The following is a 53,912-nucleotide window of genomic DNA, read 5'->3' as shown; positions in this document are numbered from 1 at the left end:
GGTCAGATTCAGGCCATGGAGGAGCGCAGCGGCGCTCGCGTCGTGCGGGGCCTCGTGCCCCTGTCGGAGATGTTCGGCTACGTCGGCGACCTCCGCAGCAAGACCTCGGGTCGCGCAAGCTACTCGATGCAGTTCGACTCCTACGCCGAGGTTCCGCGGAACGTCGCCGAGGAGATCATCGCGAAGGCCAAGGGCGAGTAACTCTCCCGAGTTCACGCTTTAGGCTTGACACCAGTCGTCGGGGCTCGGCCCCGGAACCCCGAGGAACCGGGCCCCGGCGACTGGCATCCCAGCAAAGATCACCTGGCGCCGATGAAGCAAGGCGTTCAGAACCACTCCAGGAGGACCCCAGTGGCGAAGGCGAAGTTCGAGCGGACTAAGCCGCACGTCAACATCGGCACCATCGGTCACATCGACCACGGTAAGACGACCCTCACGGCCGCCATTACCAAGGTGCTGCATGACGCGTACCCGGACCTGAACGAGGCCTCGGCCTTCGACCAGATCGACAAGGCTCCCGAGGAGCGCCAGCGCGGTATCACGATCTCGATCGCGCACGTCGAGTACCAGACGGAGTCGCGTCACTACGCGCACGTCGACTGCCCCGGTCACGCTGACTACATCAAGAACATGATCACGGGTGCGGCGCAGATGGACGGCGCCATCCTCGTGGTCGCCGCCACCGACGGCCCGATGCCGCAGACCAAGGAGCACGTGCTCCTGGCCCGCCAGGTCGGCGTTCCGTACATCGTCGTCGCCCTGAACAAGGCCGACATGGTGGACGACGAGGAGATCCTGGAGCTCGTCGAGCTCGAGGTTCGTGAGCTCCTCTCCGAGTACGAGTTCCCGGGCGACGACCTGCCGGTCGTCCGCGTCTCGGCGCTCAAGGCGCTCGAGGGCGACAAGGAGTGGGGCGAGAAGCTCCTCGGCCTCATGCACGCGGTGGACGAGTCCATCCCGCAGCCCGAGCGTGACGTCGACAAGCCGTTCCTGATGCCGATCGAGGACGTCTTCACGATCACCGGTCGTGGCACCGTCGTCACCGGTCGTATCGAGCGCGGTGTCCTCAAGGTCAACGAGACCGTCGACATCATCGGCATCAAGACCGAGAAGACCACCACCACGGTCACCGGTATCGAGATGTTCCGCAAGCTGCTCGACGAGGGCCAGGCCGGTGAGAACGTCGGTCTGCTCCTCCGTGGCATCAAGCGCGAGGATGTCGAGCGCGGCCAGGTCATCATCAAGCCGGGCTCGGTCACGCCTCACACCAACTTCGAGGCGCAGGCGTACATCCTGTCGAAGGACGAGGGTGGCCGTCACACCCCGTTCTTCAACAACTACCGCCCGCAGTTCTACTTCCGTACCACGGACGTGACCGGCGTCGTGACCCTCCCCGAGGGCACCGAGATGGTCATGCCGGGCGACAACACCGCCATGAGCGTTGAGCTGATCCAGCCCATCGCCATGGAGGAGGGCCTCAAGTTCGCCATCCGTGAGGGTGGCCGGACCGTCGGCGCCGGCCAGGTCGTCAAGATCACTGCCTGATCTTGAACTGACCTGGTAGCTCGTACGAGCTGCTGAGCAGTAAGGGAAGGCCCCGCACCGAAAGGTGCGGGGCCTTCTCGCGTTCCCGTACGGCCCACGGCCGCCGACCGCGTTCCCCGGGCCCGCCGACCGCGTTCCCCGGGCCCGCCGACCGCGTTCCCGGGGCCCGCCGGCCACGTCCTACGGCTGCCAGCTCCACGGGTGTCCGTCCGGGCCGAGGCCCACCACCGTCGCTCCGCGGGCGCCCAGGTGGAGCGCGGCCGTGACCGCCGCGGCTCCGGTCGTACGCGTCCGCAGCCGCCCGCCCGCCCGCACCTGGACGCGACCGTGCCGGTCCGTGCCGAGCAGCACCGTGCCGAGCGCGGCCGACCGCGCGGCGACCACGTCCCCGTACCCGTCGAACCCGGCGTCGCCCGCGGGGCCGAGCAGCCCGGCGGCCGCCGGCGGCCGGTGGAACAGCTCGCCGCCGGCCGTCGCCACCGTCGAACCGGAGAGCGGCAGCCGCTCCGGCCGCTCCACCCCGTCCACCCAGTGGCGTACGGACTCCCGCCCCGCCGCGTACACGTGCACCCGGCCCGCCGCGTCGAGGGAGACCGCGAGGCCGTCCTGTACCTCCGCGTTCCCGGGGAGCGCCCGCCAGGGACCCCAGGACCCGTCCGAGGCCGCCCTGACCCTGGTCGACACGCCCTTGTCCGCGTTCCGCACGAAGAGATGGACCCGGCCGTCCGGGGCCGTGACCGCAACCGGGGCACCGATCCGGCGCCCTCGGTCGTCCGAGCGCTCCGGGTTCCCGAGCCCGCGCCAGGCGAGGAACGGGCCACCGGGGGAGCGCTGCTCCAGGAGGACCAGCTCGCGCCGGTTCGGCCCGGCGTGACCGTCGAGCGCGGCGAACCGCACGCCGAAGAGCAGCAGCCGGCCGTCGTCGAGCACCGCCGCACCGAGCGCCGGGGCGAGCGGGCCGCCGCCGAGGTCCTCCGGCCCGCCCCAGCCGGCGCCGCCCGGCGCCGAGGCCCCCCGCGTACCGCCGCGCGCGGCCGCCGTACCGCTGCCGGGCGCGGACTCGCGCCACCGGACCGCACGCAGTCCGAGGACCCCGTACGCGGAGAGCCGGCCGTCCGGCTCCTCGGTGACCGCCGGGCGGGCGCCCGCCCAGCGGTGGTGCGTCGAGCGGACCCAGCCCTTGTGGTTGGTGAGCGGCCGGTCGCCGCCGACGCCGTAGTCGCCGCAGCCCGAGGGGTTCCCGCACTCCCAGGACGGGTCGCCGCCGTACGGGATCAGCCGGGCGGCCTTCTCCTTCAGGACCTCCGGCGGGAGGTTCTTGGGCCAGTGCCGGTTGTAGTAGCCGCGGAAGGCGGTCGCGCCGAACGCCGGTATCGGCTCACCGTCCCGGACCGAGTCGGTGACCCAGCGGCTCAGCGCGGCCCAGGTGAAGCAGGCGACCGCCGTGTGGTCGCCGTGGTCCGCGTACCCGGGCTGCTCGGAGTCCCGCTGCCGGGCGGCCTCGTCGCCGACCTGGATGTCCGGATCGGGATCCAGGGTGTGCACCACGGTCGGCCGGTAGCGCCGCAGCAGGCCGGTGAGGACGCCGACGAGACCGTCGTAGTCGTAGGTGTCCGCGCGGGTCACCGGCGAGCCCGCCGACAGATGGGTCCGCAGCTCCAGGGCCCGGTCGTGCCAGAGCGCGGGCAGGGCCATGTACCGGCGGACGGTGTGCATCGGCAGGTTGAGGAAGACCAGCTCGACCCGGCGGGCGCCGCGGGTGAGGATGTCGGCCTCCGCCCGCCGCCCGCCGGGGAGCGTCAGCACCTCGCGCCGCCAGGGCGTGAACCTCGGAAGCCCGAGCGCCTCGGCGTACGCCTGCCGAAGGCCCTGGTGGCGGGCGGCGGAGTAGGCGGCCCGGTCCGGGGGAGTCTCGGGCATCCCCGCGATCCGGTTCCGGCCGGTGTGCTCGCCGGCCGTCACGTACACGGAGACCAGCGGGACCCCGGAGTCGAGCAGCCGCTGGCTGTCCGGATTCATGAAGTACAGGTCGTCGTCGGGATGCGCGGAGAACTGCATGAGCAGCGCCCGCCGCTCCCCGGCCGTCGAGATCGGCTTCCCCGGCGCCGGGTCGGCGGTCGGCGCGGTCCGCCGCGGCTCCGGTACGGAACAGCCGGTGGCGGCCGCGGTGACCGCGAGGGTGGCGGCGAGCACCGCGCGGCGGCGAGGAGTGGTCACGTGCGGGATCCGTCCCTTCGGTACATGGGTCGTTTGCAAGACGGATATCCGGCACTCGTGGTTGTGTACGAATAGGCCCCTCGCTGAGAGGATCTCCGCGGAAAAGATCTTCGAAAAACTCCGCGCACGGATGTCGAGCGCACGCCACGGGCTACGACCCAGGGGTGACAGCACGCCACAGGGGCGCGCCGGACGGGGAGGACACCCGAGATGAAGTACGTCGCGATGATCTACGGCAACCAGGCCAAGTGGGACTCCTTCCCCGCCGAGGCCTGGCCGGAGGCGATCGCCCGGCAGGAGGCCTTCAACCGCAAGTACCGGGAGAGCGGCGAGCTGATCGGCGCGTACGGACTCGCGGACGCGGCCGCCGCCCGGCTCGTACGCCGCGAGGGCGGCGCCCCGGCGGTCACCGACGGCCCGTACCTGGAGACCAAGGAGTACCTGGCCAGCTTCTACCTGCTCGACTGCGCGAGCCCGGAGCGGGCCCAGGAGATCGCCGCCGACATGCCTTTCGCGGACGTCGACCCCGTCGAGCTGTGGCCGGTCCTGCACGAGTCCGCGGCGGACGTGTGACGCGCCCGCACGAGACCGAGGACCTGCTGCGCACGTACGCGCCGCAGGTCCTCGGCGCGCTCGTCCGCCGGTACGCCGACTTCGACCTGTGCGAGGACGCCGTCCAGGAGGCCCTGATCGCCGCGGCCCGGCAGTGGCCCGCGGACGGGGTCCCCGACCACCCGCGCGGCTGGCTCCTCACCGTCGCCGCCCGCCGGTACGTCGACCTGGTGCGCAGCGAGTCCGCGCGCAGGCGCCGCGAGGACGCCGTCGCGCTCGCCACCCCGGCCTCCGAGCTGCTCGCGCACGCCGCGGACGACACCCCGGGCAGCGACCGGGACGACTCCCTGTCGCTGCTGTTCCTCTGCTGCCGTCCCGAGCTCTCGCCGCCCAGCCGGATCGCGCTCACCCTGCGCGCGGTCGGCGGCCTCACCACCGCGCAGATCGCCGCCGCGTTCCTCGTGCCCGAGTCGACCATGGCGCAGCGGATCAGCCGCGCGAAGCAGACGATCAAGGCCGGCGGATGGTCCCTGGCGCTGCCCGAAGGCACGGACCGCACGGAGCGGCTGGCCGAGGTGCGGCACGTGCTGTACCTCGTCTTCAACGAGGGGTACACGGCCAGCGGCGGCGACGTGCTCACGGCGCCCGAGCTGTCCACGGAGGCGATCCGCCTCACCCGGCTCCTGCACGGGCTCGTCCCCGACGACACCGAGACGGCCGGTCTGCTCGCCCTCATGCTGCTCACGGACGCCCGCCGCCCCGCCCGCACGGGCCCGCACGGCGAGCTGGTCCCGCTCGCCGAGCAGGACCGGGGGAGCTGGGACGCCCGGCTGGTCGAGGAGGGCGTCGAGCTGATCAGCCGCACCCTGCCGCGCGGCGAGGTGGGCCCGTACCAGCTCCAGGCGGCGATCGCGGCCGTCCACGACGAGGCGGGGTCCGCCGAGGCCACGGACTGGCCGCAGATCCTCGCGCTGTACGAACTCCTGGAGCGCACCGGACCGAACCCGATGATCACCCTCAACCGCGCGGTCGCGGTCGCGATGGTGCACGGCCCACGGGCCGGCCTCGACCTCCTGGACGGTCTGGCGGAGGACCGGCGGCTGGCCCGTCACCACCGCCTCCTCGCGACCCGCGCGCACCTCCTCGAACTCCTCGGCGACAAGGAGTCCGCGGCCGACGCGTACCGGGAGGCGGCCCGCCACACGACGAGCGCACCCGAACGCCGGCACCTGACGGAACGGGCGCGGCGGCTCGGCTGAGAGACCTCGGGCGCCGGCGTGTGCGCCTCGGCGCTTACCGCTACGTGACGTGGGGTACAGTCTTCGATCCCGATTGGCGGCGAGAAGGCCGCGTATGGCAGACTGTCGGGGTTGCTCGGTTGAGTGCCGATGCTGCGCGCCTCCCGTCGGGAGGACCGGAAGCGAGTCCCACAGTACTCGTCGACCCCTCGGGTCGGACGTACGGGAATCTTCTGGGAAGCGTCAGCGGGGTGCCGGCCAGGCTCCCGGTGGGTGTTCGGCCCCCGACTCGCGGTCCTGGTGACCGCACCCCCTTGGTTGGGAAATCCTCTGGGATTTCTGCGTAGAGGGAGTGCGACACGCCCGACCGCGTGGGTCGGAGGTAGGACGCGAACCGACCGGCGAGACAGAGCGTTACGAGACAAAGGACTACTAGTAGCCATGGCGGGACAGAAGATCCGCATCCGGCTCAAGGCCTACGACCACGAGGTCATCGACTCCTCGGCGAAGAAGATCGTCGAGACGGTGACCCGCACTGGTGCGTCGGTCGCGGGCCCGGTGCCGCTGCCCACTGAGAAGAACGTGTACTGCGTCATCAAGTCGCCGCACAAGTACAAGGACTCGCGCGAGCACTTCGAGATGCGCACGCACAAGCGCCTCATCGACATCCTCGACCCCACGCCGAAGACGGTTGACTCGCTCATGCGCCTCGACCTCCCGGCGGGCGTTGACATCGAGATCAAGCTCTGAGGGCGCGCGAGATGGCTAAGAACATCAAGGGCATCCTGGGCGAGAAGCTCGGCATGACGCAGGTCTGGGACGAGAACAACCGGGTCGTCCCGGTGACCGTCGTCAAGGCCGGCCCCAATGTCGTGACCCAGGTGCGTACGAACGACGTCGACGGCTACGAGTCGGTCCAGATCGCCTTCGGCGAGATCGACCCGCGCAAGGTGAACAAGCCCCTCAAGGGCCACTTCGCCAAGGCCGACGTCACCCCGCGCCGCCACCTGGTGGAGCTCCGCACCGCTGACGCCTCCGAGTACACGCTCGGCCAGGAGATCACCGCCGAGCTCTTCGAGGCCGGCGTGAAGGTCGACGTCACCGGCAAGAGCAAGGGCAAGGGCTTCGCCGGTGTCATGAAGCGCCACAACTTCCGTGGTGGCAAGGCTTCGCACGGTGCCCACCGCGTGCACCGCAAGCCCGGTTCGATCGGTGGCTGCGCCACCCCGGGCCGTGTCTTCAAGGGCATGCGCATGGCCGGTCGCATGGGCAACGAGCGTGTGACCACCCAGAACCTGACCGTCCACGCCGTTGACGCCGAGAAGGGTCTGCTGCTCATCAAGGGCGCCGTCCCCGGCCCCAACGGTGGCCTCGTCCTGGTCCGCACCGCGGCCAAGGGGGTTTGAGGAACCGATGAGCACCATTGACATCCTTTCGCCGTCTGGCGACAAGGCCGGGACCGTCGAGCTCCCCGCGGAGATCTTCGGCGCCAAGGTCAGCGTTCCGCTGATCCACCAGGTCGTCGTCGCGCAGCTGGCCGCGGCCCGTCAGGGCACGCACAAGACCAAGACCCGTGGCGAAGTCCGCGGTGGTGGCAAGAAGCCTTACCGCCAGAAGGGCACCGGCCGCGCCCGTCAGGGTTCGACCCGCGCCCCGCAGTTCGCCGGTGGTGGCGTCGTCCACGGCCCGCAGCCGCGTGACTACTCGCAGCGGACCCCGAAGAAGATGAAGGCCGCCGCCCTCCGCGGTGCCCTCTCGGACCGGGCGAACCACTCCCGCATCCACGTCGTCACCGGCGTGGTCGAGGGTGAGGTCTCCACCAAGGCCGCGAAGACGCTGTTCGGCAAGATCTCGGAGCGCAAGAACCTGCTCCTGGTCGTCGAGCGCTCCGACGAGGCCGCGTGGCTGTCCGCTCGTAACCTGCCCCAGGTGCACATCCTGGAGCCGGGCCAGCTCAACACGTACGACGTGATCGTCTCTGACGACGTGGTCTTCACCCAGGCCGCCCTCGAGTCTTTCGTGTCTGGCCCCCAGACCGTTGAGACCGAAGGGAGCGACGCCTGATGACTGAGGCCGTCGTCACCAGCAAGACCTTCTCGGACCCGCGCGACATTCTGATCAAGCCGGTCGTCTCCGAGAAGAGCTACGCCCTGCTGGACGAGAACAAGTACACGTTCATCGTCGCGCCTGGCTCCAACAAGACTCAGATCAAGCAGGCCGTCGAGGCGGTCTTCTCGGTCAAGGTCACCGGGGTCAACACGATCAACCGCCAGGGCAAGCGCAAGCGCACCAAGGCCGGTTTCGGTAAGCGCAAGGACACCAAGCGCGCCATCGTGACCCTTGCCGAGGGTAACCGTATCGACATCTTCGGCGGTCCGACCGCCTAACGGCGGTCTGGATCGTCCGGAATCGGACGAGGACTGAGAAATGGGAATCCGCAAGTACAAGCCGACTACGCCGGGCCGCCGTGGCTCCTCCGTAGCCGACTTCGTCGAGATCACGCGGTCCACGCCGGAGAAGTCGCTGGTCCGCCCCCTGCACAGCAAGGGCGGCCGTAACAACACCGGTCGGATCACGGTTCGACACCAGGGTGGCGGCCACAAGCGCGCCTACCGCGTGATCGACTTCCGTCGTCACGACAAGGACGGCGTGCCGGCCAAGGTCGCTCACATCGAGTACGACCCCAACCGCACCGCGCGCATCGCGCTGCTCCACTACCTGGACGGCGAGAAGCGCTACATCATCGCCCCCAAGGGGCTGACGCAGGGTGACCGCGTCGAGAACGGCCCCGGCGCTGACATCAAGCCCGGCAACAACCTGGCGCTCCGCAACATCCCGGTCGGTACCACGATCCACGCGATCGAGCTCCGTCCCGGTGGCGGTGCCAAGTTCGCGCGCTCCGCTGGTGCCTCCGTGCAGCTGCTGGCGAAGGAGGGCACGATGGCCCACCTTCGTATGCCGTCCGGTGAGATCCGTCTCGTCGACGCCCGCTGCCGCGCCACCATCGGCGAGGTCGGCAACGCCGAGCAGTCGAACATCAACTGGGGCAAGGCCGGCCGTAAGCGCTGGCTTGGCGTTCGCCCGACCGTCCGCGGTGTGGCGATGAACCCGGTCGACCACCCGCACGGTGGTGGTGAGGGCAAGACCTCCGGTGGTCGTCACCCGGTCTCCCCGTGGGGTCAGAAGGAGGGTCGTACTCGCTCGCCGAAGAAGGCTTCGAGCAAGTACATCGTCCGCCGCCGCAAGACGAACAAGAAGCGCTAGGAGCGGGTTTAGATGCCGCGCAGTCTCAAGAAGGGACCCTTCGTCGACGGCCACCTCGTCAAGAAGGTGGACGCCCAGAACGAAGCCGGTACCAAGAACGTCATCAAGACCTGGTCCCGTCGCTCGATGATCATCCCGGCCATGCTCGGCCACACGATCGCGGTGCACAACGGCAAGACCCACATTCCGGTGTTTGTCACCGAGTCGATGGTCGGCCACAAGCTCGGCGAGTTCTCGCCGACGCGCACCTTCCGGGGTCACGTGAAGGACGACCGGAAGTCGAAGCGCCGCTAGTAGCGGGGTGGAATGACCATGACAGACACTGGAAGGACAACCATGGAAGCCAGGGCCCAGGCGCGGTACATCCGCGTCACGCCCATGAAGGCCCGCCGCGTGGTGGACCTTATCCGTGGCATGGACGCCACGGAGGCTCAGGCGGTCCTGCGTTTCGCCCCGCAGGCCGCGAGCGTGCCGGTTGGCAAGGTGCTTGACAGCGCCATCGCCAACGCCGCGCACAACTACGACCACACCGACGCCTCTTCGCTGGTCATCAGCGAGGCGTACGTGGATGAGGGCCCGACCCTGAAGCGGTTCCGTCCGCGTGCTCAGGGCCGTGCCTACCGGATCCGTAAGCGGACCAGCCACATCACCGTGGTCGTCAGCAGCAAGGAAGGAACCCGGTAATGGGCCAGAAGGTTAACCCGCATGGGTTCCGGCTCGGCATCACCACGGACTTCAAGTCCCGCTGGTACGCCGACAAGCTGTACAAGGACTACGTCAAGGAAGACGTCGCCATCCGTCGGATGATGACGTCCGGCATGGAGCGCGCCGGCATCTCGAAGGTTGAGATCGAGCGCACCCGTGACCGCGTGCGGGTGGACATCCACACCGCGCGTCCCGGCATCGTCATCGGCCGCCGTGGCGCCGAGGCCGACCGCATCCGCGGTGACCTCGAGAAGCTCACGGGCAAGCAGGTCCAGCTGAACATCCTCGAGGTCAAGAACCCCGAGATGGACGCCCAGCTGGTCGCTCAGGCCGTTGCCGAGCAGCTCTCCTCCCGCGTCTCCTTCCGTCGCGCCATGCGTAAGAGCATGCAGGGCACGATGAAGGCCGGCGCCAAGGGCATCAAGATCCAGTGTGGCGGTCGTCTCGGCGGCGCCGAGATGTCCCGCTCGGAGTTCTACCGCGAGGGTCGTGTGCCGCTGCACACGCTCCGCGCGAACGTGGACTACGGCTTCTTCGAGGCCAAGACGACCTTCGGTCGCATTGGCGTCAAGGTCTGGATCTACAAGGGCGACGTCAAGAACATCGCCGAGGTCCGCGCCGAGAACGCTGCGGCCCGTGCGGGTAACCGCCCGGCCCGTGGTGCCGGCGCTGGCGACCGCCCGGCCGGCCGTGGTGGCCGCGGTGGCGAGCGTGGCGGCCGCGGCCGCAAGCCGCAGCAGCAGTCCGCGCCGGCTGCCGAGGCCCCCAAGGCCGAGGCTCCCGCCGCCGCTGCCGCTCCGGCTGAGAGCACCGGAACGGAGGCCTGACCGAAATGCTGATCCCCCGTAGGGTCAAGCACCGCAAGCAGCACCACCCGAAGCGCTCCGGCGCGAGCAAGGGTGGTACGCAGGTTGCGTTCGGCGAGTACGGCATTCAGGCCCTCACGCCGGCGTACGTGACCAACCGCCAGATCGAGGCGGCTCGTATCGCGATGACCCGCCACATCAAGCGTGGCGGCAAGGTCTGGATCAACATCTACCCGGACCGCCCGCTGACGAAGAAGCCCGCCGAGACCCGCATGGGTTCCGGTAAGGGTTCTCCGGAGTGGTGGATCGCGAACGTCAAGCCGGGTCGGGTGATGTTCGAACTGTCCTACCCGAACGAGAAGATCGCGCGCGAGGCCCTGACCCGTGCGGCCCACAAGCTGCCGATGAAGTGCAAGATCGTGAAGCGCGAAGCAGGTGAGCTGTGATGTCGGCCGGTACCAAGGCGTCCGAGCTGCGCGAGCTGGGCAACGAGGAGCTTCTCAACAAGCTCCGCGAGGCCAAGGAAGAGCTGTTCAACCTCCGCTTCCAGGCGGCGACGGGCCAGCTCGAGAACCACGGTCGGCTCAAGTCCGTCCGTAAGGACATCGCCCGGATCTACACCCTGATGCGTGAGCGTGAGCTGGGCATCGAGACGGTGGAGAACGCCTGATGAGCGAGAGCAACGTGACTGAGAAGACCGAGCGCAACGCTCGCAAGGTCCGCGAGGGCCTGGTCGTCAGCGACAAGATGGACAAGACCGTCGTCGTCGCTGTCGAGGACCGCGTCAAGCACGCGCTGTACGGCAAGGTCATCCGCCGTACGAACAAGCTCAAGGCTCACGACGAGCAGAACGCTGCCGGCATCGGCGACCGCGTCCTCCTGATGGAGACCCGGAAGCTGTCCGCCACGAAGCACTGGCGCGTCATCGAGATCCTCGAGAAGGCCAAGTAATTCTTGAGGGGGTAACCCTTCAAGTTCGTTCCGCCAGGCTCGGTGGGGTTGCGCTACTCGCTAGCGCGACCCCGCCGGGAACCGGCAGACAAATCAGGAGATAGACGTGATCCAGCAGGAGTCGCGACTGCGTGTCGCCGACAACACTGGTGCCAAGGAGATCCTTTGCATCCGTGTTCTCGGTGGCTCGGGTCGCCGCTACGCGGGCATCGGTGACGTCATCGTCGCCACCGTCAAGGACGCGATCCCCGGTGGCAACGTGAAGAAGGGTGACGTCGTCAAGGCGGTCATCGTTCGCACCGTCAAGGAGCGCCGCCGCCAGGACGGCTCGTACATCCGCTTCGACGAGAACGCCGCTGTCATTCTCAAGAACGACGGCGACCCTCGTGGCACCCGTATCTTCGGCCCGGTCGGCCGTGAGCTGCGCGAGAAGAAGTTCATGAAGATCATCTCGCTCGCGCCGGAGGTGCTGTAAGCATGAAGATCAAGAAGGGCGACCTGGTCCAGGTCATCACCGGTAAGGACAAGGGCAAGCAGGGCAAGGTCATCACGGCCTTCCCGAGCGAGAACCGCGTCCTGGTCGAGGGTGTCAACCGGGTCAAGAAGCACACCAAGGCCGGCCCGTCGCAGGCCGGTGGCATCGTCACGACCGAGGCTCCGGTCCACGTCTCCAACGTCCAGCTGGTCGTGGAGAAGGACGGCAAGAAGGTCGTCACGCGTGTCGGTTACCGCTTCGACGACGAGGGCAACAAGATCCGCGTTGCCAAGCGGACGGGTGAGGACATCTGATGGCTACCACCACTCCGCGTCTCAAGACGAAGTACCGCGAGGAGATCGCGGGCAAGCTGCGTGAGGAGTTCTCCTACGAGAACGTCATGCAGATCCCCGGCCTCGTGAAGATCGTGGTCAACATGGGTGTCGGCGACGCCGCCCGTGACTCGAAGCTCATGGACGGTGCCGTCCGTGACCTGACCACCATCACCGGTCAGAAGCCGGCCATCACCAAGGCCCGCAAGTCCATCGCGCAGTTCAAGCTGCGTGAGGGCCAGCCGATCGGTGCGCACGTCACCCTCCGTGGCGACCGCATGTGGGAGTTCCTGGACCGCACCCTGTCGCTCGCGCTCCCGCGCATCCGCGACTTCCGTGGTCTGTCCCCCAAGCAGTTCGACGGGCGTGGCAACTACACCTTCGGTCTCACGGAGCAGGTCATGTTCCACGAGATCGACCAGGACAAGATCGACCGTGTCCGGGGTATGGACATCACCGTGGTGACCACGGCGACCAACGACGACGAGGGCCGTGCCCTTCTGCGTCACCTCGGCTTCCCGTTCAAGGAGGCGTAAGCGAGATGGCGAAGAAGGCTCTCATCGCGAAGGCTGCCCGCAAGCCCAAGTTCGGCGTGCGTGGCTACACGCGCTGCCAGCGCTGTGGTCGTCCCCACTCCGTGTACCGCAAGTTCGGCCTGTGCCGCGTGTGCCTTCGTGAGATGGCTCACCGTGGCGAGCTGCCGGGCGTGACCAAGAGCTCCTGGTAATCCCTTAGTTGGGATGACCGGAGTCTCTCGGTAAGCACTGGGTCGGCGGATGCCCGCCCTCGCATGCCTTAGGCTTGTGGGGTTGGGCGTCCGCCGCCCGTACGACTTACTACGCCGTAGGTCCCCGCGCCGCACCCGTCCCGCCCCTGTGTGGGGAGAGGGATGGCGCATACAGGAAACCCCGGCGAGAGAGGCCGAAGGCCAATTCATGACCATGACTGATCCGATCGCGGACATGCTGACTCGTCTGCGTAACGCGAACTCGGCATACCACGATTCCGTGACGATGCCGCACAGCAAGATCAAGTCTCACATCGCGGAAATCCTCCAGCAGGAGGGCTTCATCACGGGCTGGAAGGTCGAGGACGCCGAGGTCGGCAAGAACCTCGTCCTCGAGCTCAAGTTCGGTCCGAACCGTGAGCGCTCCATCGCGGGCATCAAGCGGATCTCGAAGCCCGGTCTCCGGGTTTACGCGAAGTCCACCAACCTGCCGAAGGTCCTCGGCGGCCTGGGCGTGGCGATCATCTCCACGTCCCACGGTCTCCTGACCGGCCAGCAGGCAGGCAAGAAGGGCGTAGGTGGGGAAGTCCTCGCCTACGTCTGGTAGTCGGGAACGGAGGAATAGCTAATGTCGCGTATTGGCAAGCTGCCTATCCAGGTTCCCGCCGGCGTGGACGTCACCATCGAGGGCCGCACGGTCACGGTCAAGGGTTCCAAGGGCACCCTGACCCACACCGTCGCCGCTCCGATCGAGATCGTTAAGGGCGAGGATGGCGTTCTGAACGTCAACCGTCCGAACGACGAGCGTCAGAACAAGGCCCTTCACGGCCTGTCCCGCACGCTGGTGGCCAACATGATCACCGGTGTGACCCAGGGTTACGTGAAGGCGCTCGAGATCAGCGGTGTCGGTTACCGCGTCGCCGCGAAGGGCTCCAACCTGGAGTTCCAGCTCGGCTACAGCCACCCGATCCTGGTCGAGGCGCCCGAGGGCATCTCGTTCAAGGTCGAGTCGCCGACCAAGTTCTCGGTCGAGGGCATCGACAAGCAGAAGGTCGGCGAGGTCGCGGCGAACATCCGCAAGCTGCGGAAGCCCGACCCGTACAAGGCCAAGGGCGTCAAGTACGCCGGCGAGGTCATCCGCCGCAAGGTCGGAAAGGCTGGTAAGTAAGCCATGGCATACGGTGTGAAGATCGCCAAGGGCGACGCTTACAAGCGTGCCGCCAAGGCGCGCCGCCACATCCGCATCCGCAAGAACGTGTCGGGTACGGCGGAGCGTCCGCGCCTCGTCGTGACGCGTTCGAACCGCGGTATCACCGCTCAGGTCATCGACGACCTCAAGGGTCACACCCTTGCGTCCGCGTCGACCCTGGACGCGTCGATCCGCGGTGGCGAGGGTGACAAGTCCGCGCAGGCCAAGCAGGTCGGTTCCCTGGTCGCCGAGCGCGCCAAGGCCGCCGGCGTCGAGGCTGTCGTGTTCGACCGTGGTGGCAACAGGTACGCCGGGCGCATTGCCGCTCTGGCTGACGCCGCCCGCGAAGCCGGGCTGAAGTTCTAAGCCCCGGTTCCGGGACTAACGGACGTAACAGAGAGAGGTAATCCAATGGCTGGACCCCAGCGCCGCGGAAGCGGTGCCGGTGGCGGCGAGCGGCGGGACCGGAAGGGCCGCGACGGTGGCGCTGCCGCCGAGAAGACCGCGTACGTTGAGCGCGTTGTCGCGATCAACCGCGTCGCCAAGGTTGTCAAGGGTGGTCGCCGCTTCAGCTTCACCGCGCTGGTCGTGGTGGGCGACGGTGACGGCACCGTAGGTGTCGGTTACGGCAAGGCCAAGGAAGTTCCCGCGGCCATTGCCAAGGGCGTCGAGGAAGCCAAGAAGAACTTCTTCAAGGTTCCCCGCATCCAGGGCACCATCCCTCACCCGATCCAGGGCGAGAAGGCCGCGGGCGTCGTCCTGCTCAAGCCGGCTTCCCCCGGTACCGGTGTTATCGCCGGTGGCCCGGTGCGCGCCGTGCTCGAGTGCGCCGGCGTTCACGACATCCTGTCGAAGTCGCTCGGCTCCGACAACGCGATCAACATCGTGCACGCGACCGTGGAGGCCCTCAAGGGCCTGCAGCGTCCCGAGGAGATCGCGGCTCGCCGTGGTCTGCCCCTCGAGGACGTCGCTCCCGCGGCTCTGCTCCGTGCGCGTGCTGGGGCGGGTGCGTAATGGCTCGCCTCAAGGTCACGCAGACGAAGTCGTACATCGGCAGCAAGCAGAACCACCGCGACACCCTGCGCTCGCTTGGCCTCAAGAAGGTCAACGACGTGGTTGTCAAGGAGGACCGCCCCGAGTTCCGCGGCATGGTGCACACCGTCCGCCACCTCGTGACGGTCGAGGAGGTTGACTGACATGGCGGAGACCAACCCGCTGAAGGCCCACAACCTCCGTCCCGCCCCGGGCGCCAAGACCGCGAAGACCCGTGTGGGTCGTGGTGAGGCGTCCAAGGGTAAGACGGCCGGTCGTGGTACCAAGGGCACCAAGGCCCGTTACCAGGTTCCGCAGCGCTTCGAGGGTGGGCAGATGCCCCTCCACATGCGTCTGCCGAAGCTCAAGGGCTTCAAGAACCCGTTCCGCACCGAGTTCCAGGTCGTGAACCTGGACAAGCTCGGCGCTCTCTACCCCGAGGGTGGAGAGGTCACGGTGGCCGACCTGGTCGCCAAGGGCGCGGTTCGCAAGAACCAGCTCGTCAAGGTGCTCGGCACCGGCGAGATCACCGTGGCGCTGCAGGTTTCGGTTGACGCCGTCTCCGGCTCCGCCAAGGAGAAGATCACCGCCGCCGGCGGCACCGTCACCGAGCTCGTCTAAGACGACTCGATGGCTTGAACATCCGATCGGGGATGCCTCTCAAAAGGGGCATCCCCGATTGGTCGTTCCTAGGGGGGCACGGTCGCCGGTAAGGTGGCGTGCACTGTCTAGACTCCGTGCGGTATGCCCGCACGGAATTGATGACCGATACCTAATCGTCGAACCTCAAGACCGTCACCCTTGACGCATAGCGCGGGGGTCGCAGGAGGCACCGTGCTCACCGCGTTCGCCCGGGCGTTCAAGACGCCCGACCTGCGCAAGAAGCTGCTCTTCACGCTCGCCATCATCGTGCTGTACCGCCTCGGGGCCCACATCCCGGTCCCCGGCGTCAGCTACGAGGCCGTCCAGCAGTGTGTCAAGCAGGCCAGCGAGGGCAACAACAGCCTGTTCGGCCTGGTCAACATGTTCAGTGGCGGGGCGCTGCTGCAGATCACCATCTTCGCGCTCGGCATCATGCCGTACATCACGGCGAGCATCATCCTGCAGCTGCTGACCGTCGTGATCCCCCGCCTCGAGGCCCTCAAGAAGGAGGGCCAGTCGGGTACTGCCAAGATCACGCAGTACACCCGGTACCTGACGGTCGCCCTCGCGATCCTCCAGGGCACCGGTCTCGTCGCCACGGCCAAGAGCGGTGCGCTCTTCAGCGGCTGCTCGGTGGCGGACCAGGTCGTGCCGGACCCGTCGATCTTCACCATCGCCACCATGGTCATCACGATGACCGCGGGCACCTGTGTCGTCATGTGGCTCGGTGAGCTCATCACCGACCGCGGCATCGGCAACGGCATGTCGATCCTCATGTTCATCTCGATCGCCGCCGGCTTCCCGGGCGCCCTGTGGGCCATCAAGGAGAGCGGCAAGCTCGCCAAGGGCTGGATCGAGTTCGGCACCGTCATCCTCATCGGCTTCGTGATGGTGGCCCTCGTGGTCTTCGTCGAGCAGGCCCAGCGCCGCATTCCGGTGCAGTACGCGAAGCGCATGATCGGTCGACGCTCCTACGGCGGAACGTCCACTTACATCCCGTTGAAGGTGAATCAGGCAGGTGTGATTCCTGTCATCTTCGCGTCGTCGCTTCTCTACATCCCGGCCTTGATCGCGCAGTTCTCGAACTCCACCGCGGGGTGGAAGACCTGGATCGAAGCCCACTTCGTCAAGGGTGACCACCCGTATTACATCGCCACGTACTTCCTCCTGATCGTGTTCTTCGCCTTCTTCTACGTGGCGATCTCGTTCAACCCCGAGGAAGTTGCCGACAACATGAAGAAGTATGGTGGCTTCATCCCGGGTATCCGGGCTGGTCGACCTACTGCCGAGTACCTGAGCTACGTGCTCAACCGGATCACTTGGCCGGGCTCGCTGTACTTGGGTCTGATCGCTCTTGTGCCGACGATGGCGTTGGCAGGCTTCGGTGGCGCCAATGCCAACTTCCCCTTCGGTGGGACGAGCATCCTCATCATCGTGGGTGTGGGGCTGGAGACCGTGAAGCAGATCGAGAGCCAGCTCCAGCAGCGCAATTACGAAGGGTTCCTCCGCTGATGCGAATCGTCCTCGTCGGACCGCCCGGGGCCGGGAAGGGCACGCAGGCCGCGTACCTTGCCAAGAACCTGGACATCCCGCACATCTCCACGGGTGACCTGTTCCGTGCCAACATCTCGCAGGGCACGGCGCTGGGTGTGGAGGCGCAGTCGTACATGAAGGCCGGCCAGCTCGTGCCGGACTCCGTGACGATCGGGATGGCCCAGGACCGTATGGAGCAGTCGGACGCCGTGAACGGCTTCCTGCTCGACGGGTTCCCGCGCAACCTGGCCCAGGCCGAGGCTCTGGACGAGATCCTCAAGGAGGGCGGCGTCCAGCTCGACGCGGTCCTCGACCTGGAGGTCCCCGAGGACGAGGTCGTGAAGCGGATCGCGGGTCGCCGCATCTGCCGCAACGACTCCTCGCACGTGTTCCACGCGATCTACAACGCGCCGGCGGCCGAGGGCGTCTGCGACGTCTGCGGCGGCGAGCTCTACCAGCGCGAGGACGACTCCGAGGAGACCGTCCGCAAGCGCCTGGAGGTCTACCACACCGAGACCGAGCCGATCATCGACTACTACCGGGCGCAGGGCCTGGTCGTGACGATCTCGGCGCTGGGCAAGGTGGACGAGGTCACCGCCAAGGCGATGGACGCGCTCAAGAAGTAACCTCCCGGTTCGTGCGATACGGCCGCGGTGCCCCTCAGGGGCGCCGCGGCCGTATCGTTGTTCTGTTCCCCGTACTCGATGGAAAGGCCGCGGCCACGATGGTGCAGATCAAGACCCCCGAGCAGATCGCGAAGATGCGCGAGGCGGGGCTGGTCGTCGCCGCCATCCACGCGGCGACCAGCGAGGCGGCCGTGCCGGGCGCCACGACGAAGGACCTGGACGAGGTCGCGCGGAAGGTCATCGCCGATCACGGAGCGAAGTCGAACTTCCTCGGGTACGGCGGATTCCCCGCGACCATCTGCACCTCGGTGAACGAGGTCGTCGTCCACGGCATCCCCGACGACAGGACCGTCCTCAAGGACGGCGACATCATCTCCATCGACGCCGGCGCGATCGTCGACGGCTGGCACGGTGACGCGGCCTACACGGCCTTCGTGGGCACCGGGCACGCGCCCGAGCTCGTCGAGCTCTCCCGGGTCACCGAGGAGTCGATGTGGGCCGGCATCGCGGCCATGAAGCTCGGCAACCGCCTGGTCGACATCTCGAAGGCGATCGAGACGTACATCAAGCGGCAGCCGCGTCCCGCGGTCGGCGACCACAGCCTCGGGCGCTACGGGATCATCGAGGACTACGGCGGCCACGGCATCGGCACCGAGATGCACATGGACCCGCACCTCCTGAACTACGTCTCCCGCAAGCGCGGCAAGGGCCCCAAGCTCGTCCCCGGCCTCTGCCTCGCCATCGAGCCCATGGTCTCCCTCGGCACCCCCCGGACCGAGGTCCTCAAGGACGACTGGACCGTCATCACCACCGACGGCACCTGGTCCTCCCACTGGGAGCACTCCGTGGCCCTCACCGAGGAAGGCCCCCTCGTCCTCACCGCCGTCGACGGCGGCAAGGCCAAGCTCGCCGAGCTGGGCGTCACGGCGGCGCCGGACCCGCTGGCGTAGCTGTTCCGGACCCGCGCCGGGGGTGGTGACCCGCCGGCGTAAGGGTCGTTTTCCACAGCGTGGCGGCTTGCGTAAGGATCAGTCGGGGTGGGCAGACTTCCCGATTCGTCTTTTCCTGGGGCCTGACGTAGACTGATGCGTCGGCTCTCGTGTACCCGTGTGTCCGCATGCGGCGGCGAGAGTCGATCAAGGTAGCCGATTCGAAAGGCGAAGCGTGGCCAAGAAGCAAGGTGCCATCGAAATCGAGGGCACCGTGATCGAGTCCCTCCCGAACGCCATGTTCAAGGTGGAACTCCAGAACGGTCACAAGGTCCTCGCGCACATCTCCGGCAAGATGCGGATGCACTACATCCGAATCCTCCCGGACGACCGGGTCGTGGTGGAGCTCTCTCCCTACGACCTGACGCGTGGCCGGATCGTCTACCGGTACAAGTAGATCTTGCCCGCACCCCGCCTCAGCGCGCGGGTGGTGGCACTGACCCGGAGAACCTCACATCCCATGAAGGTCAAGCCGAGCGTCAAGAAGATCTGCGACAAGTGCAAGGTGATCCGCCGTCACGGCCGGGTCATGGTCATCTGCGACAACCTGCGCCACAAGCAGCGCCAGGGCTGACGCACGCCGACCGACCTGCATTTCGCAGTTCTTCGCGCGACGCATAGCAACACGTACATACGCAGAGCCCGTCCGACCGTGTCCCACGGTTGACGGCACCTCCGGCGGGGGCCGGGGACCCGACCTGTACCTCATACGGCAGCCGGGAACGGTTCTGCAGCAGACCCCCGAGAACACAGGAGCCATTGAATGGCACGCGTTTCCGGTGTTGACATCCCGCGCGAAAAGCGTGTGGTGGTCGCACTCACCTACGTCTTCGGCATCGGGCGTACCCGGTCCGAGGAGATCCTCGCCTCGACCGGTGTGAACCCGTCCACCCGTGTCCGCGACCTTGCCGAGGAAGACCTCGTCAAGATCCGCGAGTACGTGGACGCCAACCTCCAGACCGAGGGTGACCTCCGTCGCGAGATCGCCGCCGACATCCGCCGCAAGGTCGAGATCGGCTGCTACCAGGGCCTCCGCCACCGTCGTGGCCTGCCCGTTCGCGGCCAGCGCACCAGCACGAACGCTCGTACCCGCAAGGGCCCGCGTCGCGCCATCGCCGGCAAGAAGAAGCCGGGCAAGAAGTAGTCCTCAGCGGACGCTTGACCAAGCGGTCTTCGCTGTAGGACCGACCACCTCCCGTAGGAGTTATAGATGCCCCCCAAGGGTCGTCAGGGCGCTGCCAAGAAGGTGCGCCGCAAGGAAAAGAAGAACGTCGCTCACGGCCACGCGCACATCAAGAGCACGTTCAACAACACGATCGTCTCGATCACGGACCCCTCGGGCAACGTGATCTCCTGGGCCTCCGCCGGCCACGTCGGCTTCAAGGGCTCGCGCAAGTCCACCCCCTTCGCCGCGCAGATGGCCGCCGAGTCGGCCGCCCGCCGCGCGCAGGAGCACGGCATGCGCAAGGTCGACGTCTTCGTGAAGGGTCCGGGCTCCGGCCGCGAGACCGCGATCCGCTCCCTCCAGGCCACGGGCCTCGAGGTCGGTTCGATCCAGGACGTCACCCCCACGCCGCACAACGGCTGCCGTCCCCCCAAGCGCCGCCGCGTCTGACGCACGGCTGCTTGACCTGAGGACTTCGGGCGGTACGGCTCTTCGGACCGTGCCGCCCGTACCCTTGCAGTACAGAAGTGATCCGTCGGGCGTCAAATAGTGGGCGTCCACGACTGAAGGACAAAGAGACATGCTGATCGCTCAGCGTCCGTCGCTGACCGAAGAGGTCGTCGACGAGTTCCGCTCCCGGTTCGTGATCGAGCCGCTGGAGCCGGGCTTCGGTTACACCCTCGGCAACTCCCTCCGCCGTACCCTCCTGTCCTCGATCCCGGGTGCCGCTGTCACCAGCATCCGCATCGACGGTGTCCTGCACGAGTTCACCACCGTGCCGGGCGTCAAGGAGGACGTCACCGACCTCATCCTGAACATCAAGCAGCTGGTCGTCTCCTCGGAGCACGACGAGCCGGTCGTGATGTACCTGCGCAAGCAGGGCCCGGGTCTGGTCACCGCCGCCGACATCGCGCCCCCGGCCGGTGTCGAGGTGCACAACCCCGACCTCGTCCTCGCCACGCTCAACGGCAAGGGCAAGCTGGAGATGGAGCTGACCGTCGAGCGCGGTCGCGGCTACGTCTCCGCCGTCCAGAACAAGCAGGTGGGCCAGGAGATCGGTCGTATCCCGGTCGACTCCATCTACTCGCCGGTGCTCAAGGTCACGTACAAGGTCGAGGCGACCCGTGTCGAGCAGCGCACCGACTTCGACAAGCTGATCGTCGACGTCGAGACCAAGCAGGCCATGCGCCCGCGTGACGCCATGGCGTCCGCCGGCAAGACCCTGGTCGAGCTGTTCGGTCTGGCGCGCGAGCTCAACATTGACGCCGAGGGCATCGACATGGGCCCGTCCCCCACGGACGCCGCCCTGGCCGCCGACCTCGCGCTGCCGATCGAGGAGCTCGAGCTCACCGTTCGTTCGTACAACTGCCTCAAGCGCGAGGGCATCCACTCCGTGGGTGAGCTCGTGGCGCGTTCCGAGGCCGACCTGCTCGACATCCGCAACTTCGGTGCGAAGTCGATCGACGAGGTCAAGGCGAAGCTGGCCGGCATGGGCCTGGCCCTCAAGGACAGCCCGCCCGGATTCGACCCGACCGCCGCCGCCGACGCCTTCGGCGCCGACGACGACGCGGACGCCGGTTTCGTCGAGACCGAGCAGTACTAGTAGATCGTCTGCGGGCCGGCTTCGGCCGGTCGCGCAGTTCCCCGCGCCCCTTACGGGGCGCGGGTCTTCGACGGGCGACCGCCCGCTCGGATACTGACCCCGGTACCTGGTACGGCCGAGGCAGACATCAAGGAGAAACACCATGCCGCGTCCCGCGAAGGGTGCCCGCCTCGGCGGTTCCGCCGCGCACGAGAAGCTGCTGCTCGCCAACCTGGCGAAGTCGCTCTTCGAGCACGGCCGCATCACCACGACCGAGGCCAAGGCCCGTCGCCTGCGTCCGGTCGCCGAGCGCCTGATCACCAAGGCGAAGAAGGGCGACATCCACAACCGTCGCCTGGTGCTGCAGTCGATCACCGACAAGGGGATCGTCCACACCCTCTTCACCGAGATCGCCCCGCGTTACTCGGAGCGTCCGGGTGGCTACACCCGCATCACCAAGATCGGCAACCGTCGTGGCGACAACGCCCCGATGGCCGTGATCGAGCTGGTCGAGGGCGAGATCGCCAAGAAGGCGACCGTCGCCGAGGCCGAGGCCGCCACCGTGCGCGCCGTCAAGGAGGCCGACGCGGCCGCCGAGGCTCCGGCCGAGGAGTCGAAGGACGCGTAAGCGTTTCTTCCGTTTCTCGTGAGCGGGCCCGTACCCCCTGGGGTGCGGGCCCGTTCCCGTGTGTTTGAGAGGATTTCCGCGTGAGCGACGACGTGCAGGACGGATTCGTACGGGTACGGCTGGACCTTTCGTACGACGGCAAGGACTTCTCCGGCTGGGCCAAGCAGTCCCAGGGGCGGCGGACCGTGCAGGGGGACATCGAGGACGCGCTGCGGACCGTGACCCGGTCGCAGGAGACGTACGAGCTGACCGTCGCCGGCCGGACCGACGCCGGGGTGCACGCACGGGGGCAGGTCGCCCATGTCGACCTGCCCGTGGACCTGTGGCAGGAGCACCGGGACAAGCTGCTGCGGCGGCTCGCCGGGCGGCTCTCCCACGACGTGCGCGTCTGGAATGTCGAGGAGGCCCCCGCCGGGTTCAACGCCCGTTTCTCCGCGATCTGGCGCCGGTACGCCTACCGTGTCACCGACAACCCGGGCGGGGTCGACCCGCTGCTGCGCGGGCACGTCCTGTGGCACGACTGGGCCCTCGACATGGACGCCATGAACGAGGCGGCCACGGCGCTCGTCGGCGAGCACGACTTCGCGGCCTACTGCAAGAAGCGCGAGGGCGCCACCACCATCCGCACGCTCCAGGTGCTGCGCTGGGAGCGGCGGGACGACGGGATCCTGGAGGCGACCGTCAAGGCGGACGCCTTCTGCCACAACATGGTCCGCTCGCTCGTCGGCGCGCTGCTCTTCGTCGGCGACGGCCACCGGCCCGTGGACTGGCCGGGCAAGGTGCTCGCCGCCGGGGTCCGGGACTCGGCCGTGCACGTCGTGCGGCCGCACGGGCTCACCCTCGAAGAGGTCGGCTACCCGGCCGACGAGCTCCTGGCCGCCCGCAATCTGGAGGCCAGGAACAAGCGGTCACTGCCCGGGAGCGCCGGCTGCTGCTGAGGCCTGGGCGCGGCCGCGGGCGTAGATCTGGTTGAACGCGAAGGTGCCCAGGTCGTCGCTGGCCTGGAAGACGGGCTTGTCGGCCATGGAGACCTTCTTGCCGTTGGCGAAGCCGGCCTGGGTGAAGTACGCGTACCGGCCGATCGAGTTCGAGCGGCGCAGGCAGACCGTGGCGTGGCAGAAGTCACCCACGCCCGCGCCGACCAGCGGGGCGATGCCGCCGGTGGCCTGGGTCTTCGCCTTGAGGGCGGCGGCCTCGGACGGGAAGACGGCGATGCCGACGGTGATCGCCACGCCGTCCTTCACGTAGGTGGCGCGGAGCACGCGCTGGCAGCCGTTCCGCTCCAGGACGGCGCCGAGGCCGCCCTGGGTGACGAACGCGCAGTTCGCCGTGGCCGAGGTCGCGCCCTTCTTGTACGGGCGCTTGTTCATCGACATCTGCTTGCCCGGGAAGAGGCCCTCCACGGTGAGCGGCGCCCTGTCCTTCTTCGGGTCCGTGATGTAGTCCATCGGGTTCGGCGGGGGAGGCGGCGCCACCGAGGAGAACGTCGGCTCGGGCGTCGGCGTACCGACGGGGGAGGCCGTGCCGGTGGGTGCGCCGCCCCCGTTCTTCGCCGTGTCGTTGCTCTTGTTCGTGGTCACGACGGCGGTGGCGACGATCGCGCCCACCGCCAGGGTGGCCAGCACCCCGCCGCCGATCAGCAGCCAGCGCTTGCGGCGGCTGCGGCCGGCCGAGGCCGCGGCGAGGGCGTTCCAGTCAGGGGTCTGACCGCCGCCCTGCGCGCCCGGGAAGGGGTCCTGCGCGCCGGGGAAGGGCGCCTGGGCGCCCGGGAAGGGGCTCGGGCCGCCGTATCCCTGCTGCCCGCCGTACGGCTGCTGCTGTCCGTACTCGGGCTGCTGCCCGTACCCCTGCGGCTGTCCGTGTCCGGGCTGCTGTCCGTACCCCTGCTGCCCCTGCTGCGGCTCCTGCGGCCACTGCGGTCCCCCAAAGCTCATGCCGCGCATCCTAAACCGGTTGGGCGCAGCGGACGCGGGCGGCGACAATGCACCTCATGGGACATGTCGAGGCCGCGCATCTGGAGTACTACCTTCCCGACGGGAGGGTCCTCCTGGGGGACGCCTCCTTCCGGGTCGGGGAGGGGGCCGTCGTCGCCCTCGTCGGGGCCAACGGCGCCGGCAAGACCACACTGCTCCGGTTGATCTCCGGGGAGCTCCAGCCGCACGGCGGCTCCGTCACCGTCAGCGGCGGACTCGGCGTGATGCCGCAGTTCGTCGGCTCCGTGCGGGACGAGTCCACCGTCCGTGACCTGCTGGTATCGGTGGCCCAGCCCCGGATCCGGGAGGCCGCGAAGGCCGTCGACGAGGCCGAGCACCTGATCATGACCGTCGACGACGAGGCCGCGCAGATGAAGTACGCGCAGGCCCTCAGCGACTGGGCCGAGGTGCAGGGGTACGAGGCGGAGACGCTCTGGGACATCTGCACCATGGCCGCGCTCGGCATGCCGTACGAGAAGGCGCAGTTCCGGGAGGTGCGGACGCTCTCCGGCGGTGAGCAGAAGCGGCTCGTCCTGGAGTCCCTGCTGCGGGGCTCCGACGAGGTGCTGCTCCTCGACGAGCCGGACAACTACCTCGACGTCCCCGGCAAGCGCTGGCTGGAGGAGCGGCTGCGGGAGACCCGTAAGACCGTGCTGTTCATCTCGCACGACCGGGAGCTGCTCTCCCGGGGCGCGCAGAAGATCGTCGCGGTCGAGCCCGGCCCGGCCGGCTCGGACGTGTGGGTGCACGGCGGCGGTTTCGACACCTTCCACGAGGCCCGGCGCGAGCGGTTCGCCCGCTTCGAGGAGCTGAAGCGGCGCTGGGAGGAGAAGCACGCCCAGCTGAAGAAGCTCGTGGTCAACCTGCGGCAGGCCGCCGCGGTCAGCCACGAGATGGCCTCCCGGTACGCCGCGGCCCAGACGCGGCTGCGGAAGTTCGAGGAGGCGGGTCCGCCGCCCGAGCCGCCGCGCGAGCAGGACATCAAGATGCGGCTGCGCGGCGGCAGGACCGGTGTGCGTGCCGTGACCTGCGAGAACCTCGAGCTGACCGGTCTCATGAAGCCGTTCTCGCTGGAGATCTTCTACGGGGAGCGGGTCGGCGTCCTCGGCTCCAACGGGTCGGGCAAGTCACACTTCCTGCGGCTGCTCGCGGGGGATCCGACAGTCGCCCACACGGGTGACTGGAAGCTGGGCGCCCGCGTGGTGCCGGGGCACTTCGCGCAGACCCACGCGCACCCGGAGCTGACCGGACGGCCGCTCGTCGACATCCTGTGGACGGAACACGCCAAGGACCGGGGCGGAGCGATGTCGATGCTGCGCCGGTACGAGCTGGAGCGGCAGGGCGACCAGTCCTTCGACAAGCTCTCGGGCGGGCAGCAGGCGCGGTTCCAGATCCTGCTCATGGAGCTGGCGGGCACCACGGCGCTGCTGCTCGACGAGCCGACGGACAACCTGGACCTGGAGTCGGCGGAGGCCCTCCAGGACGGCCTGGAGGCGTACGACGGCACGGTGCTCGCCGTCACCCATGACCGGTGGTTCGCGAAGTCCTTCGACCGGTTCCTGGTCTTCGGGTCGGACGGGGTCGTACGGGAGACGACCGAACCCGTGTGGGACGAGCGACGGGTCGACCGGGTGCGCTGACCTGGGGGGTCGGCGGCGGGGTGTGGCCGCGCGCTTCGGGTTCGGGTCGGCGGACGGAGTCCGGCGCGGCCGGTCGAAGCCGGGGAGGCCCCCGGGGCCGAGCCGTGCGAGGGCGGCGTGGGGGAGGGGTCGACCGAACCCGTGTGGGACGAGCGACGGGTCGACCGGGTGCGCTGACCTGGGGTGGTCGGCGGCGGGGTGTGGCCGCGCGCTTCGGGTTCGGGTCTTGTCTCGGGGCGTTTTGACCCGTCGGGGGTGGCGCGGGTACTGTTGCGGTTTGTTATGCGTATCGGCTTCGTCGTTCTCACGCGAAGGGCCCTTACGCAGGTTCCCTGGAGCAGTTACCAGTGGCTCGCATACGGGCGGTGTTCCCGGCAGTGCAGGCCCCAGCTGCATGATCGCTTCAGGTGTGTCTGGACTCCATCCACTGAAGAAGCGAAGGCTACGAAGTGCGTACGTACAGCCCCAAGCCCGGCGATGTCACTCGCCAGTGGCACATCATCGACGCGCAGGACGTTGTCCTGGGCCGTCTGGCGACCACGGCTGCGAACCTCCTGCGAGGCAAGCACAAGCCGGTTTACGCGCCGCACATGGACATGGGCGACTTTGTCATCATCATCAACGCTGACAAGGTGCACCTGTCCGGCAACAAGAAGACCCAGAAGCTGGCGTACCGCCACTCCGGCTTCCCGGGTGGTCTGCGCTCCGTCCGTTACGACGAGCTGCTGGACAAGAACCCCGAGAAGGCCGTCGAGAAGGCCATCAAGGGCATGATCCCCAAGAACTCCCTGGGCCGTCAGATGATCTCGAAGCTGAAGGTCTACGCGGGCGAGAACCACCCGCACGCTGCGCAGCAGCCGGTTCCGTTCGAGATCACCCAGGTCGCGCAGTAGTTCCGGCCACACCCCCTAAGAACGAAAGAAATCTGAGGAGAATCGTGGCCGAGACCACCCCCGAAACCCCCGTCGACGAGTTCGAGGGCGTTGAGGAGTACACCACCGAGACCGAGCTCGTCGAGGGTGAGTACACCTCCGAGTCCCTCGCGTCCCGCTTCGGCGACCCGCAGCCGGCCGCCGGCCTGGGCCGTCGCAAGAACGCCATCGCCCGCGTCCGGATCGTTCCGGGCACCGGCAAGTGGAAGATCAACGGTCGCACCCTTGAGGACTACTTCCCCAACAAGGTGCACCAGCAGGAAGTCAACGAGCCCTTCAAGGTGCTCGAGCTCGACAACCGCTACGACGTCATCGCCCGCATCGCGGGTGGCGGTGTCTCCGGCCAGGCCGGCGCCCTGCGCCTCGGTGTGGCCCGTGCGCTGAACGAGGCGGACGTCGAGAACAACCGCCCGGCGCTGAAGAAGGCCGGCTTCCTCTCCCGCGACGACCGTGCGGTCGAGCGCAAGAAGGCCGGTCTCAAGAAGGCCCGTAAGGCCCCGCAGTACAGCAAGCGCTAATCACGCCTGCTCGGACTGTTTTCGTACGCCCCGGCGGCACTGCCCGTGCCGTCGGGGCGTACGTTTTTTCATCACCTCTTTCGTCAGCTTGGGCACGTATTTCTCGGAGGACAGCTGTGGGACGACTCTTCGGCACGGACGGCGTACGCGGCGTCGCCAACGCGGACCTGACGGCGGAGCTGGCGCTCGGTCTGTCGGTCGCGGCGGCGCACGTGCTGGCAGAGGCGGGCACCTTCGAGGGGCACCGGCCGACCGCCGTCGTCGGGCGCGACCCCCGTGCTTCCGGAGAGTTCCTCGAGGCCGCCGTCGTGGCCGGCCTCGCCAGCGCCGGAGTCGACGTCCTGCGCGTCGGCGTGCTGCCCACCCCGGCCGTGGCCCACCTCACCGGCGTCCTCGGCGCCGACCTCGGCGTGATGCTCTCCGCCAGCCACAACGCCATGCCCGACAACGGCATCAAGTTCTTCGCGCGCGGCGGCCACAAGCTCGCCGACGACCTGGAGGACAAGATCGAGGCCGTGTACGAGGAGCACCGCACCGGCGCCCCCTGGGAGCGCCCGACCGGTGCCGGCGTCGGCCGCGTGCGCGACTACGACGAGGGCTTCGAGACGTACGTCTCCCACCTGATCTCCGTGCTCCCCAACCGGCTCGACGGCCTCAAGATCGTCCTCGACGAGGCCCACGGCGCCGCCGCCCGCGTCTCGCCCGAGGCATTCACCCGGGCCGGAGCCCAGGTCGTCACCATCGGCGCCGAGCCGGACGGCCTCAACATCAACGACGGCTGCGGCTCCACCCACCTCGGGCTGCTCCGGGCCGCCGTCGTCGAGCACGGCGCCGACCTGGGCATCGCCCACGACGGCGACGCCGACCGCTGCCTCGCCGTGGACGCCGCCGGCAACGAGGTCGACGGCGACCAGATCCTCGCCGTCCTCTCCCTCGCCATGCGCGAGGCCGGCACGCTGCGCGGCGACACCGTCGTCGCGACCGTCATGTCCAACCTGGGCTTCAAGCTCGCCATGGAGCGCGAGGGCCTCAACCTCGTCCAGACCGCGGTCGGCGACCGCTACGTCCTGGAGTCCATGAAGGAGAACGGCTTCGCGCTCGGCGGCGAGCAGTCCGGGCACGTCATCGTGCTCGACCACGCCACCACCGGCGACGGCACCCTCACCGGCCTGATGCTGGCCGCCCGGATCGCGGCCACCGGCAAGTCCCTCGCGGACCTCGCCGGCGTGATGGAGCGGCTCCCGCAGATCCTCGTCAACGTCAAGGACGTCGACAAGTCGCGGGTGGACACCTCCGGCGAGCTCGCCGCGGCCGTCACCGAGGCCGAGCGCGAGCTGGGTTCCACCGGCCGCGTCCTGCTGCGCCCCTCCGGCACCGAGCCGCTGGTCCGCGTCATGGTCGAGGCCGCCGACATCGAGCAGGCCCGCGCGGTCGCGCAGCGCCTCGCGGATGTCGTGAAGTCGGCGCTGGGCTAACCTTTCTGAAGCACCGTCATGCATGTACGTGAGGGCCCGTCACACCGGATTCCGGTGCGGCGGGCCCTCACGTGCGAGATCCGGGTCAGCCCCTGCGCAGCCGGCGCTTGAGACGCCCGCGCTGGGTGCGCCACAGCCGCTGCTGCAGGGCCAGGGTCGCCGTACCCGCCAGGATGATGCCCAGCAGGTTGAGCAGCAGCTGCCCGGTCGACCCCCACATCTGCGCGAACTCGCCGTAGCTCAGCGCCACCGCCGCGTTCGCCGCCGCCGGGACCGTGGTCACCGAGATCGCCACCCCCACCAGGGCGCCGGACTTCGACGACGTCAGGGAGAGGGTGCCGGCCGCGCCCGCCAGCAGCGCCACCACGAACGAGAACGGGTCCGGCTGCCAGATGAAGCCGGTCTGCGGACGCTCGGCGTCCAGCATGGCGTCGCTGAACAGGCCCAGCCAGTCCATGAGCAGGCTGAACAGGGTCGTCGCCAGGATCGCCGTCAGGAAGCCGATGAGCAGCGCCGTCAGCGAGCGGGCCGCCAGCTTCGGCGCCCGCTGCACGATCGCCGTGCACACCCCGGCGAGCGGGCCGAACTCCGGGCCGACCGCCATGGCGCCCACGATCAGGATCGCGTTGTCCAGGACGACGCCACAGGCCGCGATCATCGTCGCGAGGCCCATGAAGGAGAGGTAGGTGAAGGAGAGCGTCGACTCCTCGTGGGTCGCCTCCGCCAGCTGCTCCCAGATCACGGCGTCCGCGCCCTCGCCCGGAGCCTTGTCCTCGGCCGTGTCCGCCCGCGTGGACATCGACAGGTCGATGTTCTCCACCGCGATCGACCCGTCCTGGTCGATCCCCATGCCCCGCAACCCGTGCAGCAGTTCGTCGGCCGACTCGCGGGCCGAGTCGCACAGGACCAGGTCGCCCACGGGGTCCCTGGCCGCACCCGGCAGCACCACGAGGTGCGTGGTGCCCACCGTCGACTCGATCAGCTCGACCGCGGCCGCGGTGCGGTCCGGCGGGACGATCATCCGCACATGCAACATGTCCAGAGCTTACGGATCGTCAGGGCTTGCGGACCATCAGAGCTTGCGGAGGCTCAGCCTCTGGACCTTGTGGTCAGGTCCCTTGCGGACCACGAGCGTCGCGCGGCCGCGGGTCGGGGCCACGTTCTCCAGCAGGTTCACCTTGTTGATGGTCCGCCACATGGTGCGGGCGTAGTCGAGGGCCTCCTCCTCGGAGACCTGCGTGTAGCGCTGGAAGTACGAGGACGGGTTCTGGAACGCGGTGTCGCGCAGCTTGCGGAAGCGGTTGAGGTACCAGCGCTCGATGTCCTCCGGCCGGGCGTCCACGTACACCGAGAAGTCGAAGTAGTCGGCGAGACCCACGCGGGTGCGGCCGTCCTTGCCGGGCAGGGCCGGCTGGAGGACGTTCAGCCCCTCCACGATGAGGATGTCGGGGCGGCGCACGACGAGCCGCTCGCCGGGCACCCGGTCGTAGATCAGGTGCGAGTAGACCGGGGCCGTGACCTCTTCCTTGCCCGCCTTGATGTCCGCGACGAACCGCGTCAGCGCCCGGCGGTCGTACGACTCGGGGAAGCCCTTCCGGGACATCAGGCCGCGCGCCTTCAGCTCCTCCATCGGGTAGAGGAAGGCGTCCGTGGTCACCAGCTCCACTCGCGGGTGCTCGGGCCAGCGGGCGAGCAGCGCCTGGAGGAGGCGGGAGACCGTGGACTTGCCGACCGCCACGGAACCGGCGACCCCTATGACGAACGGCGTGCCGCGCTGCTCGGCGCTCTCGCCGAGGAAGGTGTTCAGGGCGCCGCGCAGGCCGCTGGTGGCCTGCACGTACAGGTTGAGCAGCCGGGACAGCGGCAGGTAGACGTCCCGGACCTCGTCGAGGTCGATGACGTCGCCCAGGCCGCGCAGCCGCTCGACCTCGTCGGCGGTGAGCGGCAGCGGCGTCTTGTCGCGGAGGTCGCTCCACTCGGCCCGGGTGAAGTCGACGTACGGGGTCGCCTCGGAGGGCCGACGCGGGCCGGCGCCGTTGCGGCGTCCGTCGTCGCTGGAGCTTCGTGGCGGCGAAGTGATCACCCCGCCATTGTCGGGGGTCGCGGGCGTCCGTGGGTCGTGGGGTCGGTCACGCGACAAATGCCTTGGTCTCGCCCCCGCGCCGGGGCGATCATGCTGATGCCGCGTGGGCTCCCGTACTTCACGCGGGGGGAGCCGCCCCCGGGGGCGGCACGAAGCCACCACGAAGAGAAGCAGAGAGCCACCACAGATGCGTACGTCCATCCGAAGCGCCGCAGTCGCCGCCACCGCCGTCTCCCTCGCCCTCCTCGTCACCGCCTGCGGCGGCGGGGAGAAGGACGACGCCAAGGACACCGGCAAGACCGCCGCGCCCAGCGCCACCGCCTCCGCCTCCACCACCGGCGCGCCCCCGGCGAAGGCGCTCTCCGCCGCCGAGCTCGACAAGCTCGTCGTCGAGCAGGCGGACCTGCCGGGCCACCAGGTGCAGAAGGCCAAGCCCGCGGACCTCGTGACGTCCGACGCCGTCTCCACCGACAAGCCCTCCTGCAAGCCGATCGCCGACGGGATGTCGTTCCTCTCCGCCGGGACGCCCGCAGCGTCCGCGCACCGCAAGGCCATCGAGGTGCCGAAGACCGACGGCGCCTCGGCCTCGCCCGAGGACGCCCTCGGCGCGCTCGCCGCACCGGTGACGAGCGTGACGCTCGGCTCGTACGAGGGTCAGGGCGCCCAGGAGGCCTTCGCCTCCCTCAAGACGGCCGGCAGCGACTGCGCCGGCGGCTTCACCCTCATCGGCGGCGGCGAGAAGACGAAGATCACGAAGGTGGCGCCGGAGACCCTCGCCGCGGGCGACGAGGCACTGGCCTGGACGATCACCACCGACATGGACGGCGAGCCCTTCGTCACCAAGCTGGTCGTCTTCCGCGCGGGCAACACGCTGGCCTCCTTCTCCACCCTCAGCTTCGGCGGGGAGGTCAAGACGCTGCCGAAGGCCGTGATCGACGCGCAGGCCGCCAAGCTCGGCTGACCCGGCCCCGGCCGGCCGGAGGGCGGCGCGACACGGTCGAGGACCCGTGCCGCTCGACTCCGGCCGGTGGGGCGGGTTCCGCCATAGGCTGCCGCCATGTGCGGAATCGTGGGTTATGCCGGCGGGCAGTCGGCACTTGATGTGGTGGTCGCGGGCCTCAAGCGGCTCGAATACCGGGGCTACGACTCGGCCGGTGTCGCGGTGCTCTCCGACGGGGGGCTCGCCGCGGCCAAGAAGGCGGGCAAGCTCGTCAACCTGGAGAAGGAGCTCGTGGACCGGCCGCTGGCAGGCGGCTCCGTCGGCATCGGACACACCCGCTGGGCCACCCACGGCGGACCGACCGACGCCAACGCGCACCCGCACCTGGACAACGCCGGGCGCGTCGCCGTCGTCCACAACGGCATCATCGAGAACTTCGCCGCCCTGCGGCAGGAGCTGGCCGAGCGTGGCCACGACCTGCTCTCCGAGACGGACACCGAGGTCGTCGCCCACCTCCTCGCGGAGGAGTTCTCCTCCGCCGGGGACCTGGCCGAGGCCATGCGGCTCGTCTGCCGCCGGCTCGACGGGGCCTTCACCCTGGTCGCGGTGCACGCCGACCAGCCGGACGTGGTCGTCGGCGCCCGCCGGAACTCGCCCCTCGTCGTCGGGGTCGGCGAAGGCGAGAACTTCCTCGCCTCCGACGTGTCCGCGTTCATCGCCCACACCCGCTCGGCGATCGAACTCGGCCAGGACCAGGTCGTCGAACTCACCCGGGAAAGCGTCACCGTCACCGACTTCGACGGCTCGCCCGCCGACGTACGGGCCTACCACGTGGACTGGGACGCCTCCGCCGCCGAGAAGGGCGGCTACGACTACTTCATGCTCAAGGAGATCGCCGAGCAGCCCAAGGCCGTCGCCGACACCCTCCTCGGGCGGATCGACGCCGCCGGCCGGCTCACCCTCGACGAGGTGCGCATCCCGGACGCCGTCCTCCGCGAGGCCGACAAGATCGTCATCATCGCGTGCGGCACCGCCTTCCACGCCGGGCTGATCGCGAAGTACGCCATCGAGCACTGGACCCGGATCCCCTGCGAGGTCGAGCTCGCCAGCGAGTTCCGCTACCGGGACCCCATCCTCGGCCAGCGCACCCTGGTCATCGCGATCTCCCAGTCCGGCGAGACCATGGACACCCTGATGGCGCTCCGGCACGCCCGTGAGCAGGGCGCCAAGGTGCTCGCCGTCTGCAACACCAACGGCTCGACCATCCCCCGGGAGTCGGACGCCGTGCTCTACACGCACGCCGGACCCGAGGTCGCCGTCGCGTCCACGAAGGCCTTCCTCACCCAGCTCGTCGCCTGCTACCTGCTCGCGCTGTACCTCGGGCAGGTACGGGGCACCAAGTGGGGCGACGAGATCCACGCCGTCGTCCGCGAACTCGCCCGGATCGGCGACGAGGTCGAGCGGGTCCTGGAGACGATGGAGCCCGTCCGGGCCCTCGCCCGCTCCCTCGCCCACAAGGACACCGTCCTCTTCCTCGGCAGGCACGTCGGATACCCGGTGGCCCTGGAAGGCGCCCTGAAGCTCAAGGAACTCGCGTACATGCACGCCGAGGGCTTCGCCGCGGGAGAGCTCAAGCACGGGCCGATCGCCCTCATCGAGGAGGACCTCCCGGTCGTCGTGGTCGTCCCCTCGCCCAAGGGCCGCTCCGTCCTCCACGACAAGATCGTCTCCAACATCCAGGAGATCCGGGCCCGCGGCGCCCGCACCATCGTGATCGCGGAGGAGGGCGACGAGACCGTCGTCCCGTACGCCGACCACCTCGTCCGGATCCCGGCCACGCCTACGCTGCTCCAGCCGCTGGTCTCCACGGTGCCGCTCCAGGTCTTCGCCTGCGAGCTCGCCACCGCGCGGGGCAACGAGGTGGACCAGCCGCGCAACCTGGCCAAATCCGTGACCGTGGAGTGAGGTAACAAATGATCATCGGGGTGGGGATCGACGTGGCGGAGATCGACCGCTTCGCCGTGTCGATCGAGCGGACGCCGGGGCTGCTCCAGCGCCTCTTCATCGAGCGCGAACTGCTCCTCCCGAGCGGCGAACGGCGCGGGCCGGCCTCGCTCGCCGTGCGGTTCGCCGCGAAGGAGGCCCTGGCGAAGGCGCTCGGCGCACCGGGCGGACTGCTCTGGACGGACGCCGAGGTGTACGTCGAGGGCACCGGGCAGCCGCGCCTGCGGGTCAAGGGGACCGTGGCGGCGCGGGCGGCGGAGCTCGGCGTGAAGCACTGGCACGTCTCGCTGAGCCACGACGCGGGGGTCGCCTCGGCGGTGGTGATCGCCGAGGCCTGACGTACGCGTGAAGGGCCCGGCCGTCGAAGGGCGGCCGGGCCCTTCACGCGTGCGTGTACGGGCGGGGTGGTGGGTGTGGCCGATGCCCGTCTTCGGGCGGGGGCTTGGGGACTGGGGCAGACTGCGGACATGCGAACCGCTCACCGCGTCGAGACCGTACGGGCCGCGGAGGCCGCCCTCATGGCCCGCCTGCCCGAGGGCGCGCTCATGCAGCGGGCCGCCGCCGGACTCGCCGCCGCCTGCTGCTCCCTGCTCGGAAAGGGCCGGGTGTACGGAGCGCGGGTCGTCCTGCTCGTCGGCAGCGGTGACAACGGCGGCGACGCGCTGTACGCCGGAGCACGGCTCGCCCGGCGGGGAGCCGGCGTCACGGCGGTGCCGCTCGGGACGCGCACCCACCCCGGCGGGCTCGCGGCCCTCAGGGCGGCCGGCGGCCGGATCACCGACGACCCCTTCGAGGCGCTCGCCGCCGCCGACCTCGTCCTCGACGGCATCACCGGCATCGGCGGACGCGGCGGACTGCGGCCCGACGCCGTCCCCGTCGCCCGCGCCGCCCGCGGCTCCGGCGCCGTCGTCGTCGCCGTCGACCTCCCCAGCGGCGTCGACGCCGACACCGGGGAGGTCGCGGGGGAGGCGCTGCGGGCCGACGCGACGATCACCTTCGGCACGTACAAGCCGGGGCTGCTGGTCGACCCCGCACGGGAGTACGCGGGGGCGCTCCGGCTCGTCGACATCGGCCTCGACGCGGTCCTCCCGGGAGTGCCGGACCTGGAGGCGCTCCAGCACCAGGACGTGGCGTGGCTGCTGCCCGTGCCGGGCGCCGAGAGCGACAAGTACCGGCGGGGCGTCCTCGGGGTCGTCGCCGGATCCGCCCGCTACCCCGGCGCGGCGGTCCTCGCCGTGGCGGGGGCGCTGCGGGGCGGGGCGGGCGCCGTGCGGTACGTCGGGCCCGCGGGCGACGCGGTGATCGCCGCGCACCCCGAGACCCTGGTCCACGCCGGGCCGCCGTCGAAGGCGGGGCGGGTGCAGGCCTGGGTCGTCGGCCCCGGGCTCGGCGAGGGCCCCGGCCCCGTCGCCGAGGTCCTCGCCGCCGATGTGCCGGTCCTCGTCGACGCCGACGGGCTGCGGGGGCTCGACCCCGCAGCCGTACGGGCCCGCACCGCCCCCACCCTCCTCACCCCGCACGCGGGCGAGGCGGCGGCGCTGCTCGGCGTCGCGCGGGAGGACGTGGAGGCGGGGCGGCTCGCCGCCGTGCGCGAACTGGCGGCGCGCTTCGGTGCGACGGTCCTCCTGAAGGGCTCCACGACGCTGGTGTGCGGGCCCGGCGGCGGTCCCGTACGGGTCAACCCGACCGGCACCTCCTGGCTCGCCACCGCCGGCAGCGGCGACGTCCTCTCCGGCCTCGCCGGCTCCCTCCTCGCGGCGGGCCTCTCCGCCCTCGACGCCGGCTCCTGCGGGGCCTACCTCCACGGCCTCGCCGCCCGCCGCGCCTCCGCCGCCGGCGCACCCGTCACCGCCACCGACGTCGCCGGCTCCCTGCGCGACGCCTGGCTGGACGTGACGTCACCGTCCTAGGGCCCCCCGTTCGTCCGGCGGGGGCCCCGGTCGGGGGAAAGCGTTGGGCCAGGTGTGGGTGTCGGCGCGCCGGGTGGGCGGGGTCCGGATTGGGTGGGTGGGGTGATCAGACGGAGAAGCGGTACAGCGTCGTTGGTGTTGGTGTTGGCGGCTTCGGTCGTGCTCGGGCCGGAGGCGGCCGCGGACGGGCCGGGGCCGGGCGAGGCGGGGGACGTGCTGGTGCCCGGGGTGGTGGGCGGGGGGCGGTCGGAGTACCCGATGGACACGCCCGACCAGGTGTTGCCGCCGTTGCAGCCAGAGGGGGAGGTGCCGGTTCCGGAGCCGCAGGAGGAGGACGAGGGGCTGGTGGAGTACGTGCCGCGCAGCGCGGTGGGGGCGGCGTGCACGGCGAAGACGGGGACGTATCAGCGGCGGGTGGAGCGGCTGCTGGGACTGACGGCGGACGGGCGCCAGTCGCAGGCGGACTGCAAGGCCATCAAGGCGTTCCAGGTGCGGGAGAAGATCAAACCTGCGAACGGGTACGCCGGGCCGGTGACATGGGCACGGGCGGAGCTGCTGGCGGCGCGGAAGTCGCTCGACCCGGGAAAGCGGTGCCCGGTGAAGAAGTACGCCGTGGCGTGCGTGGACCTGGACCGGCAGCTCATGTGGGTCCAGAAGGGGAAGAAGGTGACGTACTCCGTGGTCAACGTCCGCAGCGGGCGTGTCGGGTACGCCACCCGCAAGGGCTGGCACACCGTCTACTGGCGCCACAAGAACCACTGGTCGTCCATCTACGACACCCCCATGCCGTTCGCGCAGTTCTTCAGCGGGGGACAGGCGTTCCACGCCGTCTACGGGCAGCTCGCCACGCCGACCGGCAGCCGGGGCTGCGTCAATCTCGGCTACCGGAACGCGGAGAAACTCTGGGGAGTCCTCCGTAAGGGTGACCGGGTCTACATCTGGGGAAAGCGGCCCGGGAGCTGACACCTGAGAGACTGGGCGCGATGACTGAGACACCGCCGCCCAGCAGAGCCCGTGCCGAGATCGACCTCGGCGCGCTGCGTGCGAACGTCCGCACGCTGCGCGCCCGCGTCGCCCCCCACGTCCGGATCATGGCCGTGGTCAAGGCCGACGCGTACGGACACGGCGCGCTGCGCTGCGCCCGCGCCGCCCTGGACGCGGGCGCGGAGTGGCTGGGGACGGCCACCCCGCAGGAGGCGCTCGCGCTGCGCGCCGCGGGGATCACGGACGTTCCGGTGATGTGCTGGCTGTGGACGCCGGACGACCCGTGGGACCAGGGCGTCGAGGCCGGTCTCGACATCTCGGTGAGCGGGATGTGGGCGCTGCGGGAGGTCGTCGCCGCCGCGGAGGCGACCGGCAAGCGGGCGCGGATCCAGCTCAAGGCCGACACCGGTCTCGGGCGCAACGGGTGCCAGCCCGCCGACTGGCCCGAGCTGGTCACCGAGGCGCTCAAGGCCGAGGCGCAGGGGCTCGTGAAGGTGACCGGCCTCTGGTCGCACTTCGCGTGCGCCGACGAGCCGCACCACCCGTCGATCGCGCCTCAGCTGGACCTCTTCCGTTCGATGCTCGACCACGCCGAGCAGGCGGGCGTGGAGCCCGAGGTCCGGCACATCGCCAACTCGCCGGCCACGCTGACGCTTCCCGAGGCCCACTTCGACATGGTCCGGCCGGGCATCGCGATGTACGGCGTGTCGCCCAGCCCGGAGCTCGGCACCTCCGCCGAGCTCGGGCTGCGGCCGGTCATGTCGCTGAAGGGGAGCGTCGCGCTCGTCAAGCGGGTGCCGGCCGGGCACGGCGTGAGTTACGGGCACCACTACGTCACGGAGAGCGAGACCACCCTGGGACTCGTCCCGCTGGGCTACGCGGACGGGGTCCCCCGGCACGCGTCCGGCCGCGGTCCCGTCCTCGTCGGGGACCGGGTGCGTACGGTCGCCGGGCGGGTGGCCATGGACCAGTTCGTGGTCGACCTGGGCGGCGACACGCCCGAGCCGGGCACCGAGGCGGTGCTCTTCGGGTCCGGGGAGCGGGGCGAGCCGACCGCCGAGGACTGGGCGGTGGCCGCCGACACCATCGCGTACGAGATCGTGACCCGCATCGGCGCGCGCGTCCCGCGTGTCTACCTGGGCGAATAGAGGGGGGTCGGCGTGGGCGAGTCGAGGAGCTGGCGGCGCGCCGGGTTCGCCGGTGCCGCGATAGGCGTCCTCGCCGCCGGCGCGGCCGCCGGGGTCGCCGTCGAGCGGCTCACCGTGGGCCGTTCCGTACGGCAGAAGGCGCGGCTCGCGCTGGACGCCACCGGCCCGTACGGCGGTCTGCGCGGCACGCCGGGACGGGCGACCGCCGACGACGGGACGGTCCTGTACTACGAGGTGGACGAGGTCGAGCCGGAAGCGCCGTCCGGCCGCCGCCGACGGCTCTTCGGGCGGAAGGAACCCGCCCCCGTCACCGTTGTCTTCAGCCACGGCTACTGCCTCAACCAGGACTCCTGGCACTTCCAGCGGGCCGCGCTGCGCGGTCTGGTCCGCAGCGTCCACTGGGACCAGCGCGGCCACGGCCGGTCCGGACCGGCCGTCGCCCAGGACGGTCCCGACGCGGCGCCCGTCTCCATCGACCGGCTGGGCCGTGACCTCAAGGCCGTGCTCGACGCGGCCGCGCCCGACGGGCCGCTCGTGCTGGTCGGGCACTCGATGGGCGGCATGACGGTGATGGCGCTCGCCGAGCGGTATCCCGAACTGATCCGCGACCGGGTCGTCGGCGTCGCCTTCGTCGGCACCTCGGCCGGGAAGCTGGGCGAGGTGTCCTACGGGCTGCCGATCGCCGGGGTCAACGCCGTCCGGCGGGTCCTGCCGGGCGTCCTGCGGGCGCTCGGGTCGCAGGCGGAGCTGGTCGAGCGCGGGCGGCGGGCGACCGCCGACCTCTTCGCCGGGCTGATCAAGAAGTACTCGTTCTCCTCGAGGGACGTGGATCCGGCGGTGGCCCGGTTCGCCGAGCGGATGATCGAGTCGACGCCGATCGACGTGGTCGCCGCCTTCTACCCGGCCTTCGCCGAGCACGACAAGGCCGCCGCACTCGCCGCCTTCCGCGACCGCCCGGCGCTGGCCCTGGCCGGCGACAACGACCTGGTGACCCCCGGCTCGCACACCGAGGCCATCGGTGACCTCCTCCCGGACGCCGAGCTGGTCATCGTCCCCGACGCCGGCCACCTGGTGATGCTGGAGCACCCCGAGGCGGTCACCGACCGGCTGGCCGACCTCCTCGTACGGGCCGGGGCCGTGCCGGGGACGGCGAGGAAGGCGGAGGCGGCGGAGGCCGCGACGACGGCCGCGGCGAGCACGGACACCGGCAAGAGCTAAGTTGGCGGGTATGGAAGCAGCGCACCCGCCCGTCTCCGGCGCCACCCTCTCGGTCGACTCCCCCCAGCAGATGCAGGAGCTGGGCCGCCGGCTCGCGAAGATCCTCCGTCCCGGCGACCTCGTCATGCTCACCGGCGAGCTCGGCGCCGGGAAGACCACGCTCACCCGGGGCCTCGGCGAGGGACTGGGGGTGCGCGGCGCGGTCACCTCCCCGACGTTCGTCATCGCCCGGGTCCACCCGTCGCTGGTCGGTGGTCCGGCCCTGGTCCACGTGGACGCGTACCGCCTCGGCGGCGGGCTCGACGAGATGGAGGACCTCGACCTCGACGTCTCGCTGCCCGAGTCGGTGGTGGTCGTCGAGTGGGGCGACGGCAAGGTCGAGGAGCTGACCGACGACCGGCTGCACCTGCTCATCCACCGGGTCACCGGCGACACCGACGACGACCGGCGCACGGTCGTGCTGCGTGGGATCGGTGCCCGCTGGACCGACGAGGACCTCGGCGCGCTCTGAGCCGCGTGCCGCCGTTCGTACGTAGGTTCCGACAACGTGTCGGGAAGGTGTTGCGTGGGCCGTACGAGCCGTGGTGACATGGATGCACGAGCTGGTTAGGTGTACCTAACCTACGGGAGGCATGCATGGCCACGCCTGAGCGCGCGGAACCCGGCCGGGACCACGTCCCGATGAGTGAGCTGCTGGCGTCCTGCGCGGCCGCGCGGGCCCTCTCGACCCCGCCGCCGCAGCCGTCCGAACAGACCGAAGAGGACACCGTGCGGGACGAGGCCGCCTGACCCGTCCACGGAGTCCCGCGGGCACGGCGTCTCAGGGGACGACGACGACCTTCGCGCCGATCACCGCGAACTTCCACAGCGCGTCGCCGTCGGCCCGCTTCATGCGGATGCCGCCGGTCTTCCTCGCCGGGTCCGGCGTCGGCGTCGTGCCGTCCACCGCCGCGCTGAAGCCGATCGCCACGTCCTCGTTGGTGGCGAACCGCACCACGTGCTCGATCTGCACGCCGTCGGAACCGCGGACCGAACCCGACCGCGAGGTCACCTTGTACGCCCCCGGCGCCGGGTGGACCGTGCTCGGCATCACCGAGAACGTACGGGTCGCCTTGCCCTTGACGTCGACCAGCCACACCCGGCGGTCGGCGAGGGCGTACACCACCCGCTCGCCGGTGCCCGAGGCCGCCGGCACCGCCAGCGGGTTGCCGGCCGGCTTCTTCGTACCGCCGCTCGGCGAGACGGAGGGGACGGACGTGCCGGGGGTACGGGGCTTGGCCGACAGGTCGGCGGGCGCGTTCGCCGAGGCCTGGTAGGCGAGGAAGGCGACCGCGGCGACCGCGGCGGCCGTGAGCCCGGCCACGAATCCCGAGCTGCTCCGTGCCACCGTGCCCACCTCTCGTACGAACGTATCGAAGGGTGACGGTAGCAGCCGCGGGACGGAGGTCCGGGGCGCCGTGCCCAGGGGGGCGTCCGGCGGGGCTCGGCCGCGGGGCGGCACCCGGTCCGGGAGCCGTAGGCTGTTCGCGTGCTGTTGCTCGCCATGGATACCGCCACCCCCGCCGTCACCGTCGCCCTGCACGACGGCGAGGCCGTCGTCGCCTCGTCGAGCCAGGTCGACGCCCGCCGCCACGGGGAGCTGCTGCTGCCCGCCGTCGACCGGGTCCTCGGGGAGGCCGGACTCAAGCTCGACGCGGTCACCGGGATCGTCGTCGGCGTCGGCCCCGGCCCCTACACCGGACTCCGCGTCGGACTCGTCACGGCCGCGACCTTCTCCTCCGCGCTCGGCGTGCCCGTCCACGGACTGTGCACCCTCGACGGCCTCGCGTACGCCGCCGGCTTCGACGAGCCCTTCGCCGTCGCCACGGACGCCCGCCGCAAGGAGGTCTACTGGGCGCGGTACGAGAACTCCCGCACGCGGGTGACCGACGCGGCCGTCGACCGGCCCGCCGACATCGCCGAGCGTCTCGCCGGCCTCCCGGTCGTGGGCGCGGGCGCCCGTCTCTACCCCGACGCCTTCCCCGACGCCCGCGACCCCGAGCACCAGTCGGCGGCCGCGCTCGCCGGACTCGCGGCGGAGCGGCTCGCCGCCGGCGGCGACGGCTTCCTCGACCCGCTGCCCATGTACCTGCGCCGCCCCGACGCCCAGGTGCCGAAGAACTACAAGGTGGTCACGCCCCAGTGACCGCCGTGCTGCGTGAGATGCGCTGGTGGGACATCGCGCCCGTGCTCGCGCTGGAAGCGGAGCTGTTCCCCGAGGACGCCTGGTCGGAGGGGATGTTCTGGTCCGAGCTCGCGCACGCCCGCGGGCCCGGCGCCACCCGGCACTACATCGTCGCCGAGGACGCGGCGGGCCGGATCGTCGGATACGCGGGCCTCGCCGCGGCCGGCGGCCTCGGCGACGTGCAGACGATCGCCGCCGCCCGCGACCAGTGGGGCACCGGACTCGGCGCCCGCCTCCTCACCGACCTGCTCCACCACGCCACCGCCTTCGAGTGCGACGAGGTCCTCCTCGAAGTGCGCGTGGACAACACCCGGGCGCAGAAGCTCTACGAGCGCTTCGGCTTCGAACCCATCGGCTTCCGGCGCGGCTACTACCAGCCCGGGAACGTGGACGCGCTCGTGATGCGACTGACCGTCCAAGGAACAGAGACCGAGATCTGATGTCCGTACCGACCCACGCACCGACCCACGGCAGGAATGACTGATGGCTGCTGACGAACCGCTCGTACTCGGCATCGAGACCTCCTGCGACGAGACCGGCGTCGGCATCGTGCACGGCACCACCCTCCTCGCGGACGCCATCGCCTCCAGCGTCGACACCCACGCCCGCTTCGGCGGCGTCGTGCCCGAGATCGCCTCCCGCGCCCACCTGGAGGCGATGGTCCCGACGATCGAGCGCGCCCTGAAGACCGCCGGGATCTCCGCGAAGGACCTCGACGGCATCGCCGTCACCGCGGGACCCGGCCTCGCGGGCGCGCTGCTCGTCGGCGTCTCGGCGGCCAAGGCGTACGCGTACGCCCTCGGCAAGCCGCTCTACGGCGTCAACCACCTCGCCTCGCACATCTGCGTCGACCAGCTGGAGCACGGCAAGCTGCCCGAGCCGACGATGGCGCTGCTCGTCTCCGGCGGCCACTCCTCGCTGCTGCTCTCCGCGGACATCACCTCCGACGTGCGTCCGATGGGCGCCACCATCGACGACGCGGCCGGCGAGGCCTTCGACAAGATCGCCCGCGTCCTCGACCTCGGCTTCCCCGGCGGACCGGTCATCGACCGGCTCGCCAAGGAGGGCGACCCGGCCGCCATCGCGTTCCCGCGCGGTCTGAGCGGCTCCCGGGACCCGGCGTACGACTTCTCCTTCTCCGGCCTCAAGACCGCGGTGGCCCGCTGGATCGAGGCGAAGCGGGCGGCCGGCGAGGACGTGCCCGTACGGGACGTGGCCGCGTCCTTCCAGGAGGCGGTCGTGGACGTCCTCACCCGCAAGGCCGTCCGGGCCTGCAAGGACGAGGGCGTCGACCACCTGATGATCGGCGGCGGCGTCGCCGCCAACTCGCGGCTGCGGGCCCTCGCCCAGGAACGCTGCGAGCGCGCCGGCATCCGGCTGCGGGTGCCCCGGCCAGGCCTGTGCACCGACAACGGCGCGATGGTCGCCGCCCTCGGCTCCGAGATGGTCGCCCGCAACCGGCCGGCCTCCGACCTGGAGCTGTCGGCGGACTCGTCCCTGCCGGTGACCGACCCGCACGTGCCCGGGGCCCACGGGCACGGGCACGACCACGGGCACGACCACGTCCACGAGGTCAGCAAGGAGAACCTGTACTCGTGAGGCTCACCCTCATGTGGGAGGCGCGGGCCGCCCGGGACCGGGGCGCCGAGCTCCTGGAGTGGGCGCGCGCCCAGGTCCTCGCCCGCGAACCGGTCCGCAGGGAGATCTTCCGCGCTCCCCAGGACCGGGTCCTCGTCCTCACCTGGTGGGAGGCGGACACCTTCGACGCCGAGCTGCCCGAGCTGCCCGAACCGGAGGCCGAGCTGATCACCCGTCCGGTCCACCGCTGGCGCTTCGAATCGATCGAATAGGCGACACGCGAGCGAAAGCAGAGCAACCTTTCGATCGTTCGGGGCATCCCACACCGCGTGAAGAAGACGATCGCGCTGTGGGCCGCCCTGACCGCCGTCGCCCTCCTGGTGACCGGCTGCGCGGCGGAGGACCCCGCCACCGCCCCCGCGCCGGAGCGGCCGCCCCGACCCGCGACGACCGCACCGGCGACCACGCCCACCGCCGGGGACCCGGCCCCCGGGTCGCCGGCCGCGCCCGGGGGCGGCGTGGCCGCCGCGTACCGGAAGTGGGGGCTGAAGCCCTTCCCGGCGCCGCCCGCGCCGCCCGCGGTCAAGCCGGTCGTCCGGCGGCCGGGCGAGCCGGTCCCCGTCATCAGCGAGATCCCGACCACCGAGAAGATCGTGTTCCTCACGTTCGACGACGGTGCCGAGAAGGACCCCCGGTTCGTCACGATGATGGACGAGCTCAAGGTGCCCTTCACGATGTTCCTGACCGACTCCGTCATCCGCGCCGACTACGGGTACTTCGCCGCGCTCGCCGCCCAGGGCCACGGCGTCGCCAACCACACGCTCACCCACCCCGACCTGCGCACCCTCCCGCAGGAGGCCCAGCGCCGGGAGATCTGCGGCCAGCAGGAGAAGCTCGCGCGGCGGTACGGCACCACCCCCCGCCTCCTCCGCCCGCCCTACGGCAACTGGAACGAGGCCACCCGCGCGGCGGCAGGGCAGTGCGGCATCGACGCGATCGTCCTGTGGCGCGAGTCCATGCAGATCCAGAACATGCGGTACCAGCGCGGCGACCGGAAGCTCCACCCCGGCGACATCATCCTCGCCCACTTCCGCGGCCCGTCCGAGCTCAAGGGCCGCACCATGACCGAGATGACGGCCACCATGCTCCGCCGCATCCAGGAGCAGGGCTTCACCGTGGCCCGCCTGGAGGACTACGTCTGAGATTCCTCCCGGCGCGGTGTCGATACGGGCCCGGCCCGTTCGACGTATGTGTGGAAGGCGGGGAACGGCCCCGCCAAAGCACCACCGAGGAGTCGTCATGCCCCGCTTCCTGTCCCTCGTCCGCATCGAGGAGAACACCATCGACATGGAGAGCGCCGACCCCGGCTTCGAGGAGCGGATGGGCGCGCTGTTCGAGGAGATCACCAAGGCCGGCGCCATGCTGGACACGGCGGGGCTCAAGCCGACCGCCGAGGCCACCCGGATCACCTGGTCGGACGGCAGCCTGTCGTACACCGACGGGCCGTTCACCGAGACCAAGGAGGTCGTCGGCGGCTACGCGATGCTCCAGTGCAAGGACATGGCCGAGGCCGTCGAGTGGGGGAAGCGGTTCCTGGCCGTCCACCCGCCGCACTGGAAGGTCGGCCTGGAGGTCCGCGAGGTCGAGGAGATGCCGGGAGGCTGACCGCCCGTGTGCTGTCATGTGAGCCGTGACGGTGCAGAGCACGCTGGAGACGGTCTTCCGGATGGAGTCCGCGCGGATCATCGCGACGGTGGCGCGGATCGTCCGCGACGTCGGGATCGCCGAGGAGATCGCCCAGGACGCGCTCGTCTCCGCCCTTGAGCAGTGGCCGCGGTCAGGCGTCCCGGAACGGCCGGGCGCCTGGCTCACGGCCACCGCCAAGCACCGCGCCGTCGACCTCGTGCGGCGGCGCGAGACGTACGCCAGGAAGCTCGCGGAGGTGGGCAGGACACTCTCCGAGGAGTCGTACGACCCGGAGCCCTCGGGCCCCGACGACATCGACGACGACGTGCTGAGGCTGATCTTCACCACCTGCCACCCCGTGCTCTCCGCCGCGGCGCGGGCCGCGCTGACGCTGCGGCTCGTCGGCGGGCTCCGCACGGACGAGATCGCCCGCGCCTTCCTCGTGCCGGAGGCGACCGTCGCGGCCCGCGTCACGCGCGCCAAACGGACCCTCGCGAAGGCGGGCGTGGAGTTCGAGGTGCCGTACGGGGAGGGCCGGGCGGCCCGGCTCGGCTCCGTCCTGGAGGTCGTCTACCTGATCTTCAACGAGGGGTACGCGGCGACCGCGGGCGACGACCTGCTGCGGCCCGGCCTGTGCGAGGACGCGCTGCGGCTCGCCCGGGTGCTCGCCGCCCTCGTGCCGGCGGAGGGCGAGGCACAGGGCCTCGTCGCGCTCCTCGAACTCCAGGCGTCCCGCACGGCGGCCCGCACCGGGCCCGACGGGCGGCCGGTCCTCCTCGCCCAGCAGAACCGGCGGCGCTGGGACCGGCTCCTCATCCGGCGTGGCTTCGCCGCCCTGGAGCGGGCCGGGGACGGACGTTCCTACGGGCCGTACGCCCTCCAGGCCGCGATCGCCGCCTGCCACGCGCGGGCGGCCTCGTACGAGGAGACGGACTGGGCGACGATCGCCGCGCTGTACGGCCGGCTCGGCGCCCTCGCGCCCTCCCCGGTCGTCGAACTGAACCGCGCCGTCGCCGTGTCGATGACCGAGGGCCCCGCCGCCGCACTCGCCCTCGTCGACGCGCTCGCCGCCGAACCGGCCTTGGCGCGCTACCACTTGCTCCCGAGCGTCCGGGGCGACCTGCTGGCCCGCCTCGGACGTACGGAAGAGGCGCGCGCGGAGTTCGAGCGGGCGGCCGAACTGACGCGGAACGAGAGCGAGCGGGCCTTGCTGAGGGAGCGGGGAAGGGAGTTGGGGGAGGCGGGGGAGCCGGCTCGGGACGGTGCGCCGGGGGAGGCCGGGGAGGGAGGTCCCGCGCGGGCGCTCGGGGGCGACGCTTAGGGTGCAGGGCATGTCCCCGCGTACTCCACTGCCTCCGCCGCCCCCGCCCGCCGAGCTCCGGAGCTGGCCCGACCGGGAGGCGCGGATCGCCGACCGGGCCCTGGCACTGGACGTGTTGGGGCGGCGGCTGCTCGGCCCGGGGCGGCTGGTGATGTTCCTGGTGTGGTTCGCGCTGCTCGAACTGGGCTGGGGGCTGGTCGGGGTGCTGCTGACCTCGATCGGCGGGCCGGCGCCCGATCCGCTCACGGTGGCGACGGGGGTCTTCGTGGCGATCCTGGGGATCGGCGTCCTCGTGCCGGCGGTGTGGCTGACCGTCCGCGCGGCGCGGCACGACCGGACCGTCCGGGAGCGGCTCACCCAGTGGGCGGCCCTCGACCGGCACGGCCCGACGGACGCTCGGCTGCGCGCTCCCGCCCTGAGCGCCTGCTGGCTGCTGCTGTCCTTCGCGATGTGCGGCGTCGGCCTCTGGCTGGGCTTCGCCGTGCCGGCGGGCACCCGGTGGGAGGACGGCGGCTACGGCCTGGTCGCCTACGGCATGGGCGCCGCCCTGATCCTCTGGGTCAACGGACTCACCGGCCTGACGAAGGCCGTCGGCCACTACCGCTTCGCGGTGCGGCTCACCGGCCCCCGCCGGCCGGCCGGCCGATCAGCATCGTCGGGGCTCCCGCGACCCGAGTGAGCAGCACCGTCGCGGAGTTGGGGCCCTTCGGCTTCACCTTGCGCCGGATCTCCTCGGGTTCGACCGCCGAGCCGCGCTTCTTCACGGTCAGGGTGCCGACCTCGCGCTCCCGCAACAGGGCCTTCAGCTTCTTCAGGTTGAAGGGGAGTTCGTCGGTGATCTCGTAGGCGGCGGCGTACGGGGTGGGGGTGAGCGCGTCCGCCGTGACGTACGCGATCGTCTCGTCGATCAGGCCGCCGTCCAGCTCCTCGGCGACCTCGGCGACGAGGTGTGCGCGGATGACGGCGCCGTCCGGCTCGTACAGGTAGCGGCCGACCGGCCGGACCGCCGGGTCGGGCAGGCCACGGCCGGTGAGCCCGGCGCCGGAGGGCAGCAGGGTGGCGCGGCGGGCGCCCGGCTCCGTGCCGAACCAGAGCACGGCCTCCTTCACGTCCCCGCCGTCCGAGATCCACTCGGCCTCGGCGTCCTCGGGGACGGCCTCGTGAGGGATGCCCGGCGCGACCTTCAGGGCGGCGCGCGGGGCCTTGCGGGCCGCCTCGACGGCCCAGGACAGCGGCGGGGAGTACGCCTCCGGGTCGAAGATCCTGCCCCGGCCGCCGCGCCGCGCCGGGTCGACGAAGACCGCGTCGTAGGGGCTGGTGTCGATCTCGGTCACGTCGGCGCAGCGGACCTCGATCAGGTCCGCGAGGCCGAGCGCCGCGGCGTTGGCGCGGGCCACCTCGGCGGTCAGCGGGTCGCGGTCGACGGCGAGGACGGAGATCCCGGCGCGGGCCAGGGCGATGGCGTCGCCGCCGATGCCGGAGCAGAGGTCGGCGACGCTGCCGACGCCGAGCGCCTTCATGCGGCCGGCCCGGTAGGCGCCGACCGAGGCGCGGGTCGACTGCTCGACGCCGTTGGGCGTGAAGTACATGCGGTACGCGTCCTCGGCGCCGAACTTCGCCACCGCCCGCTGCCGCAGCCGGGCCTGGCCGAGGGCGGCGGTGACGAGCTCGGCCGGGTGGTCGCGGCGCAGCCGGGAGGCGACCGCCAGCTCCCGGGCGGGGTCGTAGTCGCGCAGGGCGGTGAGGAGGGTCTGCCCCTCGGGGCCGAGGAGGGGGGTGAAGGAGGCGAGGTCGGTCACCCGTCCCATTGTGGGCCCTGCGCCGCTGTGGGCCGGCCGGGGGACGGTGGGGCGGTGCGGCGGTGTCGCGGACCTGAATGGTGCTTCCGCGCTGACAGGATGCGGCGCCATGCAGCTCGTACGACAAAAGGAAGAATTTATGGTGATCGGCGCGCCCCCCTCCCGTCGGACCCTCGGGGCCGCCCTCCTCGCCGCCGCCCTCGCCTCCACCGCCACGGCCTGCTCCGGCGCCGCCGGGCCGGACGGCGGAGCGCCGGCCCCCGCCGCCGGCCGGCAGGCCCAGGACCAGGGAGCCTCCGGCGCGCTCAACGCCTACCTCGACCGGGTCCGCAAGGAGCGCGCCGCCCGCGTGCTCGCCGCCAGGAAGTGGGGTCTCGCCCGCCCGCCGCTCGAAGCGCCCGCCCCGCCCGCCGTCAAGCCGAAGATCACCACCCGCAAGGGCTTCGAGACCCACGGCAAGGGCCTCCCGCCCGTCTTCACCACCGTGCCGACCAAGCAGAAGATCGTCTTCCTCACCATCGACGACGGCGCCGAGAAGGACCCCGACCTGCTGCGGATGATGAACGAGCTCCGCATCCCCTACAGCGCCTTCCTCAGCGACTACGTCGTCAAGGACGACTACGGCTACTTCGCCAGGATGCAGAAGTCGCAGAAGTCCGGGGTGTCCCTGCACAACCACACCCTCAACCACCGCTACCTGCCGGGACTCTCGTACGAGCAGCAGAAGCGCGAGATCTGCGGGATGCAGGACGTCATCGAGAAGCGCTTCGGCAAGCGGCCCCCGCTCTTCCGCCCGCCGTACGGCAACTACAACGAGGACACCCTGCGCGCCGCCAAGTCCTGCGGCGTCAAGGCGGTCCCGCTGTGGGCCTCCGAGGCCTTCCCCGACCACATGGAGTGGCGCGAGTGGGACCGGGACCTCCACCCCGGCGACATCGTGCTCACGCATTTCCGGGGCAAGGAGGACTGGAAGGGCACGATGCCGGACATGATCCGTCGGGTGATGAACGTGATCACCTCCAAGGGGTACGCCGTCGCGAAGCTCGAGGACTACGTGTGAGAACGCCGGCCCGGCGCCTGGTCGCCACACTCGCCGTGACCGGCGCGCTCCTCGCCCTCCCCGCCTGCGCCTCCTCCGTCGACCCGATCGAACGGCTGGGCCGCAAGGCGGCGGAACGGGTGAGCCCCCGGCCTTCCCCGGCCCGGGAGGCCCGGGAGGCCGGGGAGGTCCGGCAGGTCCGGCAGGTCCGGCAGGTCCGGCAGGTCCGGCAGGTGGGAGAGGCGGTGGACGCGGTGGACGCGAAGGGCTGCCGGAAGCGGCGGGAGGCCCCGGCCGAGCCCCGTCCCGTCACGCCACGGAGCGATGAATTGGCACTCCGCTTGACCGAGTGCTAATCGCGGTCATAGTCTCGGCTCTGGCACTCCCCACTGGAGAGTGCCAACACAGCGACGGGCAGGTCCGGCACCCGCGACGACGGATCCACCTGGTCGCCACCTCAGACAGTTAACCCCGTGAGATCTCCGAAGGGGGAGGTCGGATCGTGACGACCACCAGCTCCAAGGTTGCCATCAAGCCGCTCGAGGACCGCATTGTGGTCCAGCCGCTCGACGCCGAGCAGACCACCGCCTCTGGCCTGGTCATTCCGGACACCGCCAAGGAGAAGCCCCAGGAGGGCGTCGTCCTGGCCGTGGGCCCGGGCCGCTTCGAGAACGGCGAGCGTCTGCCGCTCGACGTCAAGACCGGCGACATCGTGCTGTACAGCAAGTACGGCGGCACCGAGGTGAAGTACAACGGCGAGGAGTACCTCGTCCTCTCGGCTCGCGACGTGCTCGCGATCGTCGAGAAGTAATTCACCGAAGTACCCGAAGTACCTGAAGCAGATGCTTTGAGCTGCGCCCCGAGGCCCCTTCCAGGCGCCCCGGGGCGCAGTTCGTTCCACCCGAATCCGAGAGGGCTGAACCGCTCCCATGGCGAAGATCCTGAAGTTCGACGAGGACGCCCGTCGCGCCCTTGAGCGCGGCGTCAACAAGCTTGCCGACACGGTCAAGGTGACGATCGGCCCCAAGGGCCGCAACGTCGTCATCGACAAGAAGTTCGGCGCCCCCACCATCACCAACGACGGTGTCACGATCGCCCGCGAGGTCGAGATCGACGACCCGTACGAGAACCTCGGCGCCCAGCTGGTGAAGGAGGTGGCGACCAAGACCAACGACATCGCGGGTGACGGCACCACCACCGCCACCGTGCTCGCCCAGGCCCTGGTCCGCGAGGGTCTGCGCAACGTCGCCGCCGGCGCCTCCCCGGCCGCCCTGAAGAAGGGCATCGACGCCGCCGTCAAGGCCGTCTCCGACGAGCTGCTCGCCACCGCGCGCCCGATCGAGGACAAGTCCGACATCGCCGCCGTCGCCGCGCTCTCCGCGCAGGACCAGCAGGTCGGCGAGCTCATCGCCGAGGCGATGGACAAGGTCGGCAAGGACGGTGTCATCACCGTCGAGGAGTCCAACACCTTCGGCCTGGAGCTCGACTTCACCGAGGGCATGGCCTTCGACAAGGGCTACCTGTCCCCGTACATGGTCACCGACCAGGAGCGTATGGAGGCCGTCCTCGACGACCCGTACATCCTGATCAACCAGGGCAAGATCTCCTCGATCCAGGACCTGCTGCCCATCCTGGAGAAGGTCATCCAGGCCGGCGCCAGCAAGCCGCTGCTGATCATCGCGGAGGACGTCGAGGGCGAGGCCCTGTCGACCCTGGTCGTCAACAAGATCCGTGGCACCTTCAACGCCGTGGCCGTCAAGGCCCCCGGCTTCGGCGACCGCCGCAAGGCGATGCTCGGCGACATGGCCACCCTCACCGGTGCCACCGTCATCGCCGAGGAGGTCGGCCTCAAGCTCGACCAGGCCGGCCTGGACGTGCTCGGCACCGCCCGCCGCGTCACCATCACCAAGGACGACACCACGATCGTCGACGGTGGCGGCAACTCGGAGGACGTGCAGGGCCGCGTCAACCAGATCAAGGCCGAGATCGAGTCCACGGACTCCGACTGGGACCGCGAGAAGCTCCAGGAGCGCCTCGCGAAGCTCGCCGGCGGCGTGTGCGTCATCAAGGTCGGCGCCGCCACCGAGGTGGAGCTGAAGGAGAAGAAGCACCGTCTGGAGGACGCCATCTCCGCGACCCGCGCCGCGGTCGAGGAGGGCATCGTCTCCGGTGGTGGCTCCGCTCTGGTCCACGCCGTCAAGGTCCTCGAGGGCAACCTCGACAAGACCGGCGACGAGGCCACGGGTGTCGCGGTCGTCCGCCGCGCCGCCGTCGAGCCGCTGCGCTGGATCGCCGAGAACGCCGGCCTCGAGGGCTACGTCATCACCTCGAAGGTGGCGGAGCTCGACAAGGGCCAGGGCTTCAACGCCGCCACCGGCGAGTACGGCGACCTGGTCAAGGCCGGCGTCATCGACCCGGTCAAGGTGACGCGCTCCGCCCTGGAGAACGCCGCCTCCATCGCCTCCCTCCTCCTCACCACCGAGACCCTCGTCGTGGAGAAGAAGGAAGAGGAGCCGGCGGACGCGGGCCACGGCCACGGCCACGGTCACTCCCACTGAGGCTCACCGCTGACCGCTGAGGTCCGCAGCTGAACCACCGAGGCCCGGTGCTCCCGTCGCGGGAGCACCGGGCCTCGTGCTTCGCGGCCGTTCCTACCCCTCCACGGCGCCGAGCTGCCCCATGAGCCCGAGCAGGTCGTACTGCCACCACCCCTCGACGATCTTCCCGTCGTCCCGGAAGCGGTGGATGACCGTGCCGCTCATGGTCACGTCCATGCCCGTCGGCTGGAGCCCCATGAAGTCCCCCGTGTGGGAGCCCTTCCAGGTCCAGCGGGTGCAGACCCGGTCGCCCTCCGCGATCTGGTCGTCGACGGTGAAGGTGAAGTCGAAGCCGCCCCGCCACATCTCCACCTCGCGCCGGACGGCGTCCATGCCGATGACGTCCTGCTCGTTGACCGGATCGTGGTCGTGGTACCCCTCGGCCAGCACCTCGTCGAGCAGCGCCAGCTCCTGCTCCGTCGCCAGCATCTCCATCAGCCGCGCCGCGTTGTTCTTGTACAACGCCTCGTCCCGCACCACGTCCAGGTCCGTGAACGTCGGCATCTCGTCACAGAGCGCCACCATCTCCCGGAAGATCCGGTCCGTCTCCGGAAGCTGCGAGTTCCGCATGGCCACGTCGTACGAGGGGAACTCCACGATCTCCACCACGTGCGACGCGTCGGACCGGTCCTTCCCGACGATGCTGTGCGTCGCCGTCCGCTTGCCCTCGGTCTGCTCCACCCATTGATCCATGAGCCGGTTGAGGTCGTCGACCCGGCTGGTCTTGCAGTCGATGATCTGTACGAAAGTCATGACGCCTCCCGACCGTGGTGGGAACCCTTTCAGTCTAGGTCCGGGGGGCCACGATGCCCTGGCAGCATGGGGGCATGCAGCGGGGGATCGACGTGGAGAACAGCGCGGGCGTCGTCGTCATCGGCGACGGGAACGAGGTGGTGACCGGCCCGCCGACGGTCGTCCGCTCGGCGTACTGGGAACAGGTCCGCCGGATCGCCCCCGACGAACTCGTCGGCCGAGAGGGCGAGTTGGCCGAGCTGGCAGCCTTCTCCCGTACGGGCAACGGCTATCTCTGGTGGCGGGCCGACGCCTGGGCCGGCAAGTCGGCGCTGATGGCGTCGTTCGCCCTCGCCCCGCCGCCCGGCGTGCGGATCGTCCCCTTCTTCATCACCGCCCGCCTCGGCGCCCAGAACGACGCCGCCGCGTACGTGGACGTCGTCCTCGAACAGCTGGCCGAACTCGCCGGGGAGGGCGTGCCCGCACTGCTCACCGCCGCGACCTGCGAGGCCCACCTCCTGCGTCTCTACCGCACCGCCGCCCAGGCCTGCGCCGCGCGCGGCGAGCGACTCGTCCTCCTCGTCGACGGCCTCGACGAGGACCGCGGCGTCACCACCGGCCCCGACGCCCACTCCATCGCCAGCCTCCTCCCCGCCGACCTGCCGGTCATCGTCTCCGGCCGCCCCAACCCGCCGCTCCCCGCCGACGTCCCGGAGGCCCATCCGCTCCGCGACCCCGGCACCGTACGGCTCCTCACCCCGTCCCCGGCCGCCCGCGCGATCCGCGTCGAAGCCGAGCGCGAACTCAAGCGGCTCCTGGAAGCGGGCGGGCTCCCGTACGCGCTCCTGGGTCTGCTCACCGCCGCCGGCGGCGGCCTGACGGCGGACGACCTCGTGGAGCTGACCGGCGAGATCCCCTACCGCGTGCGCGACGTCCTCCGCACCGGCCCCGGCCGCACCTTCGCCGTCCGCGGCGACGCCTACCTCCTCGCCCACGAGGAACTGGCCTCTGGAGCACGCGAGATGCTCGGCCCGCGCGAGCTCGACCAGTACCGGGGCCGTTTGCACACCTGGGCGGAGGCCTGGCGGAGCCGCGGCTGGCCCGAGGCCACGCCGGAGTACCTGCTGCGTGGGTACTTCCCCATGCTCGGCTCGGTCGGGGACGTGAAGCGGATGGTCCTGTGCGCGCTCGACACAGAGCGACAGGACCGCATGCTCGACGTGATGTTCGGGGACTTCGTCGCGCTGGCCGAGATCAGGGTGGCCGAGGAGGCGCTGATCACTGCGGGCGTGCCCGACCTGTTGGACTCCGTACGGCTCGCCATTCGCCGTGAAGCGCTCGAGGACCGCAATTACCGTGTGGACGCCACTCTTCCCTGGGCTTGGGCGGCGCTTGGCCACTTCAACCGCGCGGAAGCCCTGGCTCGCAGTATTCCGGCTGCGGACGACCGGGCGTACGCGCTCGTCCGGGTCGCCGAAGAGCTCGTGGAGCATCGCGACCAGGATGGGGCAGTTCGGTTGATCGAGGCGGTGGAGCAGGCCGCGTCCGAGGCGGATCAGTACAGCACCAAAGCACCAGCGGCTTTGGAGCGTGCTTGCCGCGTTCTGCTGAGGATCGGGTCACCGGAGCAGGCGGAGGCCCTGCTGCATCAGATCACCGATACCTGTGACAGGGAACGACTGCTTCCCCACCTCGCCCAGTGGTGGGTCCGGGCCGGGGAGTCCGCCAGGGCCGAGGCGATGGTGCTGACCGAGTCGGATCCTCGCGTCCGCGCAATGGGCGTGGCCGCTGTGGCCGGAGCCTGGGCCGAAACCGGTGCCGTCCCGCAGGCACGATCGTTCCTTTCCCGCGCATCCTCGGCGGACCCGGGAGCCGAAACCCTGGCCGGACTGCGAATCGCTGCCGCTCTGCTC

Annotated in this window: 68 protein-coding genes (2 of these 68 cut by a window edge); 61 read left to right on the top strand and 7 right to left on the bottom strand. The window is 70.3% G+C overall.

Annotated features, from left to right (window positions below):
* Positions 1-201, top strand: partial view of an elongation factor G gene (fusA, locus tag OO54_RS07010; protein WP_033201986.1) — the final stretch only. 1,929 nt of this gene lie to the left of the window's left edge; the window shows 201 of its 2,130 coding nt (coding positions 1,930-2,130); its start codon lies beyond the left edge, outside the window; the stop codon is at positions 199-201.
* A 150-nt stretch (positions 202-351) separates the two neighbouring features.
* Complete coding sequence (tuf, locus tag OO54_RS07005; RefSeq protein WP_033201985.1) at positions 352-1,545, top strand: elongation factor Tu; 1,194 nt, start codon at positions 352-354, stop codon at positions 1,543-1,545.
* A gap of 180 nt (positions 1,546-1,725) precedes the next feature.
* Here the strand turns inward: tuf and OO54_RS07000 are convergent, their stop codons facing one another.
* Positions 1,726-3,762: a PIG-L family deacetylase gene (locus tag OO54_RS07000; protein WP_200146735.1), complete on the bottom strand. Its 2,037-nt coding sequence runs from the start codon at positions 3,760-3,762 to the stop codon at positions 1,726-1,728.
* Between the two features lie 210 nt (positions 3,763-3,972).
* Between OO54_RS07000 and OO54_RS06995 the strand changes: the two genes are divergently transcribed.
* The 33 genes from OO54_RS06995 to truA all read left to right on the top strand — a co-directional run bounded on the left by OO54_RS06995 (position 3,973) and on the right by truA (position 23,136).
* Positions 3,973-4,335, top strand: coding sequence for a YciI family protein (locus tag OO54_RS06995; RefSeq protein WP_033201984.1), 363 nt, complete (start codon positions 3,973-3,975; stop codon positions 4,333-4,335).
* Positions 4,332-5,573 carry an RNA polymerase sigma factor gene (locus OO54_RS06990; protein ID WP_033201983.1) on the top strand — a complete coding sequence of 414 codons (1,242 nt, stop codon included), beginning with the start codon at positions 4,332-4,334 and terminating at the stop codon, positions 5,571-5,573. The genes OO54_RS06995 and OO54_RS06990 overlap by 4 nt, the downstream gene beginning before the upstream one ends.
* A 420-nt stretch (positions 5,574-5,993) precedes the next feature.
* Positions 5,994-6,302 (top strand): 30S ribosomal protein S10, encoded by a 309-nt coding sequence (rpsJ, locus tag OO54_RS06985; protein WP_003948644.1) that lies wholly within the window; start codon positions 5,994-5,996, stop codon positions 6,300-6,302.
* Between the two features lie 11 nt (positions 6,303-6,313).
* Positions 6,314-6,958 carry a 50S ribosomal protein L3 gene (rplC, locus tag OO54_RS06980; protein WP_017239574.1) on the top strand — a complete coding sequence of 215 codons (645 nt, stop codon included), beginning with the start codon at positions 6,314-6,316 and terminating at the stop codon, positions 6,956-6,958.
* 7 nt (positions 6,959-6,965) lie between these two features.
* Positions 6,966-7,616 (top strand): 50S ribosomal protein L4, encoded by a 651-nt coding sequence (rplD, locus tag OO54_RS06975; protein ID WP_017239575.1) that lies wholly within the window; start codon positions 6,966-6,968, stop codon positions 7,614-7,616.
* Positions 7,616-7,939, top strand: a complete 324-nt coding sequence (rplW, locus tag OO54_RS06970) for a 50S ribosomal protein L23 (protein ID WP_015035575.1) — start codon at positions 7,616-7,618, stop codon at positions 7,937-7,939. The genes rplD and rplW overlap by 1 nt, the downstream gene beginning before the upstream one ends.
* A 40-nt stretch (positions 7,940-7,979) precedes the next feature.
* A complete protein-coding gene (gene rplB, locus OO54_RS06965; RefSeq protein WP_017239576.1) occupies positions 7,980-8,816 on the top strand; it encodes a 50S ribosomal protein L2 in 837 nt (278 codons plus the stop codon).
* Between the two features lie 12 nt (positions 8,817-8,828).
* The gene (rpsS, locus tag OO54_RS06960; protein ID WP_015035577.1) at positions 8,829-9,110 is read left to right on the top strand and encodes a 30S ribosomal protein S19; all 282 of its coding nucleotides are present in this window, start codon (positions 8,829-8,831) and stop codon (positions 9,108-9,110) included.
* Positions 9,111-9,152: 42 nt separating this feature from the next.
* Complete coding sequence (gene rplV / locus OO54_RS06955; RefSeq protein ID WP_004571827.1) at positions 9,153-9,500, top strand: 50S ribosomal protein L22; 348 nt, start codon at positions 9,153-9,155, stop codon at positions 9,498-9,500.
* Complete coding sequence (rpsC, locus tag OO54_RS06950; RefSeq protein WP_033201982.1) at positions 9,500-10,348, top strand: 30S ribosomal protein S3; 849 nt, start codon at positions 9,500-9,502, stop codon at positions 10,346-10,348. The genes rplV and rpsC overlap by 1 nt, the downstream gene beginning before the upstream one ends.
* A gap of 5 nt (positions 10,349-10,353) precedes the next feature.
* The gene (rplP, locus tag OO54_RS06945; protein ID WP_017239579.1) at positions 10,354-10,773 is read left to right on the top strand and encodes a 50S ribosomal protein L16; all 420 of its coding nucleotides are present in this window, start codon (positions 10,354-10,356) and stop codon (positions 10,771-10,773) included.
* Positions 10,773-10,997, top strand: a complete 225-nt coding sequence (gene rpmC / locus OO54_RS06940) for a 50S ribosomal protein L29 (RefSeq protein ID WP_017239580.1) — start codon at positions 10,773-10,775, stop codon at positions 10,995-10,997. Before rplP ends, rpmC begins: the two co-directional genes overlap by 1 nt.
* A complete protein-coding gene (gene rpsQ, locus OO54_RS06935; protein ID WP_015035582.1) occupies positions 10,997-11,278 on the top strand; it encodes a 30S ribosomal protein S17 in 282 nt (93 codons plus the stop codon). Before rpmC ends, rpsQ begins: the two co-directional genes overlap by 1 nt.
* 106 nt (positions 11,279-11,384) lie before the next feature.
* Positions 11,385-11,753 (top strand): 50S ribosomal protein L14, encoded by a 369-nt coding sequence (gene rplN / locus OO54_RS06930; RefSeq protein WP_003956455.1) that lies wholly within the window; start codon positions 11,385-11,387, stop codon positions 11,751-11,753.
* Between the two features lie 2 nt (positions 11,754-11,755).
* Positions 11,756-12,067, top strand: coding sequence for a 50S ribosomal protein L24 (rplX, locus tag OO54_RS06925; protein ID WP_017239581.1), 312 nt, complete (start codon positions 11,756-11,758; stop codon positions 12,065-12,067).
* Entirely contained in the window at positions 12,064-12,621 is a 558-nt protein-coding gene (gene rplE / locus OO54_RS06920; RefSeq protein ID WP_026058276.1) for a 50S ribosomal protein L5, read from the top strand. The genes rplX and rplE overlap by 4 nt, the downstream gene beginning before the upstream one ends.
* Before the next feature lie 5 nt (positions 12,622-12,626).
* On the top strand, positions 12,627-12,812 hold the full coding sequence (locus OO54_RS06915) for a type Z 30S ribosomal protein S14 (RefSeq protein ID WP_003948630.1): 186 nt from the start codon (positions 12,627-12,629) through the stop codon (positions 12,810-12,812).
* Positions 12,813-13,020: 208 nt separating this feature from the next.
* Positions 13,021-13,419, top strand: coding sequence for a 30S ribosomal protein S8 (gene rpsH, locus OO54_RS06910; protein WP_015035585.1), 399 nt, complete (start codon positions 13,021-13,023; stop codon positions 13,417-13,419).
* A gap of 21 nt (positions 13,420-13,440) precedes the next feature.
* Positions 13,441-13,980, top strand: coding sequence for a 50S ribosomal protein L6 (gene rplF / locus OO54_RS06905; RefSeq protein ID WP_033201981.1), 540 nt, complete (start codon positions 13,441-13,443; stop codon positions 13,978-13,980).
* Positions 13,981-13,983: 3 nt separating this feature from the next.
* Entirely contained in the window at positions 13,984-14,367 is a 384-nt protein-coding gene (gene rplR / locus OO54_RS06900; RefSeq protein ID WP_033201980.1) for a 50S ribosomal protein L18, read from the top strand.
* A 45-nt stretch (positions 14,368-14,412) separates the two neighbouring features.
* Entirely contained in the window at positions 14,413-15,015 is a 603-nt protein-coding gene (gene rpsE / locus OO54_RS06895; protein ID WP_015035588.1) for a 30S ribosomal protein S5, read from the top strand.
* Positions 15,015-15,197, top strand: a complete 183-nt coding sequence (gene rpmD, locus OO54_RS06890) for a 50S ribosomal protein L30 (protein WP_015035589.1) — start codon at positions 15,015-15,017, stop codon at positions 15,195-15,197. Before rpsE ends, rpmD begins: the two co-directional genes overlap by 1 nt.
* A 1-nt stretch (position 15,198) precedes the next feature.
* Positions 15,199-15,654 (top strand): 50S ribosomal protein L15, encoded by a 456-nt coding sequence (rplO, locus tag OO54_RS06885; protein WP_017239586.1) that lies wholly within the window; start codon positions 15,199-15,201, stop codon positions 15,652-15,654.
* A 213-nt stretch (positions 15,655-15,867) separates the two neighbouring features.
* Complete coding sequence (secY, locus tag OO54_RS06880; protein WP_033201979.1) at positions 15,868-17,187, top strand: preprotein translocase subunit SecY; 1,320 nt, start codon at positions 15,868-15,870, stop codon at positions 17,185-17,187.
* Positions 17,187-17,834: an adenylate kinase gene (locus OO54_RS06875; protein ID WP_017239588.1), complete on the top strand. Its 648-nt coding sequence runs from the start codon at positions 17,187-17,189 to the stop codon at positions 17,832-17,834. The genes secY and OO54_RS06875 overlap by 1 nt, the downstream gene beginning before the upstream one ends.
* 98 nt (positions 17,835-17,932) lie before the next feature.
* On the top strand, positions 17,933-18,784 hold the full coding sequence (map, locus tag OO54_RS06870; protein ID WP_033201978.1) for a type I methionyl aminopeptidase: 852 nt from the start codon (positions 17,933-17,935) through the stop codon (positions 18,782-18,784).
* 214 nt (positions 18,785-18,998) lie between these two features.
* Positions 18,999-19,220 carry a translation initiation factor IF-1 gene (infA, locus tag OO54_RS06865; RefSeq protein WP_003956442.1) on the top strand — a complete coding sequence of 74 codons (222 nt, stop codon included), beginning with the start codon at positions 18,999-19,001 and terminating at the stop codon, positions 19,218-19,220.
* A gap of 63 nt (positions 19,221-19,283) precedes the next feature.
* Positions 19,284-19,397, top strand: coding sequence for a 50S ribosomal protein L36 (gene rpmJ, locus OO54_RS06860; protein WP_003956441.1), 114 nt, complete (start codon positions 19,284-19,286; stop codon positions 19,395-19,397).
* Positions 19,398-19,586: 189 nt separating this feature from the next.
* The gene (gene rpsM, locus OO54_RS06855) at positions 19,587-19,967 is read left to right on the top strand and encodes a 30S ribosomal protein S13 (RefSeq protein ID WP_017239590.1); all 381 of its coding nucleotides are present in this window, start codon (positions 19,587-19,589) and stop codon (positions 19,965-19,967) included.
* 66 nt (positions 19,968-20,033) lie between these two features.
* The gene (rpsK, locus tag OO54_RS06850) at positions 20,034-20,438 is read left to right on the top strand and encodes a 30S ribosomal protein S11 (RefSeq protein ID WP_003956432.1); all 405 of its coding nucleotides are present in this window, start codon (positions 20,034-20,036) and stop codon (positions 20,436-20,438) included.
* A gap of 130 nt (positions 20,439-20,568) precedes the next feature.
* A complete protein-coding gene (locus OO54_RS06845; protein ID WP_003966937.1) occupies positions 20,569-21,591 on the top strand; it encodes a DNA-directed RNA polymerase subunit alpha in 1,023 nt (340 codons plus the stop codon).
* A 142-nt stretch (positions 21,592-21,733) separates the two neighbouring features.
* Complete coding sequence (rplQ, locus tag OO54_RS06840; protein WP_017239591.1) at positions 21,734-22,198, top strand: 50S ribosomal protein L17; 465 nt, start codon at positions 21,734-21,736, stop codon at positions 22,196-22,198.
* Positions 22,199-22,278: 80 nt separating this feature from the next.
* Complete coding sequence (gene truA / locus OO54_RS06835) at positions 22,279-23,136, top strand: tRNA pseudouridine(38-40) synthase TruA (RefSeq protein WP_033201977.1); 858 nt, start codon at positions 22,279-22,281, stop codon at positions 23,134-23,136.
* Here the strand turns inward: truA and OO54_RS06830 are convergent.
* The gene (locus tag OO54_RS06830) at positions 23,107-24,132 is read right to left on the bottom strand and encodes a hypothetical protein (RefSeq protein ID WP_033201976.1); all 1,026 of its coding nucleotides are present in this window, start codon (positions 24,130-24,132) and stop codon (positions 23,107-23,109) included. The genes truA and OO54_RS06830 overlap by 30 nt on opposite strands.
* Positions 24,133-24,188: 56 nt before the next feature.
* Here OO54_RS06830 and OO54_RS06825 point away from each other — a divergent pair, with 56 nt between their 5' ends.
* From OO54_RS06825 to glmM, 4 genes are all read left to right on the top strand, one after another.
* Positions 24,189-25,811, top strand: coding sequence for an ABC-F family ATP-binding cassette domain-containing protein (locus OO54_RS06825; RefSeq protein WP_200146734.1), 1,623 nt, complete (start codon positions 24,189-24,191; stop codon positions 25,809-25,811).
* 449 nt (positions 25,812-26,260) lie between these two features.
* Positions 26,261-26,704, top strand: coding sequence for a 50S ribosomal protein L13 (gene rplM / locus OO54_RS06820; RefSeq protein ID WP_033201974.1), 444 nt, complete (start codon positions 26,261-26,263; stop codon positions 26,702-26,704).
* Between the two features lie 44 nt (positions 26,705-26,748).
* Positions 26,749-27,261: a 30S ribosomal protein S9 gene (gene rpsI / locus OO54_RS06815; RefSeq protein ID WP_015035601.1), complete on the top strand. Its 513-nt coding sequence runs from the start codon at positions 26,749-26,751 to the stop codon at positions 27,259-27,261.
* A 116-nt stretch (positions 27,262-27,377) separates the two neighbouring features.
* Entirely contained in the window at positions 27,378-28,736 is a 1,359-nt protein-coding gene (gene glmM, locus OO54_RS06810; protein WP_033201973.1) for a phosphoglucosamine mutase, read from the top strand.
* Between the two features lie 85 nt (positions 28,737-28,821).
* Here the strand turns inward: glmM and OO54_RS06805 are convergent, their stop codons facing one another.
* Together OO54_RS06805 and coaA are read right to left on the bottom strand one after the other, a co-directional pair.
* Entirely contained in the window at positions 28,822-29,772 is a 951-nt protein-coding gene (locus OO54_RS06805) for a DUF389 domain-containing protein (protein ID WP_033201972.1), read from the bottom strand.
* A 36-nt stretch (positions 29,773-29,808) separates the two neighbouring features.
* Positions 29,809-30,819: a type I pantothenate kinase gene (gene coaA / locus OO54_RS06800; protein WP_033201971.1), complete on the bottom strand. Its 1,011-nt coding sequence runs from the start codon at positions 30,817-30,819 to the stop codon at positions 29,809-29,811.
* Between the two features lie 187 nt (positions 30,820-31,006).
* Between coaA and OO54_RS06795 the strand changes: the two genes are divergently transcribed.
* From OO54_RS06795 to OO54_RS46330, 9 genes are all read left to right on the top strand, one after another.
* Positions 31,007-31,780, top strand: coding sequence for a lipoprotein (locus OO54_RS06795; RefSeq protein WP_033201970.1), 774 nt, complete (start codon positions 31,007-31,009; stop codon positions 31,778-31,780).
* Between the two features lie 96 nt (positions 31,781-31,876).
* Positions 31,877-33,724, top strand: coding sequence for a glutamine--fructose-6-phosphate transaminase (isomerizing) (glmS, locus tag OO54_RS06790; RefSeq protein WP_033201969.1), 1,848 nt, complete (start codon positions 31,877-31,879; stop codon positions 33,722-33,724).
* A gap of 8 nt (positions 33,725-33,732) precedes the next feature.
* Complete coding sequence (locus tag OO54_RS06785; protein WP_017239601.1) at positions 33,733-34,101, top strand: holo-ACP synthase; 369 nt, start codon at positions 33,733-33,735, stop codon at positions 34,099-34,101.
* A 129-nt stretch (positions 34,102-34,230) separates the two neighbouring features.
* Positions 34,231-35,673: a bifunctional ADP-dependent NAD(P)H-hydrate dehydratase/NAD(P)H-hydrate epimerase gene (locus OO54_RS06780; protein WP_033201968.1), complete on the top strand. Its 1,443-nt coding sequence runs from the start codon at positions 34,231-34,233 to the stop codon at positions 35,671-35,673.
* Positions 35,674-35,808: 135 nt separating this feature from the next.
* Complete coding sequence (locus tag OO54_RS06775; RefSeq protein WP_033201967.1) at positions 35,809-36,636, top strand: L,D-transpeptidase; 828 nt, start codon at positions 35,809-35,811, stop codon at positions 36,634-36,636.
* A gap of 20 nt (positions 36,637-36,656) precedes the next feature.
* Positions 36,657-37,805: an alanine racemase gene (gene alr / locus OO54_RS06770; protein WP_033201966.1), complete on the top strand. Its 1,149-nt coding sequence runs from the start codon at positions 36,657-36,659 to the stop codon at positions 37,803-37,805.
* 12 nt (positions 37,806-37,817) lie between these two features.
* Complete coding sequence (locus OO54_RS06765) at positions 37,818-39,023, top strand: alpha/beta fold hydrolase (RefSeq protein ID WP_033201965.1); 1,206 nt, start codon at positions 37,818-37,820, stop codon at positions 39,021-39,023.
* Positions 39,024-39,033: 10 nt separating this feature from the next.
* On the top strand, positions 39,034-39,534 hold the full coding sequence (gene tsaE / locus OO54_RS06760) for a tRNA (adenosine(37)-N6)-threonylcarbamoyltransferase complex ATPase subunit type 1 TsaE (RefSeq protein ID WP_033201964.1): 501 nt from the start codon (positions 39,034-39,036) through the stop codon (positions 39,532-39,534).
* 125 nt (positions 39,535-39,659) lie between these two features.
* On the top strand, positions 39,660-39,812 hold the full coding sequence (locus OO54_RS46330; protein ID WP_167348127.1) for a hypothetical protein: 153 nt from the start codon (positions 39,660-39,662) through the stop codon (positions 39,810-39,812).
* Positions 39,813-39,843: 31 nt separating this feature from the next.
* Here OO54_RS46330 and OO54_RS06755 read toward each other — a convergent pair whose 3' ends face one another.
* Positions 39,844-40,386, bottom strand: a complete 543-nt coding sequence (locus tag OO54_RS06755) for a L,D-transpeptidase (protein WP_033201963.1) — start codon at positions 40,384-40,386, stop codon at positions 39,844-39,846.
* 165 nt (positions 40,387-40,551) lie between these two features.
* Here OO54_RS06755 and tsaB point away from each other — a divergent pair, with 165 nt between their 5' ends.
* The 8 genes from tsaB (at position 40,552) to OO54_RS06715 (ending at position 46,511) form a co-directional block, all read left to right on the top strand.
* Positions 40,552-41,208: a tRNA (adenosine(37)-N6)-threonylcarbamoyltransferase complex dimerization subunit type 1 TsaB gene (gene tsaB / locus OO54_RS06750; RefSeq protein WP_033201962.1), complete on the top strand. Its 657-nt coding sequence runs from the start codon at positions 40,552-40,554 to the stop codon at positions 41,206-41,208.
* A 17-nt stretch (positions 41,209-41,225) separates the two neighbouring features.
* The gene (rimI, locus tag OO54_RS06745; protein WP_033202086.1) at positions 41,226-41,687 is read left to right on the top strand and encodes a ribosomal protein S18-alanine N-acetyltransferase; all 462 of its coding nucleotides are present in this window, start codon (positions 41,226-41,228) and stop codon (positions 41,685-41,687) included.
* Positions 41,688-41,730: 43 nt separating this feature from the next.
* Complete coding sequence (gene tsaD, locus OO54_RS06740) at positions 41,731-42,846, top strand: tRNA (adenosine(37)-N6)-threonylcarbamoyltransferase complex transferase subunit TsaD (RefSeq protein WP_033201961.1); 1,116 nt, start codon at positions 41,731-41,733, stop codon at positions 42,844-42,846.
* Positions 42,843-43,097, top strand: a complete 255-nt coding sequence (locus OO54_RS06735) for a hypothetical protein (protein WP_033201960.1) — start codon at positions 42,843-42,845, stop codon at positions 43,095-43,097. Before tsaD ends, OO54_RS06735 begins: the two co-directional genes overlap by 4 nt.
* 57 nt (positions 43,098-43,154) lie before the next feature.
* Positions 43,155-44,027, top strand: a complete 873-nt coding sequence (locus OO54_RS06730; protein ID WP_078905083.1) for a polysaccharide deacetylase family protein — start codon at positions 43,155-43,157, stop codon at positions 44,025-44,027.
* A 97-nt stretch (positions 44,028-44,124) separates the two neighbouring features.
* Entirely contained in the window at positions 44,125-44,490 is a 366-nt protein-coding gene (locus OO54_RS06725) for a YciI family protein (protein ID WP_033201958.1), read from the top strand.
* Between the two features lie 61 nt (positions 44,491-44,551).
* Entirely contained in the window at positions 44,552-45,832 is a 1,281-nt protein-coding gene (locus tag OO54_RS06720) for an RNA polymerase sigma factor (RefSeq protein WP_418953275.1), read from the top strand.
* Positions 45,833-45,842: 10 nt separating this feature from the next.
* On the top strand, positions 45,843-46,511 hold the full coding sequence (locus OO54_RS06715; protein ID WP_033202085.1) for a hypothetical protein: 669 nt from the start codon (positions 45,843-45,845) through the stop codon (positions 46,509-46,511).
* Here OO54_RS06715 and OO54_RS06710 read toward each other — a convergent pair.
* Entirely contained in the window at positions 46,450-47,640 is a 1,191-nt protein-coding gene (locus tag OO54_RS06710) for a THUMP-like domain-containing protein (RefSeq protein ID WP_033201956.1), read from the bottom strand. The two genes, OO54_RS06715 and OO54_RS06710, sit on opposite strands and share 62 nt — an antisense overlap.
* Positions 47,641-47,740: 100 nt before the next feature.
* Between OO54_RS06710 and OO54_RS06705 the strand changes: the two genes are divergently transcribed.
* From OO54_RS06705 to groL, 4 genes are all read left to right on the top strand, one after another.
* A complete protein-coding gene (locus OO54_RS06705) occupies positions 47,741-48,691 on the top strand; it encodes a polysaccharide deacetylase family protein (RefSeq protein WP_033201955.1) in 951 nt (316 codons plus the stop codon).
* Entirely contained in the window at positions 48,688-49,026 is a 339-nt protein-coding gene (locus tag OO54_RS06700; protein WP_033201954.1) for a hypothetical protein, read from the top strand. The genes OO54_RS06705 and OO54_RS06700 overlap by 4 nt, the downstream gene beginning before the upstream one ends.
* A 146-nt stretch (positions 49,027-49,172) precedes the next feature.
* The gene (gene groES / locus OO54_RS06695; protein WP_017239619.1) at positions 49,173-49,481 is read left to right on the top strand and encodes a co-chaperone GroES; all 309 of its coding nucleotides are present in this window, start codon (positions 49,173-49,175) and stop codon (positions 49,479-49,481) included.
* Between the two features lie 118 nt (positions 49,482-49,599).
* Entirely contained in the window at positions 49,600-51,228 is a 1,629-nt protein-coding gene (groL, locus tag OO54_RS06690; RefSeq protein ID WP_033201953.1) for a chaperonin GroEL, read from the top strand.
* Between the two features lie 93 nt (positions 51,229-51,321).
* Here groL and OO54_RS06685 read toward each other — a convergent pair whose 3' ends face one another.
* Positions 51,322-52,020, bottom strand: a complete 699-nt coding sequence (locus tag OO54_RS06685) for an ester cyclase (protein WP_033201952.1) — start codon at positions 52,018-52,020, stop codon at positions 51,322-51,324.
* 74 nt (positions 52,021-52,094) lie between these two features.
* Between OO54_RS06685 and OO54_RS42285 the strand changes: the two genes are divergently transcribed.
* A protein-coding gene (locus OO54_RS42285) for a hypothetical protein (protein WP_157856435.1) crosses the window boundary here: on the top strand, positions 52,095-53,912 show its 5' portion. The gene runs 1,701 nt beyond the window's last position; only the first 1,818 of its 3,519 coding nucleotides appear in the window; it begins with the start codon at positions 52,095-52,097; the stop codon falls past the right edge of the window.

It is taken from the genome of Streptomyces wedmorensis, from assembly GCF_000716445.1.
Taxonomy (GTDB): Bacteria; Actinomycetota; Actinomycetes; order Streptomycetales; family Streptomycetaceae; genus Streptomyces; species Streptomyces wedmorensis.
This window is presented reverse-complemented; position numbering and strand designations above follow the sequence as displayed.

Coding starts and splice junctions, on each gene's coding strand:
- rpmD (WP_015035589.1), top strand. CDS start 15,015: ATGGCTCGCCTCAAGGTCACGCAGACGAAGTCGTACATCGGCAGCAAG.
- OO54_RS46330 (WP_167348127.1), top strand. CDS start 39,660: ATGGCCACGCCTGAGCGCGCGGAACCCGGCCGGGACCACGTCCCGATG.
- tsaE (WP_033201964.1), top strand. CDS start 39,034: ATGGAAGCAGCGCACCCGCCCGTCTCCGGCGCCACCCTCTCGGTCGAC.
- rplB (WP_017239576.1), top strand. CDS start 7,980: ATGGGAATCCGCAAGTACAAGCCGACTACGCCGGGCCGCCGTGGCTCC.
- OO54_RS06805 (WP_033201972.1), bottom strand. CDS start 29,772: ATGTTGCATGTGCGGATGATCGTCCCGCCGGACCGCACCGCGGCCGCG.
- tsaD (WP_033201961.1), top strand. CDS start 41,731: ATGGCTGCTGACGAACCGCTCGTACTCGGCATCGAGACCTCCTGCGAC.
- OO54_RS06720 (WP_418953275.1), top strand. CDS start 44,552: ATGGAGTCCGCGCGGATCATCGCGACGGTGGCGCGGATCGTCCGCGAC.
- rpsS (WP_015035577.1), top strand. CDS start 8,829: ATGCCGCGCAGTCTCAAGAAGGGACCCTTCGTCGACGGCCACCTCGTC.
- rpsE (WP_015035588.1), top strand. CDS start 14,413: ATGGCTGGACCCCAGCGCCGCGGAAGCGGTGCCGGTGGCGGCGAGCGG.
- rplW (WP_015035575.1), top strand. CDS start 7,616: ATGACTGAGGCCGTCGTCACCAGCAAGACCTTCTCGGACCCGCGCGAC.
- groL (WP_033201953.1), top strand. CDS start 49,600: ATGGCGAAGATCCTGAAGTTCGACGAGGACGCCCGTCGCGCCCTTGAG.
- OO54_RS06705 (WP_033201955.1), top strand. CDS start 47,741: ATGCAGCTCGTACGACAAAAGGAAGAATTTATGGTGATCGGCGCGCCC.
- OO54_RS06875 (WP_017239588.1), top strand. CDS start 17,187: ATGCGAATCGTCCTCGTCGGACCGCCCGGGGCCGGGAAGGGCACGCAG.
- rplR (WP_033201980.1), top strand. CDS start 13,984: ATGGCATACGGTGTGAAGATCGCCAAGGGCGACGCTTACAAGCGTGCC.
- rpsC (WP_033201982.1), top strand. CDS start 9,500: ATGGGCCAGAAGGTTAACCCGCATGGGTTCCGGCTCGGCATCACCACG.
- rplO (WP_017239586.1), top strand. CDS start 15,199: ATGGCGGAGACCAACCCGCTGAAGGCCCACAACCTCCGTCCCGCCCCG.
- rplP (WP_017239579.1), top strand. CDS start 10,354: ATGCTGATCCCCCGTAGGGTCAAGCACCGCAAGCAGCACCACCCGAAG.
- rplF (WP_033201981.1), top strand. CDS start 13,441: ATGTCGCGTATTGGCAAGCTGCCTATCCAGGTTCCCGCCGGCGTGGAC.
- rpsJ (WP_003948644.1), top strand. CDS start 5,994: ATGGCGGGACAGAAGATCCGCATCCGGCTCAAGGCCTACGACCACGAG.
- rplV (WP_004571827.1), top strand. CDS start 9,153: ATGGAAGCCAGGGCCCAGGCGCGGTACATCCGCGTCACGCCCATGAAG.
- OO54_RS06795 (WP_033201970.1), top strand. CDS start 31,007: ATGCGTACGTCCATCCGAAGCGCCGCAGTCGCCGCCACCGCCGTCTCC.
- OO54_RS06725 (WP_033201958.1), top strand. CDS start 44,125: ATGCCCCGCTTCCTGTCCCTCGTCCGCATCGAGGAGAACACCATCGAC.
- OO54_RS06710 (WP_033201956.1), bottom strand. CDS start 47,640: ATGGGACGGGTGACCGACCTCGCCTCCTTCACCCCCCTCCTCGGCCCC.
- rpsK (WP_003956432.1), top strand. CDS start 20,034: ATGCCCCCCAAGGGTCGTCAGGGCGCTGCCAAGAAGGTGCGCCGCAAG.
- rplQ (WP_017239591.1), top strand. CDS start 21,734: ATGCCGCGTCCCGCGAAGGGTGCCCGCCTCGGCGGTTCCGCCGCGCAC.
- map (WP_033201978.1), top strand. CDS start 17,933: ATGGTGCAGATCAAGACCCCCGAGCAGATCGCGAAGATGCGCGAGGCG.
- rpsH (WP_015035585.1), top strand. CDS start 13,021: ATGACCATGACTGATCCGATCGCGGACATGCTGACTCGTCTGCGTAAC.
- glmS (WP_033201969.1), top strand. CDS start 31,877: ATGTGCGGAATCGTGGGTTATGCCGGCGGGCAGTCGGCACTTGATGTG.
- OO54_RS06825 (WP_200146734.1), top strand. CDS start 24,189: ATGGGACATGTCGAGGCCGCGCATCTGGAGTACTACCTTCCCGACGGG.
- rimI (WP_033202086.1), top strand. CDS start 41,226: ATGCGCTGGTGGGACATCGCGCCCGTGCTCGCGCTGGAAGCGGAGCTG.
- rplD (WP_017239575.1), top strand. CDS start 6,966: ATGAGCACCATTGACATCCTTTCGCCGTCTGGCGACAAGGCCGGGACC.
- OO54_RS06845 (WP_003966937.1), top strand. CDS start 20,569: ATGCTGATCGCTCAGCGTCCGTCGCTGACCGAAGAGGTCGTCGACGAG.
- rplC (WP_017239574.1), top strand. CDS start 6,314: ATGGCTAAGAACATCAAGGGCATCCTGGGCGAGAAGCTCGGCATGACG.
- OO54_RS06715 (WP_033202085.1), top strand. CDS start 45,843: ATGTCCCCGCGTACTCCACTGCCTCCGCCGCCCCCGCCCGCCGAGCTC.
- OO54_RS06685 (WP_033201952.1), bottom strand. CDS start 52,020: ATGACTTTCGTACAGATCATCGACTGCAAGACCAGCCGGGTCGACGAC.
- OO54_RS06915 (WP_003948630.1), top strand. CDS start 12,627: ATGGCGAAGAAGGCTCTCATCGCGAAGGCTGCCCGCAAGCCCAAGTTC.
- OO54_RS06995 (WP_033201984.1), top strand. CDS start 3,973: ATGAAGTACGTCGCGATGATCTACGGCAACCAGGCCAAGTGGGACTCC.
- rpmC (WP_017239580.1), top strand. CDS start 10,773: ATGTCGGCCGGTACCAAGGCGTCCGAGCTGCGCGAGCTGGGCAACGAG.
- OO54_RS06785 (WP_017239601.1), top strand. CDS start 33,733: ATGATCATCGGGGTGGGGATCGACGTGGCGGAGATCGACCGCTTCGCC.
- rpsM (WP_017239590.1), top strand. CDS start 19,587: ATGGCACGCGTTTCCGGTGTTGACATCCCGCGCGAAAAGCGTGTGGTG.
- OO54_RS06830 (WP_033201976.1), bottom strand. CDS start 24,132: ATGAGCTTTGGGGGACCGCAGTGGCCGCAGGAGCCGCAGCAGGGGCAG.
- rplX (WP_017239581.1), top strand. CDS start 11,756: ATGAAGATCAAGAAGGGCGACCTGGTCCAGGTCATCACCGGTAAGGAC.
- OO54_RS06780 (WP_033201968.1), top strand. CDS start 34,231: ATGCGAACCGCTCACCGCGTCGAGACCGTACGGGCCGCGGAGGCCGCC.
- rpmJ (WP_003956441.1), top strand. CDS start 19,284: ATGAAGGTCAAGCCGAGCGTCAAGAAGATCTGCGACAAGTGCAAGGTG.
- rpsQ (WP_015035582.1), top strand. CDS start 10,997: ATGAGCGAGAGCAACGTGACTGAGAAGACCGAGCGCAACGCTCGCAAG.
- alr (WP_033201966.1), top strand. CDS start 36,657: ATGACTGAGACACCGCCGCCCAGCAGAGCCCGTGCCGAGATCGACCTC.